This window comes from Runella sp. R5_40 (genome assembly GCF_057652295.1).
The window spans coordinates 1,094,020-1,139,933 of the sequence record NZ_JBYFCH010000001.1 but is presented as its reverse complement, the minus strand read 5'-3'; the positions used below and the strand labels follow the sequence as shown (position 1 = coordinate 1,139,933).

Below are 45,914 nucleotides of genomic sequence, written 5' to 3'. Positions count from 1 at the left end.
GAACAGAGAAGTTAAGCCCCACTCCGCCGATGATACTGCAATAAAATGTGGGAAAGTAGGTAGCCGCCACAATATTAAAATCCGAGAGGAGCTCAGAAACGAGCTCCTCTTTTTTGTTATACAATTTACTCCCCACCAGTGCCTCGCGTGCCGTTTGTAATAGCCACGGGTGGTACACTCAATGAAGAACCATTGTTGTACTGATCAGCGCCAATATCTAGTTTAGCACCCCGCGCCTTGCCGTCATAATCTTTTTCTACCAAACTTTGTAGTACTTTCCCCACTCCAATGCATGGGCTACCGTCGGCTAAATGATACGAATTGTCAAGTTTAGGATTGGTAAGAAAACTGTTACTATCAAACTTACTTTTATTCTTCCAGTTGTCGAACCCTAAAAACTCTTCGTATTCGTCGTCATTTTTATCTATGCGATACGACACTTGGCTGGGTTTATAATAAATATTGTAGCCTAATTCATTTACCCCTTCGGGCAAACCTCGTAAACGCGCCATGTGTCCTTGAGCCGAAGCGGCTTGTACAAAAATATTATTAGCCACTTTGATGTCCTTAGATTTTGGGAATTTATCCCCTTTGGGAGTGCCGTATATCTCACCCCGTGCAATCAATAACGCCGCACTGGCATTTTGTGCTACATTGATAAACGTATTATTATATACCTGCGCATTTTGGGCAGCATAAAGCCCCACTCCTTCCCATTTTGTATTCACAACAATGTTATTTCGAATAATTATATTGATACTTTCATAATAATTGGGATTACTATCGGTATCAAACCACTCAACATCAGTGTCGAGATAACCTGCAATTAAGCCCCCTTCACCACAATTCATGAGTAAATTTTGCTCAAAAACACAATCCTTAGCGCCTCCTTTGGCATAAAGACCATTCGTCGCTATGTCGTGAATGTAGCAATTTCGGACGGTCATGTTGGAGCCATTAACGTTATCAATACCTTCCGCATTTTGGGCCGAAACATTGGCAGGCCCAATGCCCGAGCGATAGATTTCGCAATTAAGAACTTGAAGGTATTGGCAACCTGGCGCAATTTTAATGCAATCCCGACCCGTATCGTGGATTTTACAATTTAAGATTTTCACATTTCGCACGCCTCTTCTTTTCGAAAAAGGTACGCTACGGTCGTCGTCCCAATTGCTTTCAAACTTTATCCCATAAAGATAACCACCGACTATTTCGAGGTTTTCGATGGTGATATTTTCAGTGGTCGGTTCTCGAAACCACAAACAGCTTGTGATATCTTCAACGGTCGTGGATGCCTTAATGATAGCCCATTCACCAGGATAGGAGTGAAGATGAATGTTGGACGTACGAAACTTAATCTCTTTGCTTTCGTGCGTTCCGCCTCTCAGAACGATTTCCAAAGCTTTGGAAGGGTCAGCGCCGTCAGCGGCTTTTTGAATGGTTTTAAACGGCTTATTTTCGCTTCCATCGTTGGAGTCGTTGCCTGATGGGGAAACGTAAACAATGCCACTAAGTGTACCACTGCTACCATCACAGTTGGGCGGGGCTTGGGAACACCCGCAGGCTGTTGGGTCAGTGTCGCATTCATCGGTTTCGATGTTTTCTTTGCTGCATCCAAAAATACCCAGCAACAAAAAAATGGTGATGTAAAAAGAGGGGCGATTCATCAATGTATGAATTTAAAATGAGTGTCGATGTATGGAAAATAAAGGCAAAAGCGTACCTAACGAAGCCAAAAACAGCTTCGTAATGGTTAAAAAATGTCCTTAAAAAGAGATTATTTGGGAATTCGGCTCAGCGTAGCGGTTATTTTTTTAGAATGGCGAGGGTCCGAACTTTTCCATGTACTAGAGCCGTCGGCATTATGATATGTAAAAGAAAGCGTTAGGGTCATGCCATCGTCTTGCCAATTCCCACTGTTTGCTTCTAATAGAGTGAAATTAGGAAGAACGCGTTTTTTCTCATCTTCGGGGCGGAAATTAAAGTGAAGATGATGGAAGTCGTCTTTTTCAACAGCTCCATAAATCTCGTATGTTTCGGTACCTAATCGGCTTTGAGCAATGGCTTTGCCGTCAAAAGCACGTTTGTTGTCCCTTCTTCGGCTACTACGTTTACGAGCTGCGTTGCGTTCGCGTTCTTCTTCCGTCACTGGCTCATCGATTTCTATTTCGAGCGTTTTTTTTACATTATCGGGGTCGATAAAGCTTCCCTGCCATTTTCCTACCAATAATTTTGCGTTTTCATCAGAACTGTAAGCCCACGGGCGGTCGAAAGTATCAAACCAATAGCTTGTGTAGTACTTACATTCATAAACAAGCCAACTGAGGAGTACCAAAGAACCAAGGGCGAGCACTATTTTTCTTTTGTTCATAATCTCAAAATTGCAAAACCTGAAAAAGTACCATTCTGATTGTTTGCGAGTAAAATTACGCTTCTTTCCGAAATTATATCTTCTTAAAGTTTTGCATGAGCGTCATTTCTTTGTAGGTCGATATTTTAGTGACATCGACCGTCAATGCTATGAAGTTAGAGGCGGTGGAAATTTGAAAGGTAAGGTCTCCCGCCTGGCCAATAGATTCTGCCAGCTTTTTTTGCTCACTTCCAATCTGGATAAGCTGGCCTCCTAAAATTCCATTAGCGTCAGACTTGTTTACTTTCAGTGTCCAACGAATTTCGGTAGTGGTGTTTGTTTGTCCATCGGTAACTACTAATCGCCCATCGCTAAAAAATTCATACACGATATTGATGCCTCTAGGCTCGGTATCGAAAGTGTCGTTGACTTTTGTGCCGTCAGATTTTGTGATATAATAGCCTGTTTTGGTTAGTTTCCACTTTCCGACAATTCCAGGGAAATTATCGGGTTGTGGGTCATTGGTTTGAGAGCCACAGCCTGCGCCCATATTCACGAAGGATACAACCAACAAAATGCCGTAAATGAGGAGTTTTTTCATGATTTGGAGGGTTTATTTTAATTCCTTTTATAAATAACCTTCATTGATTTTGCCCCTTCGGGTACATACTTATCTTGTGGACTATACGCGTGCGTAGTGGTCATGGTATTGCCAGAGATGCTCACTTGGTCGGTATTTGTAAGGTCTTTCATGCTGGTTGTGAGGGTGGAGCCGTTGAGCTTCCAAGTAGAAAGTACCGCAGGGATGGGGCAGCCTTTCGGGACGCGCATACTCAAATTTCCGTTGGCTTCAAAAACATACACAATATCAGCCGTGCAAGGCATTGATTTGGTAAGTTCTGCCATCGCATCGGTGGTTTTTCCGTCCGAATAGGTAGTGATGATAGCAGTTCGTTTCCAAGCACCCACGATACTTTGGGCTGACAGAGAGTGATTTATGGCGAGTAAGGTCAGCAGGGTAACTACACCTTGAGCGAGAAGTTTTTTCATCTGAATCTGCTTTATGATTTAATAAGTTGGACGGAGATTCCTGTAGTGGGGCCTGTGGCAGTGGTATTGTACATTTCGTCGTTGTTTCGATAAATAAACACCCTGCCCGACTGGATAATTACGGTTTGAAACCGCTGTATAGTCTGCTTGCCCGTTACAGTTTCAAAATAACTGTCATTAAAATTGTCTTTTTTAATGATGATATAATTACCCGCATAAGGGTAATTCCACTTGACATTTTCCATTTTACTGGTTTTAGCTACGTCCGATAGCTCCATGTTTGAGGCCGTCCACTCGTCGGGGGCACCTGTTAGGCTTTTAAACGTAAGTGCTTGGCTGGTAGGGTTGTACTCAAACTTAAGTATGTTTTTATTGGTTTGGGTGATGGTAATGACGTTGTCTTCGCCCAAAACCCACGTGCCTCCCGACTCGCCCAACGCTTCGTAAAACTTAAAAACACCATTGGGCAAAAAGGAAACAGCAAAACACTGCGTGAGTACAAACTGCCTGTTGTCGTTTTCGCGAACGGGTTTGTATTTGAAAAAGCCCGTCCAAATACTGTTAGTGAGTTGTTCGGCGGGGGCTATTTCTGTTTTTTTACAACCCATCACCGATGAGATGATGAGCCCAAAAATGAGTAGCTTTTTCATGTTGTTTGGCGGAGATACTTTTTAACCAACGTTTTTTTTCGACGCGACACTTCTACTTGCTGTCCATTGTGTAAGACAAGCGATAGGTATTTTCGGGTATCGGACTTATGAACTGACACCTCGCTGATTCGGATTAAAAAAGAACGATTTACCCTTACAAAAACCTCTTTGGGGAGTTCGCCGGCAAAAAGCGCTAGGGTCTTAGAGGTGAGAATGCTCTTCCCGTTCCGAAAATGAATGGTGGTGTAATTGCCCATGCCTTCCAGCCACGCAATTTCTTCAATGTAAAAAGGCTGTTTCAATTGTAATTTTGGACAGAGTTCAATGGTTTCTTTCATGGTGTTTTGCGATAAAAACTCGTTATTTATTTCCACAGCCCTCTAAAAAGGCGGTAAAAACAGCCCCTTTTTGCACTTCAAAACCTGCTTTAAGTAACACATACGTACCAGCATCATACGTGGCCGTTCCTGTAGGAAGCACTTTGTTGGTTGCTGTAATAGCCCCGTTGGTTTCGAAGCGTTGGTTAGTGGCAATCGTAGAGGGTAAATCGGTAGGTGAAATGCTGGATACGCAGGGAATAGTACGTAACCCCGTTCCGATAACTCCTACAGGTGGAGGAACGGTAAGCGAATTTCCACCCCATTCATCCGCCCCTACATCAAGTGGAAACGTACGGTTGGTGCCATCATAATCTACGTTTACGTTTTGTAGCGCCTTCCCTGCATTGATACATACGCTATTGGAGTTGAGGTGATATTGGGGAGTAAGCGCAGGATTTCCTTCGCTGCTGTGGGCATCAAACCCCGAGGTAGTACGCCATTGGGTAAAGGTAAGATTGGATGTTTGAAGATAGGTGTAAGTCGGGGAGGTGGTATTTCGAAAATACCGATTGTAATCTATTTCGTTATTTGTCCCCGAAATGCCACTCGCTTGGTAGTCTTGGTGGAAACGAATGCGCACCATCGGCAAAGTGCTGGCTTCGTTTTCAACAAAAATATTATTGATGACTTTTACATCAACACAAGGCGATGCAATGGTCGTGGTCTCACTGACCCATACTTCGTTGGGGCCAATGTACAAGGGGGCTAAAGCTTCGCTGCCTACGTTGGCAAAGGTATTGTTAAGTACCTGAGGGCGTACTGCTGCGATAAGCCCGACGCCACCATGTTTGGTATTGGCAACGATGTTGTTGCGAATAATTCCATCGAAGTTTTCGTAATAATAGGTTTGATTATTGGGGTCAAAAAGGTCGTTATCGGTGCCTCCTACGCCTAACATGACCCCAAATTCACCACAATTGACGATAAGATTATTCTCAATAACTGTATTTTTGGCTCCTCCTTTCGCGTAAAGCCCCGTCGTAGCAATGTCGTGAATGTAGCATCCTCGAACGAGCATCTGGTCGCCGTTGACGTTGTCAATTCCTTCGGCGTTTTGGGCAGAGACATTGGCAATACCTACACCCGAGTGGTGAATTTCACAATTGAGAATAGCTATGTTGTCGCAGTAAGGAACCAGTTTAATACAATCGCGGCCTGTGTGGTGAATTTTGCAGTTTCTGACGGTAATGTTGCTTGTACCGTGCACAATCGGCTCGTCCCAGCCTAAATTATTTTCAAATTTAAGGCCATAATAATAACCACCAATAATTTCTAGGTTCTCTATCATTCCGCCCACAACGCAGGGTTCGCTGTACCAAATCGTACTGCTGATGTCTTCGATATGCGTGGGGGCTTGGATAATGGCCCATTCGCTGGCATATGACCGTAGGGTGAGGTTTGAGGTTCTGATTCTGAGTTCATTGTTAAGGACATACGTACCGCCTCGCAATTCAATTGTATCGTTGGGGCGGGCGGTATCAATGGCTTTTTGGATAGTCCGAAAAGGTTGCAAAACTGTCCCTGCGTTGGCATCGTTACCATTGGTGGCCACGTACCAAGTCGTAGGAGTTGCGCTAGGCGTTTTATCACATTGCGCCTTGAGCAACGTAGGAAAAACCAATAACAAAAGCCATGTTCTCATACCCTGTGAACGTTTATTTTCCTGTACCTGTAGGCAAATTCAACGCTGCTTCAATGGCGCTAAGACGGGTTTCTAACTGCCCATTTTTGCCTTGTAACTCTTTGATGGCTTCCAACAAATGCGGAATCAGCCCTGTGTAATTGACGCTCAAAAAGCCTTCTTGGTCGGTTTCGACTAATTCAGGAAAAATTTTCTGAACTTCTTGGGCAATGAACCCCGTTTGGAGTGATGTCTCTGGATGTTTTTTCCAGTGATAGTTGACGCCGTTTAATGCTTGAATTCTGGTAAGAGAGCCTCGAATGGGCGTAATGTCGGTTTTGAGGCGTATATCCGAGCAGTTGGTGATGGTGGAATATGAGCAAATAGAGCCTATATTTACATTCAATCGCAAAAGCCATTGCGCCATGCTTTGGCTATAAATGCCAAACTCGTTGTCGTCACGCATTCCAATAAACGCCCGTAATTGGTTGTTGGCGTTGTTGTTGAACCAAACTCCCGCGCTGTTTTCGTTGGTTCCGCCACTGCGCAGACGAGCTCTCCCGCCGACGTCCAGCGTGAAGTCTGGAGCGTTTCCACTAATGCCTATTCCAAGCCGCTCAGTTATGGTAACATTTCCCAAAAATGAACCAGCAAACCCGCCTCCGTAACTAATCCCTTGTACTCCGATTCCGCCCGTATTCGATATGCCAAGTACCCCCGTATGCCCATCACCATAGACGCCATAGCCAAAAGATTCGCTTGATTTTCCCCAAAGTCCATGTTTACCAGAACCAAATACGCCTATGTTGTAGGCGCCATTTCCACCAAGGGAAGGAGCGTTTTTTCCTAGTCCGACCACTCCTATAAATTGGTTTTTGGGGTTGCTCGCGTCAGGCGTAATTTCTCCGTGCAGCCCTTCTTGGGAATAAATCCCCGTACCAGATGCCTGTGAAAAAATAGGAATGTAAGGAGACGTGGTATAAAGTGCGTGGAGTGAAGCTTTTGAAGTAATGGCGGTACTACCCGAAGTGCGTATCTCTACGACGGGGTTTTGGGCGTGTAGCACTCCATAGCCGATTGTGCAAAATAGTAATAATAGCTTTTTCATGAGAGAGGAATTAAAAGGGTTATCGTCCAGCGTTATAGATGCTCATTAACAGCGCTTTGCTGATGCGTTGGCCTGCTTTTTTGCCAATGTGTCCTTGGCCATCGGACGTGTCTATCCCGTTGACATCGCTGGGGTCAGCAGAGGTATTACGATTGTCGGGACAAATGCGCCAGACGTTGCTTTGTTGGCAGCTACCGTCGTTGGCTTCAAGGGCTTGTAAGTCAAAAATGACATCAGTGCCTTTGAAGGTGTCTTTCATCCATTGCCCTACTTTCATTTTGGCGGCGTTTCCTTCGTACGATGAAGTGGAATACACCAACGGCGGGGTTACGTGCACAAAACGAAGCGAAGGCGATTGGGCACGGAGGGCATCAATCATGGCTTTGTACTCGGTTTGTACTTTTTCGTAGTTATCGTCCATGATGTCGGCATAGCCAAACTTAAAAATCATGATTTGGAGTACGTCCTTGTTGCGAGTCGCATTTTCGCGAAATACCCTGATTTTTTCGGAAGGGTTTCCGTTTGGAATACCACCCACATCGACAAAAATACCGCCTTTTAGCCCTTTGCCCGACGCACCACCGTCGGTTTTGTCGCCTTTGCCGTAATAATCAAAAGGATAGCCGTTGGCTTTGCAGCCTTCTTCTAAATCTTGCCCGACAGATTGGTGCAAAAACAGGGCGTTCCAGCCCATGATGCGGCCTTTTTCGGAAGTCGAAAGTTTGTCCCAGTCGGCAACACCCGCCGTACCAACTACGCCAGGTTGACCTTTGCCCATGGCTCCGTTGGTGACAGGATTCGTAGTGCCGGGGTCGTTGGGCGTGGGAGAATCTTCCGTGGGTGAGCACCCAATCCACAGAAGGGTTCCTATGAGAAAAAATGTGAGTCGTTTCATGGTTTTGAGAGAGTTGTTTAACAACAAAAATGGAGGTTTTGTGTGCGTATTTAATGGTAAAAAACGGACATTCTGGACGCACATTATTTTTCTTTTGAGAGAATTGTTTCTAGTTTTTCGATACGTGCCGAAAGGCTTTTGTTGGCTTCTATCAAATGTGGAATGAGTCCCACGTAGTCCACCGAGAGCATACCATCTTCGTCAGTTTTGACCAGTTCGGGGAAGATTTTTTGCACCTCTTGGGCAATCAATCCTGTCTGTAAATCAGGACTTTTTTCGTTTTTCCAGTAATATTGATACCCTTGTAGTTGATTAAGTTTTTCGGAAGATTTACTCAATCTGCGAAAACCTTTTTTGAGGCGTATATCCGAGCAAATAGTAGGTGTAGTGGCGTAGCAAATGCTTCCCGAATAGATGTTCCAACGTTGGATATAATTATTGTAACCATACCCAAAAACAGCCAATTCAGTTGTGCCACGCATACCTATGAAAGCCAAGCTACCTAAAACGTCTCTTTCCTGAAACTCTATTCCGCTCTCCAAAGGGCTATTAATATCCTTGCTTATAATCATTCTGCCTTCTAACTTAGCACTATAACCATTACCTCCATTTGCAACAATGGCAAAGCCACTGCTATTAGCGTTAATTGCGGGGCCTACTGCCGAATAAGCCTCAATAGCAGATTGTGTTGAATTGATAGTAATCCCTTTAACTGCTGACAAAATAATAAGTCCAGAAGACAAAGGTGGCTCATTGGATAAGTTTATAGCCAATTTTGCATCGTAAGTAGTATTTAACGGCACGCCTATTTGTATATTGGATCCGTTATTTCTCATCAAATTAGACCCTACCCAATTGCTTCCATCGTAGCGGAGGGTTTGGTGGAGCGTACCCGCAGGGGGAAGCGCGGATACGTTTCGCCAAATAGTACCATCAGAATATTGGTGGGTGCCGTTGGTGGAGTTAAAGAGCATTGTGCCAATACCAACAGTATTGGGTGCAGGACGAGCTGCTGCCGAAAAGCGCGGAAACTCAACTCCGTAAGGACTTACTAGTCCCATTTGGGCGTAAAGGCTATGGGTAAACAGAAAAAACAATAGAAACTTCTTCATCTCTCATTCACTATTTTAACCCGTATTTCTTCACAATAGCCGCCCGTTCTTCACCTGAGTTGGCACCATAGAAAAGCCCAAATTTTTCATTGAGGACATCACGCTCCCGACTCAACGCCGCCGAACCACGCGGGAAACCGTTTTCGGGGGTAAGTTGATGGTAAATTTTTTCTAAAAACTCCTCAAACGGCTGATTGAAGTACATATCTACGAAGCGCAGTGGCTTGTCGGAGGCATTAAAAAAGGTGTGCTTAATCATGCGTGGGCGCAGGTGCCACCCGCCTGCTTCTACTTGCACAACTTCATCGCCCACCAAAACGCTGGCAGTGCCTTCGAGAACAAACATCAACTCGTCGAGCTCTTTGTGCCAATGTGGGGCGGGTCCCATGGTTTTGGGAGCTACGGCACATTCCACGCTCGAAAACAGCCCGTTGGTCATCGAAGTCCGAATCCAAACCCGGATGTCTGAGCTACCTTTGTGGTCGAGTGGAGGTAAAGATGGTAGTAAAACGGGTTTGATACCGTCTGGTAAAATCCCATGATTACTTTCTCCAAAAGCCGTTTGTGATAATCCAGTAAAGGCGGTCAAGAGTGCCGAATTGAGTAAAAAATCTCGTCGTTCCATGGTATCGTTCGTTTTGAATAATTTAAGCAAGTCAAAACTATACAGAAGAAGGTGGGGTATCAATCGGTACTCGACCAACAACAGTTTTAATAGACGGAAGACAGAATGGAAAGGGAAATCAAGCCTACCGAAAAGTAAATAAATCCTGATAGACGCACACTTCTATCCCAAAAGCATCTATCTTTAACTGGTCAAGTGCTACTATTACATGAACCTGGATACTACTTATACCTGTGTTATCATTGATGACAATGAGATTGATCGTCTGACGGCACTGATGTATGCCAAAAAATACCCGATGCTGCGCGTGGTTGGGGTTTTTGAATCGCCCCAAGCAGCGATTCCCGTGTTGCAACAAGGACAAATAGACGTATTGATCAGTGATATTGATATGCCCGAAACCTCGGGTTTGGAGCTTCGAGCGCAGTTTAGGGCCATTCCCGTGTGCATTTTTATCACGGCCTACCCCGATTATGCCGCCGAGAGTTTTGATGTCGATGCCTTTGATTTTCTGGTAAAACCACTGAAAGCCGACCGTTTTGACCACAGCATGATGCGTTTGCAGAGTTACCTGTCGCTCAAGCGAAAAGCCGAACTTTTTGAATACAGTTTGGGAGGAAATACGGTCTTTATCAAAGATGGTCACCAGCAAGTCAAGCTGAACTTACACGAGATTTTGTATTTGGAAGCCCTCAAAGACTATACACGGATTGTAACCCCAACCAAAAAATACAGTGTGTTGGCTTCAATTGGGCTATTATTGCAAGAGCAAGCTTTTCAGTCGTTTGTTAGAATTCACCGTAGCTATGCCGTGCAGAAGCACTACATTGAGCGGGTATCGGCGCAGCAGGTACAGGTTCGGGAATTTGCGCTGCCTGTGGGGAGAAGTTACAAAGAGGCTTTACTAAACTTAAAATGAAGACGTTAAAAAAGGGGGGCGGGATTATTTTGTTTCTGTTTGGGCTAATCAACGCTACGTATGCCCAAAAACAAGGACAGGCCCTGGCTGATTCGTTGGTAAAGGTTTTGCCTACGATTAAAAACGATACCCTAAAAGCCCGTACGTATAAGCGTATTGCGGAAGAATACTTTTTTATTAACTCAGACAAAGCCCTTTATTACAGTCAATTGGGGCTAAAACACGCGCAAAAAATGCCGTGGAAGAGGGGAATTGGCGTGTTTACGGGGGCAATAGGGCGTGCTTACAGTGATAAGGGGATGTACGATTCTTGCCAATTGTACTTTCAACGGGCACTGGCGGTGTACCGCGAAATTGACGATAAATGGAACATGACCTCGATTTTGAACAATCTGGGGGCGGCGGAACAAAACATTGCGTCCAATTATCCCAAAGCCATCGACTATTACTTAAAAGCATTAAAAATCTCCGAAGAACTGGGCGATACTTACCTGAAAACGTTGGCATTGGGCAACGTTTCCACCACATTTTTAGCCCAAAAGAACTACGAAAAAGCACTAGCTTATGCGCTTAAAGGGCTCCAGGAAGCAAAAAAACAAACCAAGGAGTCGGAAGGTGAAGCTCAACGGGAAGTAGGGCAGTCGATGATGAAGGTGATTTCGGTGTATATCGCCAAAGAAGACTATACAAATGCCAAAAAATACCTGTTTCAGGCCATACCTCTCTTAGAAAAAACGGGAAATTTGGAAGGGTTAGCAAATGCGTACGGTAGCTTAGGTACGATTTCGGATAAGGACATCGACAGTAAAATTCGCTATAACCTCAAGGCATTTGAGGCGTGGTCGAAAGTAAACCCCATGCAGTCGGATGCGATTCAGAACGTGGGAAACCTCGGCGAAGCGTACATTGAAAAAGCCAAAAGCCAGCCGAGCCAACAAAAGGAACTGCTACAACAAGCCGAAAAATACCTTCAAATCGCCATCAGCCGAAGCAAGCAAAAGGGAGAGGTAAGCAACCAATCGTACTGGACAGGCGTTTTGGCCGAATTACAGGCAGAACGAGGAGATTATAAAAACGCCTATCTCAATTTCAGGGAGTTTCAAGCGGGGCAAGATTCCATTTTTTCCCAAGAAAATAAAAACAAAATAGCTGAGGTAGAAGGCAAACGTGAAATAGAATTGCGCGACAAACAACTTGAAATCAATCGGTTGGAGTTGGAGAGTCAGAAAAAACAGCGAGTGGGTTTTGTGATTGGGCTTGTGCTGCTGGGAGTGATTGGGGCGTTGTTGTACTGGCAAAACCAGACCCGGAAGCGCACTAATACGACGCTGCTTCACCTCAACAATGAATTGGACGAAGCCAACAAAGTAAAAGCCAAATTCTTTGCTATTTTGAGCCATGACTTACGAAGCCCCGTATCGAACCTTATCAGCTTTTTGAACCTTCAAAAAGAAGCTCCCGATTTGCTTTCGCCCGAATTGGCCGCCGCGCACCAGCAACGCATCACGACCGCTGCCGAAGGATTGCTCGATACGATGGAGTCGATGCTGTTGTGGAGTAAAAGTCAAATGGAAAACTTTCGGCCACAGGTGAAGGAAGTGGCTGTAAATGAATTGTTTGAATATTTGCAAAAATTCTTCTCTGGAAATACGGGGGTGGTGTTTCAGTTTGAAAACCCCAGCCATTTACACGTCGTAACGGACGAAGATTACCTCAAAGTGATTATGCAAAATCTGACGGGCAACGCCTTAAAAGCACTCAAAAACGTTCCTAATGGCCACATTCGTTGGGAAGCACGCGAGGAAAAAGGGCAGGTTATTTTGGCCATTACGGACAATGCAGGTGGGGTTTCGGAACAGCAATTGAGCGCACTTTACTCCGAAACGGCCAACGTGGGTGGAAAATCGGGGTTGGGCTTGCACCTAATTCGCGACTTGGCCAAAGCGATTTCCTGCAAAATCACCGTAAACCCCACGCCCAACGTTGGGACGGAGTTTCGGTTGGCGTTTGGGTAAATGGGAGTGAGCAAATTTAACCATTAAAGTTGGCCAGTTCTAAATTGTTCGAAAAGCCTCTTGGCTGCGTTTCCTTGTTTTGTTGGTAACCTTTCACTGAAAAATTTATCAAATTTGACAAACATAAAATACCCAAAACGAGAGTACTCATTTTTAGGGTTTTGAAGTAGTGCTAATTTTTCAAAAAGCCGTTTTATAGCATGACGAGCTTTCTCTTCGGTAATTTTTTGCATTTCTAAATCTCTCAACTCTGTTTGTAGCTGATCAAAGAAATAATTGAGAATTTTTAATCTTTTTTCAACCAAGTCTTTTCGATTTAGGTCACAAATTTCAATTGTTTTGATGGCTCTTAAATTTTGATTCGCCGCATCAACTCGCCCATTAGGCAAAAAAATAAAAAGCCGATCTGCTTCATCTATTTCTGGGTGTAGCAGAAGAGCTTGTTCTTGCTGAAACACTTGTGAATTAGCAATGCTGGAATCAACATCCAATAAGCCCTCTTGGGTGAAGGTAGGCGACATAACACGCATCCCTGATACGGGGAAACTGTTGCGTTTTTTATTATTGCATTTAGAGCAGCTCAAAAATAAATTACTCCACTCATAGCCTATCCAATAATATCCCTCGTGCAAATTATCCTCAGTTACTTTGGCTTTGGGTCGATAATGTTCTACTTGCATAGGAGCACCCGCACGAGTATCTGTTTCACAATAAGCGCATTTGCCATGATAAAGAACAACGAGTTCATCATACACACTGTCTCGGTAAACTTTTTTCTTAAACTTGTGTTTGCCTTTTTCGCTCAAAGTCAATTGGATAAGTCTCGTACGCTCATCGGTAGTTAGCTTGACAGGGGGATTGGCAAAATCTTTCTCGACTCGAATCATCTCCTATTTTTAGTTGGCCTTGGGTTCAAAAAGCGCATCGGGAAATTGTCGATTACTGGCTTCAAATTCAGCCAAATACTGCTCTACTTCGTCGTTATGTTGCATTTCTTCAAACAAATCCTCCGTTCGCGTTTTGGTTATGTCATCATTATTGACCGAAAGCACATCTTCCATGTCAAAAATACCCGATGTCAATAGTAAATTAGGGGTGAGGTATTTAAGATTAATTTTGATATGTTCTATTTTAATGCCTTCTTCTTTAGTACGATTCACTTTCAAAACAACAGAATTGGTAGGTGCACCGAGCAACGGAATTGGGCTATGCGTAGAAACAATAAACTGCACTTTGGGAAAAACATTTGAAAACAACTGCGGAATCTGTTTTTGGAGTTTGGGATGCCAGTGTAGATCCAACTCATCAATGATAACAATACCTTTCAATTGGGAAGGGTCGCTCACTTCGGGTTTTAAGTGGGAAAGGCGGACAATCATATCGCCTGCCAAGCCAATAATAGCTCTAAATCCAGATGCTAATTTTTGATAAGGTAGAGGTTCGTAGGTTTCAGAGCCATCTACTATATCTTTTTCAATGTATTCGATTTCGCTTGTATTTTCGTTAAAACGTACATCAGATAAGTTTGGAATAAGTTTACAAAGCGCTTTTTTGACCAAATCGAAGCGTTTTTTATTTTTTTGAAGCAGCCAATCTTTCATTTTAGCCTCTATATTGAGCAGTGCTCCATCAGAATTGAAGAGATTGTAGGTCAATGAACTCATGCGCGCTTCGTCACTGATTTTAGCATCAGCTTTTAGATTCAGCCTTACTGGGCCATAGGCTGCAAGGTATGGTAGCGGGTGTGGATTTCTCCAACAGTCGTTAACGAAATTTTCTTTGTCATTTTTATACGCAACTTGTATATTGATACTTTCATCCTGAATCAATTCAAAGTTTCCGTCTTTGCTGCCGTTTAGCCCCAGCAAAATAGATTGGAGTACTGTAGATTTACCAAAACCATTTTCTCCTACCAAAAATACCCATTGGGTGTCAACGGGCAGATTGTCTATCTCTGCTGATTTAATACCCTGAAAATTGCTTACCAATAAACTTTTGAGACAACAAGGAAGAACTTTGTCCTCTTCTTCATAGATATCTTCTTCTGGTTCTAATTGTGGACTTTCAAAAAGAGAATTAAGGTTTATTGAATCATATTCCCTGATTTTTTCAGTCCATTGTATGAAATCTTCTTTTATACTTCCATCAAAAGACTTATATAAATCGGACCCATTATCATTATAAGGAAAAATCCTCTTAAAATAGCTATTTGAACCTTTAGCAATCTTAAAATAGAAATCTTCATACTTTTTTGTTCTTATCAAAAGAAGAAATTCTTTATCAGAACTAACCACCAAATCTAAACTGGGGTCTTTGATAAGCGGTTTTAATTCTTCTAAATCCCGTAAAACCTGTAAAGGTAATTTCTGCTTATCCATTCTTTGAATGTATTTTGCGTTTTATCAAAGTTAAAAAAAAATACGAAAAACCTCTACCGATGCACCCCCAACAGCTTTCCTTCTACGGCTTCCCAAGTGTAACGTTGACTTAGATTTTGGTCAAAAACAAAGGTTTTCTTTTGAGCAACCAATGCTTCGAGCAGCTTTTGAGTATCCGTAATGTAGTACGAGTCGGTGACGTAGCCCAAATTTTCCTTTTCGACAAAGGAAGCGACTTTGATTTCAGCATTGATAATAACGGGCGTCTGTGCCTGAACCGCATCGTAGATTTTGTTGGGACTGGCGTTGAGGTTGTTGTCGTTGATGGGTTCATAGACCGACAAAATATAGTCACATGCTGAGGCCAATCGCATGGTTTCTTGCTGCGTTTTTACCCCCAAAAACGTCACTTGAGGATGTTGACAAAGTTGGCGAGTAGGTTCGTCATATACCCATCCAATGGCCCAAACGCGCACTTTGGGAGAAAGTGTTACCAAGTCGTTCAGCAGTTGGGTTCCGCGCGTTACGCCCAACGAACCGCTGTATAAAATCAGTAATTCGTCGTCGCTGGCGGTTTTGGGCTGGACGTCCGTAAAGGCATAAGGATAATTTTCTACGACGACTGTTTTCTTCCGAAAGCCTTCGGGTACGAGCTGTAACCGATTGTCGTCGGTAACAATGATAGCCGAAGGAAGGCTGTACACCCACGATTGTAACGACCGCACCAACGCACTGCTAGAGCGCAAAAAGATGGAATCAAAAATATCGGCCACCAAGCGGCGGCGACTCCACCACAACAACGGATAAAAAATCACCAAAAGCTGCTCGTTTATGACGTGGATGCTGTCGTATGCGTGAGTAAAATACAGCTTTAAAAACATACCCACGTACCGAACCAACGTTCCGATGGATTTATGATGACCTCTGACCAAATGAAACTCGTGGCAAAGCGGTTTCACAAACGACTGAGATTCGTCCCGACCAATGCCCAAATAGACAACATCAAAGTGTTTCGATAACGTTTTGATTTCTTTGTTGATTCTAGTATCCGAGCCGTCGTTGATACAGAGATAAAGCAAGTAGGGCATGGGTCTGTTTTATAAAAGTGTTTTCACTGCAAACTAAATTTAGATTGCCCTAAATTGCTACTATGTAACAGTTCGTTAATGGTTAATTGTTGATTTTTATTTATAAAAAATTGATATTCTGCTATTTAAGTGTTCTGTTGAGCCCCAATTATTAAACCTAATGTTAACCAAGTTTGTAACACTCTTTGCACTTTGGAGGGCTTGGAATCTTGTTACTTATGCCGTTTGTTACTTCATCAACGGACAATGTCTGTACGATTTCGGACACTGATTTTTGAAAATAGCTCCAACAAAGGTGGTTTTTGTTGTGGCACGATTATTTCATCTAAAAAATTGTATCTAATCAAAGACCGACCATTTTATGAGAAAAACGATACTGGGAGAACTCGAAGAACTGGTGCTACTGGTGGTTGCCGCTTGCAATGAAGACGTATATGGAATCCCCGTTATGGAGGAACTTCAGCAGCAAACGGGCCGCGACTTTACCATCAGCGCAGTACATACTACGCTGTATCGTTTGGAAGAAAAAGGCTTTTTGTCGTCCTCGGTGGGAGGGGCAACGGCCGAACGAGGAGGGAGGCGCAAGCGATTATTTGCGCTGACTGCCGCAGGTGGTGAAGTATTGCTGGAAATCCAGCAAACCCGCACCCGCCTTTGGCAGTCGATACCGCAAGCTAAACTTGAACTCATGGGTTTATCAGCCAATCCGTTTTAAATGCCCGTATGAAAAAGTCAACCAACCCTTTGCCAGACCAACCTCCCCGCTGGGCCGATCAGCTTTTGGAATGGTTTGTTGCCCCACACTTACTGGAATACATTCAGGGTGACTTGCACGAAAACTTTCATAAGCGAGTCGTAAAAGTAGGCATCGCTCGCGCCCGCCGCGAGTACCTGTGGGCTGTATTTCATTGCCTTACTCCCTTTTTTACCAAACGACAAACCCTCAAATCCAGTTATTCCAATCAACCCTCTACAGTCATGTTATCCAATTATTTAACCATCGCTTTCCGCAACTTGTGGCGGCAAAAGGCATTTACGGCCATCAATATCGTCGGTTTATCGGTAGGACTCGCTTCTTGCCTGCTGATTGTACTGTACGTGTTGCACGAATTGAGTTACGACAGTTACCATGCACACGCAGACCGCATCTATCGAATGACGATGCACGCGCGTATGGATGAAAAAGACATCAATTTAGCCTATTCAACGGGGCCTTCGGGACAAGCCCTATTGCGCGAGTCTCCAGGTGTGGAGGCTGTTACTAGATTGCGGAAAGAGGGTGCTTTTTTGGTCAAACACGGCCAGGACATCATAAAAGAAGAAAAAGTAGCGTTCGTGGATTCAAACTTCTTCTCGGTTTTCACGCTTCCGATGATGAAAGGAAATCCAAAAAATGCCCTCGCTGAACCCAAAACGATGGTACTTACGAAAACAACCGCCCACAAGTATTTTGGTGAGGCTGATCCCATCGGGCAATCGCTTACCGTGGGAGATTTAGGACTTTTTCGGGTAACGGGGGTTTGCGAAGATGTTCCTTCCAATACGCATTTCCACTACGATATGTTTGGTTCGTTTGAATCGGTCAGAACGGGAGATAAGTGGCTGGCGAGTGGAGCTTATACGTATGTACGACTTCGGGAAGGACATTCCCTGGCGCAGGTAGAAACCATCAGTCGGGGGTTTGTAAGTAAGTACATTGCGCCCGAAATCAAAGAGTTTTTTGGCATGGACTTTACCGAATTTCAGAAAAAAGGCAATCGTTTTGGCTTTCAATTTCAACCGATTACGGATATTCATTTGCATTCTGATTTGGACGATGAATTAGAAGCCAACAGCGATGCTAAGTACGTTTATATCTTTTCGGTCATTGCGTTTTTTATTCTGTTATTGGCTTGTATCAATTTTACCAATTTATCAACGGCAGGTTCGGCCAGCCGCTCCAAAGAAGTCGGAATACGGAAAGTGTTGGGTTCGGTGCGGACGCAATTAGTTACTCAGTTTCTGACCGAGTCGGTCTTGCTTACTTTTTTTGCATTGGTACTGGCACTGGTTTTGGTCTTTTTGCTTTTACCTAGTTTCAATGTGTTATCGGGCAAACAGTTTACCATCAATGACCTCGTCAATGGACGGCTTCTCATGGGAGCGGTAGTGTGTTCCTTGGTGATTGGTTTGTTGGCAGGAAGTTATCCCGCGTTTGTACTGGCCTCTTTCAAACCCATTACGGTGTTAAAAGGCAAGTTGCAAATTGGCGGGCGGGGTGGTTGGTTGCGCAATGCCTTAGTAACCACGCAGTTTGTGGTTTCTATTGGGATGATTGTTGCGACCATCGTGGCCAACCGTCAAATCCAATTTATGCAAAACAAAAAAGTAGGGTTTGACCGAGAACAAGTGCTGGTGTTGCACGATACGCACGTGTTAGGAGCAAAAGCTGACGCATTTAAAGCTGAACTGGCGAAATTATCGTCGGTTGTGAAAGTGGCATCTGCTGGTTTTTTGCCAGTGGGACACACCAGTCAAAGCGTTGACGGAGTTCAGGTTCAGGACGGAGCACGTACCGCCACGCATCGTACCAAAGGCTACTACATCGACGAAGAGTACTTGCCTACTTTGGGGATTGGCTTGGCGCAAGGGCGTAATTTTTCCAAAGCTTTTTCCACCGAAAATTCTTCGGTTTTGCTCAACGAAGCCGCCGTTCGGACTTATGGCTTCAAAAATCCGATTGGTCAGCAAATTTCTACCGTAGGCGACGGCTCAGCGGGCAGTAAACGTACCTATACGGTGGTAGGCGTGGTCAAAGATTTTCATTTTGAATCCATGCACCAGCACATCGCTCCTTTGGTTATTTTCTACGGTAAAGACAACAATCAGCTTGCATTACGCATTCAGACCAACGATATTCCGACGCTTCTCCAAAAGATAGAACAACAATGGAAAGCTACTACCGATAATCCGTTTGCGTATTCGTTCTTAAACGAACGTTTTAGCAAGATGTACCAATCGGAGCAGCATATCAGCCAGTTATTTGCCGTTTTTGCAGGCTTAGCCGTGCTGATTGCCTGTTTGGGGTTATTTGGATTGGCTGCCTTTACTACCCATCAACGCACTAAAGAAATTGGGGTGCGCAAGGTACTGGGAGCTTCCGTGACGGGAATTGTAACTTTGTTATTGACCGATTACCTCAAATTAATTCTCATTGCCACCCTCATTGCCTCGCCGATTGCGGGTTATACCATGAGTCAATGGCTACGCGATTTTGCCTACCGAATCGACTTGCCGTGGTGGGCTTTTGCGCTGGCGGGCGTGTTGGCTACGGTCGTAGCGGTTTTGACGGTCAGTTATTTGGCGATAAAGGCGGCCTTGGTAAATCCTGTGAAGAGTTTGAAGGCGGAGTAATTTTTAAAATAGGCAAATTTTCAATGAGTTAAACTTGCCTATTTGCGCCTTGCTTACTTGCTGATTTGTCTCTTCGACGGATAGACATTCCAAGTTTTTAAAACTTGGAATGTCTCTGGTCACCAGCGGACAAACCCTGTACGATTTCGGACACTGATTTTTGAAAACAGCTCTTTTTGGGGCTGTTTTTTTCATGGCATGGTTATTTGTTTAGCAAATAATAATGAAATACTAAAACACGCTAACATACCCATGGGGCGCTCTTACTTAGGTGAATTTGAAGAATTGGTTTTACTCACGGTTGCTGTGCTGGAAGGAACGGCTTACGGCGTCACGATTGCGGCGGAATTAAAACAGCGCATGAACAACCGCCTCATTAGTCTGAGCGGGGTACACATTGCGTTGTATCGCTTGGAAGAAAAAGGCTTTGTCGTATCTGAGCTCGGGGGCGCTACGTCCGAGCGTGGTGGGCGTCGAAAGCGCTTTTTCCGAATCACGGCATTGGGTAAACGTACCTTGGCCGAGATGCGACAAGTGCGTAATGAGCTGTGGGACGCTATTCCAACTCCTTCTTTTTCTTGAGTGATGGAACAACAACCAAGTCCACCCCGCTGGCCCGACCGATTTTTGGGTTGGCTTCTCCCTTCGGAGCTTTACGAAGAGCTGTTGGGGGATTTACACGAGCAGTTTGCGTTTCAGGCCGAGGAGTTTGGAGCGCAGCGAGCCCGTTGGATGTATTTCTTTGAAGTCATCCGTTTTTGTCGCCCTTATTTTTTGCGACGTCGTTTTAGTGCCCATTCTAAGTATTCAACCTCTTATACATACAGCCCCACTATGATACGCAACTATTTCAAAATCGCTTTTCGTAACCTGTTGAAATACAAAGGTTACTCGTTTATCAACATCTTCGGTTTGGCGACAGGCATGGCGGTGGCCATGCTCATTGGACTTTGGGTGTGGGATGAGTTATCTTACAACAAATACCATAAAAATTACGACCGCATTGCAAAAGTAATGCAGCGTGGCGTATTTAACGGAGAGTTTGGGGCGGGCGCTCATATGCCAATTCCGTTGGGGAATGAACTACAAACGATGTATGCTGCTGATTTTAAACATGTTGTGATGTCTTCATGGACGTATGAGCATATTTTGGCATACGGGGATAAAAAGTTTACAAAACAAGGTAATTATCTAAGCCCCAACGCACCCGATATGCTGTCGCTCAACATGCTTACAGGTACCCGAACGGGCTTAAAAGATCCTTCATCTATTTTATTGTCTGAATCGGTGGCGACGGCTCTTTTCGGTGATAACGACCCCATGGGGAAAATCGTAAAAATCGACAACAGATTAAACGTCAAAGTAACAGGCGTTTATGAAGACCTGCCTTATAATACCGAGTTTAGAGACATGACCTTCATTGCTCCGTGGGATCTTTACGTTTCGACAGAAGGTTGGGTAAAACGTGCAAAAGACAATGCCGAATGGAATAACAATTCGTGGCAAATACTGGCTCAAATTGCACCCAATAGTGATTTTGAGACAATCAATGAAAAAATCAAGGGTGTAAAAATAAAACACGTTCCAGAAATAGCTGTTTTTAAAAATGAAGTGTTCCTTCAGCCGATGAGTCAATGGCACTTATACACGGGTTGGGACAAAACAGGGAAGTCAGAAGGCCGTATTCAGTACGTTTGGTTGTTTGGCATCATTGGTGTTTTTGTGTTGTTGCTGGCTTGCATCAATTTCATGAACTTGAGCACCGCTCGTTCCGAAAAGCGCGCCAAAGAAGTAGGCATTCGGAAAGCAGTGGGGTCGGTTCGTTCGCAGCTAATCAGTCAATTTTTCAGTGAGTCGTTGTTGGTGGTGGCCTGTGCTTTTGTGGTCTCTTTGGTGTTAGTGCTTTTGCTATTCCCGATTTTTAACGAAGTGGCCGACAAAAAGTTAACGCTTTTATGGGCTAACCCCATTTTCTGGTTGTTGGGAATTGGCTTTAGCATCCTAACGGGCTTGATTGCAGGCAGTTATCCGTCGTTATATTTGTCTTCTTTCCAGCCAGTAAAGGTTTTAAAAGGCACATTTAGGGCTGGGCGTTTTGCCTCAATTCCTCGTAAAGTGTTGGTAGTGATACAGTTTACGGTATCGGTGACACTCATTGTGGGGACGACGATTGTGCTTCGCCAAATTCAACACGCCAAAAATCGCCCAATTGGATACGATCGCAATGGGCTGATAACGGTAACGATGAACACGCCTGAGTTACATCAAAACTACAATACTCTCCGAGACGCGCTTATAAAAAGCGGCGGAGCCGTCGAAATGTCAACTTCGTCTGCCCCCGCTACAAACCTAAATTCACAAAACAACGGTTTCGACTGGGAAGGCAAAGACCCTAATTTTAAAGAACAATTTGGAACCATTGCGGTCACACACGACTTCGGAAAAACAGTCGGGTGGCAATTTGTACAAGGCAGGGATTTTTCCCGAAACTTCTCGACTGATTCATCGGGCATGGTGCTCAACGAAACGGCAGCACGCTATATGGGATTAAAAAATCCAGTAGGCAAAATTGTGAAGTGGAATGGAAAACCTTTTCAAGTGGTCGGTGTGGTGAAAGACATGATGATGGGGTCGCCCTTTGAGCCTGTCTATCAGACCGTTTTTATGATGGACTATGGGTGGGCCAATGTGATAAATATCAAATTAAACCCTGCGTTGAGTGCGGGCGAATCGCTCAAAAAAATAGAAACCGTGTTCCAAAAATTCAACCCAGGAAGCCCGTTTGATTATAAATTTTCTGACCAAGAATACGAACGGAAATTTGCAGCCGAAACGCGCATAGGTCAATTGGCAGGGATTTTTGCGGCATTGGCCATCTTCATTTCCTGTTTGGGCTTGTTTGGATTGGCGTCGTTTGTGGCCGAGCAGCGCACCAAAGAAATCGGTATCCGAAAAGTACTTGGGGCTACTGTTCCCAACCTTTGGGGCTTATTATCCAAGGATTTTGTCGTGTTGGTGATTATCTCCTGCCTTATTTCTACGCCGATTGCGTGGTATTTCCTCAACGGTTGGCTGCACAAATACGAATACCGCACCGAAATATCATGGTGGATTTTTGCGTTGGCTGCAGTTGGTGCTTTGGTAATCACGTTGCTAACCGTGAGTTTTCAAGCCATCAAAGCGGCGTTGATGAATCCCGTAAAGAGCTTAAAATCAGAGTGATTTTAAAAGGAAAAATGCAAGTAGGCAAATTTGCAATGAGTTAAACTTGCCTATTTGCCCCTTGCTAACTTGCCTACTTAATTAAGCACCATGAAACCACCCGCTTGGCTTGATGCCTTGGTCAAACGATTTCTCCCTTCAGAGCTTTACGAAGAGCTGTTGGGGGATTTACACGAGCAGTTTGCGTTTCAGGCCGAGGAGCTTGGAGTGCAAAAAGCCCGTTGGATGTATTTCTTTGAAGTTATCCGTTTTTGTCGCCCTTATTTTCTGCGACGTCGTTTTAGTGCCCATTCTAAGTATTCAACCTCTTACACATACAGCCCTGCTATGATACGCAATTATTTCAAAATCGCTTGGAGAAATCTCCTTAAAAACAAGGCTTTTAGCTTTATAAATATTACAGGTTTGTCGATAGGACTAACTTGTAGTTTGCTGATTTATTTGTGGGTAAAAGATGAACTGCAAATTGACGCATTTCATGAAAAAGGAGATAGAATTTATAGTGTAACAAGTAAAGAATTTATTGATGGCAAAGCAACCGGCTATTACGATACGCCAGGGCTACTGGGCGAAGAGCTAAAAAGAGCCATGCCCGAGGTAGAGTTGTCTTGTAATTGGAGTGGAGATGAGGCACGGACTTTTGCAGTAAAAGACAAAAAACTAAAATTTACTGGCGGCTATGGCGGCGAAGATTTTTTTAAAATATTTTCCTACAAAATTCTACAAGGTGTTGTAAACGAATCGCTTAAAACGCGCGAATCTATTTCAATTTCTGAAAAAATGGCGATTGCCTTATTTGGGAGTGCCGAAAAAGCCATCAATCAATCTATCAAATTTGATAATTACAAAGACCTTACTGTCAAAGCCGTGTATGCAAACATGCCCGAAAGCTCATCTTTGAAGCTGGATTATTTGATAAGCTGGGAATTATTCAAAGAACGTGAGCCTTGGGTTTACGATTGGGGTAATTCAGGCCCCGGAGCTTTTGTGTTATTAAAGAAAAATGCGGATGAAGCCAAGGTCAATGCCAAACTCCAACATTTCATAGGCAAGTTTTTAAAGGATTATAAAGCAGAAAATAATCGTTTAGAGCTTGGCATTCAGCCATTCAAAGAAACATACCTCAATTCAAGATTTGAAAATGGAGAGACTGCGGGCGGAAGAATTGACTATGTAAAGCTATTTGCTGCTGTTGCTATCATTATTTTGTTCATTGCCTGTATCAATTTCATGAATTTGAGCATTGCTCAATCCCTCAAAAGAGCCAAAGAAATTGGCGTAAGAAAGGCAATCGGAGCCGAAAAGTCATCTTTGGTTGGTCAGTTTATGGGTGAGGCTTTTATGTTCTCTGTTATTGCCCTATTTTTTGCTTTGACTGCCACGGGCCTTATTCTCCCCAGTTTTAATAGTTTTACCAATAAGCAGATTGCGTTGCCTTACCACGAGCCATCATTTTGGCTGTTTATTTTTGGATTATTACTCTTAGTTGGCTTACTATCAGGCTTATACCCATCACTTTTTTTGACCGCTTTTCGTCCTATAGCTGTTTTGAAAAATAATCTAAAAGTGAACCAAAATTCCATTTCCCTTAGAAAAGGACTTGTCATTTTTCAATTTACTTTATCTACGGTGTTTATTATAGGCACTTTGATTATTTCAAAACAAATCAATTTTATCCATTCAAAAAACATTGGGTATGAAAAACAAAACCTGATTTATTTACCTGTTACGGGCACGCTCAGCAAACAGTTTGAAGTCTTTGAGAATGAATTGAAGAATATTGATGGAGTAGAGAGTTTGAGCAAGATTTCAAACCAATTTATAAGTAACGACAACACCACCGGAAGTGTAGAATGGCAGGGAAAAAATCCGAATTCAAGTCCCAACTTTAATCCAATAGCGGTAGAATACAATTTTGTAAATACGATGAAAGCCACCCTGCTTCAAGGTCGTGATTTTTCGAGAGAATTTGCAGATTCTACAAGTTACATAATCAATGAGGCGGCTCTGAAAATTATTGGCTACAAGTCGCCCATTGGTATGCCTTTGACGTTTTGGGGTAAGACAGGGCAAATAATAGGTGTAGTTAAAGATTTTCATTTCAATTCGATGCTTATGCCTATTGAGCCTATGATAATTCGACATTCAAATAAATTATCTCACGGATATTGCTTGATACGAATAGAGGGAGAACGTACCCAGGAGGCACTGAATGGAATCGAAACTATTCACAAAAAACTAAACCCCGACTTTCCGTTCACCTATAAATTTGTAGAGGCTGAGTTTGAAAATTTGTACAAAACGGAGTCTCTGGTAAAGAGTCTATCTATAATTTTTGCCATCCTTGCTATCGCCATTTCCTGTTTGGGGCTACTCGGTTTGGTAATGTTTGTTACCGAGCAACGCACCAAAGAAATTGGAATCCGTAAAGTATTAGGCGCTACAGTAACCAATATCTGGACTTTAATCTTAAAAGATTTTGCGGTATTGGTCATTGTTTCTTGCCTAATCGCTGCCCCCATTGCTTATTATTTTATGAATAACTGGTTGCAAAAATATAGTTATCGTACAGAAATAAACTGGTGGATTTTTGTGGCGGCGGGTGCGGGAGCATTAATAATTACCCTCTTGACGGTCAGTTTTCAAGCCATCAAAGCGGCGCTGGTGAATCCCGTAAAGAGCTTAAAATCAGAGTGATTTTAAAAGGCAAGTAGGCAAATTTGCAATGAGTTAAACTTGCCTATTTGCCCCTTGCCAACTTGCCTACTTAATTAAGCACCATGAAACCACCCGCTTGGCTTGATGCCTTGGTCAAACGATTTCTCCCTTCGGAGCTTTACGAAGAGCTGTTGGGGGATTTACACGAGCAGTTTGCGTTTCAGGCCGAAGAGTTTGGAGTGCAGAAAGCCCGTTGGATGTATTTCTTTGAAGTCATCCGTTTTTGTCGCCCTTATTTTTTGCGACGTCGTTTTAGTGCCCATTCTAAGTATTCAACCTCTTACACATACAGCCCTGCTATGATACGCAATTATTTCAAAATCGCTTTTCGTAACCTGTTGAAACACAAAGGTTACTCGTTTATCAACATCTTTGGTTTGGCGACGGGCATGGCCGTGGCCATGCTCATTGGACTTTGGGTGTGGGATGAACTGAGTTTTAACAAAAACTTCAAAAACTACGACCGCATTGGGCGAATAATGGTGCATAATGGCGAAGGAACGTACATGACAAACCCCATTCCGTTGGCTGCCGAGCTGCGCGCGTCGTATGGTTCTGATTTTAAATACATCGCTATGACTACCTCCACGCAGAAGTATGCGATATTGTCGGGGGATAAAAAGTTCTTTCAATCAGGCAGTTTTATGCAGCCCGATGCCCCCGAATTGTTTGGGTTGGACATGGTGTATGGAACCCGCGCGGCGCTTAAAGACCCTCATTCGGTTTTACTTTCTGAATCGCTCGCTAAAAAGCTTTTTGGGGAAGAAAATCCGTTGGATAAAATCGTAAAGATAAAAAATCGGATGGAGGCAAAAGTGGCGGGCGTGTATAGGGATTTGCCCAAAAACTCGGAATTTCAAGACCTGACCTTTATTGGGCCGTGGGATTTACTAGCTTCTTTTATGAGTTTTATGAAAGAGCAAGAAAACGATTGGAACGATAATTCGTACAAGATTTATGTACAGCTTGCTCCTCAAGTTGACTTTGCGGGTGTTTCGGCCAAAATTAAAGACATAAAACGGAAGCATTTGGATGCAAAACGCGTCGCGTATAATCCCGAATTGTTTGTCCACCCGATGAGCCAATGGCACTTGTATGCCAAGTTTGCCAACCGAAAAAGCGTGATGAGCGACCAACTCGAATTTATTTGGCTGTATGGCGTTATTGGGGTGTTTGTGTTGTTGTTGGCTTGCATCAATTTTACAAACCTGAGTACGGCACGTTCCGAAAAGCGGGCCAAAGAAGTCGGGATTCGGAAGTCGATGGGGTCGCTTCGCCAACAATTGATTGCGCAGTTTTTCGGAGAATCGTTCTTGGTTGTTTTTATTGCCTTGGGTTTTGCGTTGCTTTTGGTGCAGCTGGCGTTGCCTTTTTTCAATGAGTTGGCCGATAAAAAAATAACAATGTTATGGTTAAACCCTGTTTTTTGGCTGTCGGTACTGGGCTTTAGTGTATTTACGGGCTTATTGGCAGGGAGCTATCCTGCGTTTTACTTGTCTTCTTTTCAGCCGATAAAAGTGCTCAAAGGAATCGGTTTCCCGTCGTCGCGTTTGCGGAGAGGAGCCTTTGCCCCGACGCCACGGAAAATTTTGGTAGTGATACAGTTTACGGTTTCCATTGTGCTAATCATTGGCACGAGTGTTATTTATCTCCAAATCCAGCACGCAAAAAACCGAAACGTGGGTTACGATAAAGAAGGACTCATGGCCGTCTATATGATTACGCCCGACCTTTACCAAAACTACGAAGTGATTAAAAACGAGTTACTTCAGTCGGGAGCGGTGTCCAACTTGGCCGTTTCTTCTTCTCCGATTACGGATGTGTGGGAAAACCAAAGTGGGTTTGAATGGAAGGGCAAAGCCCCAGGCTTTGAAGATAATTTTGCGACTTTCCGAGTGACGCACGATTACAGCAAAATCGTAGGGTGGCGCTTTCGGGAAGGACGCGATTTTTCCAAAAAGTTTTCAACAGACTCTTCGGCCATTGTCATCAATGAGACGGCCGTAAAGTACATGGGCTTGAAAAATCCCATCAACGAAACGGTAAAGTGGAACGGGAAAAGCTATGAGGTGATTGGTGTCATCAAAGACATTGTGATGGGGTCGCCCTTTGAGCCGATATTGCCTACGGTGTTTTTGTTGGATTACAACAACCAATACACGATTAACATCAAACTAAATCAGACAATGGCCACTTCTACCGCCGTTGGCAAAATAGCCGAGGTGTTTCAAAAGTATAATCCTGCGGTGCCGTTTGATTACAAATTTGTGGATGAGGAATATGCCAAAAAATTTGCCAATGAAGAACGTTTGGGTAAAATAGCCTCCATTTTTGCCATTTTAGCGATATTCATCAGTTGCTTGGGCTTGTTTGGGTTGGCGTCGTTTGTGGCCGAACAACGCACCAAAGAAATGGGGGTACGCAAGGTACTTGGGGCAACGACTGCCAATTTGTGGGGCTTATTGTCGAAAGACTTTGTAGTGTTAGTGGTTCTTTCGTTGCTTATTGCGTCGCCCATTGCGTATTATTTTATGAGCCAATGGCTACAGAAATACACCTACCACACCGCGATTTCGTGGTGGATTTTTGCCTTGACGGGCGCAGGGGCTTTGATAATTACCCTCTTGACCGTCAGTTTTCAGACCATCAAAGCGGCGCTGATGAATCCTGTGAAGAGTTTAAAATCGGAATAGTTTTAAAAAACAGACGTTCCAAGTTTCAAAAACTTGGAACGTCTTATTATTTTGCCCTTTGCTACTTGCAAATTTGCCTCTTTTACTGCGAAGCTTTCACTCGCGTATAAATTTCGCGGAAGTTTTTCGCGCTTTCGGCGATTTCGGGGCCGTTGTTTTCCCAGTGATACTCGTATTCGGCCGAAATCGGGCCTTTGAATTTCTGGCGTTTTAATTCACCAAGTACCGCTTCCACTTTACAATCTCCCGTTCCCCAAATCACGTCGTGGTACTTTCCGTCGGGGGTATCTTTTTTCACATCCTTGAAGTGCATACCAATCACGTGCCCGTTCAATTTTTTCAAACACTCGACGGGGTCAAGTCCCGACCGCACCCAGTGACCAATATCGGCGCAAGCCCCTACGTATTTGCTGCCCGCAATGGCGGCAATGACCGTATCGGGATGCCAGTAGCGTGAAGGTTTGGGGTGGTTGTGCAACGCTACGTTGATTTTGTATTCTTCCGCCAACTTCCGAACCATGGGCATTTGGGCCGCCGACGGCTCTGAGTTGATGTTCATCACGCCCATGTCTTTGGCAAACTCAAACAAAGTTCTCCATTCTTCTTCGGTTTTGGCACCCACTACCCCGTAGGCCACAATGGTAATGCCTTTGTCTTTGATGAGTTTTTTTACTTGCTGACGCTTGGCCGCGTCCATCGTAAAATCCATTTTTCCCTCAATACCGCCCCCGATGGTCTGTCCTGGAAACGCCTCCACGTATTTCAGGCCGCAGCTGTCGATTTTGCGCAGTGCGTCGGCAAAGGAAAACAAACGAAACGAGTACGATTGAGCGCCTAAACGCCAGCCTGCTTTGTCCTCAGGGTTTTTTTGTGCTTGAACAGAAAATGCGCCTAGCGAAAGCAACAGTCCGCACAAGAAGTATTTGGCAGTATGTTTCATAAAATCAATGATTTGTTTTTTGGACAAAAGTAAGGAGGCGACCCTTTTTACCCTTTCAATCACTGTCCTAAAGCGTACAAAGTTGTCCGATTATGGACAATCAAAATAAACTTGTGTATTGTTTATATGTCTGAAAGTCAGGTGGTTGTTTGGTTGTTTTGTTGCTGGCAAAGTATTTTATCAGCAAAAGTAGAAATAATAAAATCCGATGAAACGTACGTACCTAGGAGAATTTGAAGAAATCGTTTTACTCGCGGTAGCCGTTCTAAACGGCCAAGCCTACGGGGTATTGCTGATGCACGAAATCATTGAACAAACCGACCGCAGCGTTCGCTTGAATCAGGTGCATTCGGCCTTGCAACGGCTCGAAGAAAAAGGGATGGTTCGTTCGGAAATGGGGGAGCCTACCAACGAGCGCGGCGGCCGCCGCAAACGCTTGTTTTCGGTGACGGCCTTTGGCCAGCGCACGCTTCAAGAAATTCAAGAAGTAAGAGCGAGTTTTTGGGAACGTATGGCCAATCCCCTGAAGCTAACGATGCCAATATGAAAAGTGTTCTTTAATAATTAATCAAGTAAAAAGAGGCAAAAGGCAAAATGGCAAATTAACAAAAAAGCAGACCCTTTTGCCCCTTGCAAACTTGCCCTTTTCAAACTTCACCAACGCCCCATGCCACTTAAACCACCACTACTCGCCGACCGTTTCCTCAAATTTTTCTGCGCGCCTCACTTGCTGGAAGAAGTGCAGGGCGATTTGCACGAAGAATTTGAGTACCAAGTCAAACACGTGGGTATGCGGCGCGCTCGTTGGCGATACTGGCTCGATGTGCTGGGCTTTTTTCAGCCACGGTATATCAAACGAAAACCCTCTCAATACCCGCAAACCTATTTATTCAGCCTCAATATGCTACGTAACTATTTCAAAATCGCCCTCAGAAGCCTCCAACGAAACAAAGTCTATACTTCCATCAACTTGTTGGGATTATCGCTTGGCATGACTTGCGGACTTCTTATTTTTCTTTTGGTCAAATACCACTTGAGTTTCGACAATTTTCATGCGCACTCCGACCGCATTTATCGCATTGTCACCGAACAGCACCGCGACAATATTTCATACGTATCGGCCGTGCCAAGCCCGCTGGGGAAAGTGTTTAGAAATGACTACACTTTTGCCGAAAAAGTAGGGCGAATCTGTACTTTCGAGGACATGCTTATCTCGATAAAGGCCGAAAAAGGACTCAACAAGTTTAAAGAAACCCAAGGGGTGGCGTTTACGGAGCCCGAATACTTTGCTATTTTTAATTTCCCATTGTCAGTTGGTAGCTTCCAAAATGCGCTTAATGAACCCAATACGGGCATTATTACCGAGCGAATTGCGCGCAAATACTTTGGTAATACCAATCCCATCAATCAAATTTTTAGACTGGACAATAAGCTTGACATTCGGGTAACGGGCGTGTTGAAAGACTTACCGACCAACTCTGACCAAAAAGCCGAGATTTTTGTCTCGTATCCCACCCTCAAATCTTACAACGACTGGCTTGGCAGCGACGACGCTTGGGGAGGGATTCAAAGCTCGATGAAATGTTTTGTTCGTCTCAGACCAGGGGTGTCACCGTCGGAAGTGGAAAAAGTGTTTCCTGCTTATGTGAAGAGGTATCGGCCTACCAGCAAAAACGTACACCACTACAAACTGCAACCCCTTAACGATGTGCATTTTAACGCTCAATACGGAGGGGCAATGAACAAGCAGACCTTATGGATATTGTCGCTGATTGGGCTTTTCTTGATCATAACCGCCTGTGTTAATTTTATCAATTTGGCCACGGCCCAAGCCCTCAATCGTTCCAAAGAAGTAGGCGTAAGGAAAGTACTTGGAAGCCTTCGCGGGCAGTTATTTTGGCAATTTATTGCCCAAACGGGTCTCATTGCAGCCATTGCAGGGGGGATTGCGTTGGGGCTAGCCGCGCTGGCTTTACCGTATGTGAATCAGTGGTTTGCCACCGAAATTTCGCTTAATTTGCTGACTGACTGGCGATTGGTAGCTTTTATCCCCGCGTTGATATTGATTGTTACTTTTTTTGCTGGCTCGTATCCAGGATTAATTCTTGCGGGTTTTCAACCTATTTTGGCGCTCAAAGGCAAACTTTCTCAGCAAAATATCGGAGGCTTCAATACGCGCCGCGCCTTGATTGTTGTTCAATTCTCAATTTCCCAGGTACTAATCATCGGGATGATTGTGATTGCGCGCCAGATTTATTATGCCCAAAAAGCAGATTTAGGGTTTAATAAAGACGCTATCATGCTGCTACCCATTGCTTCAACGCCCCAACAAGCCAAAACCGTTAAGGCGCAACTGCAAAGTTTGGCAGGTGTAGAACAGGTGTCGCTGTGTTATTCTGCACCCGCCTCCAATGGCCATTGGCAAACGGCGCCTCACTATGATAACCACTCAGAAGAGGAGTCGTTTAGGGTATCGGTAAGGGCTGCCGACAATGATTATCTTGCTACGTTTGACCTACAATTGGCAGCAGGCAGAAATATATACCCTTCGGATACCGTAAAAGAGTTTTTGGTCAACGAAACGTTTGCAAAAAAACTGAACGTAGCCTCTCCTTCAGATTTACTAGGGAAAAACCTCCGCGTCAATGGCAACATGACGGGGCCGATTGTGGGCGTGGTCAAAGACTTCCACGACCATTCGTTTCACGAAGACATCAACGCCGTTTGTATTCCTTCGGCCAGCGATTTTTACAACAATTATGCCGTCAAAATCAGCACCGCCAACGTCCCTGCCACCATGGCTGCGGTGGAAAAAACTTGGAGTAAAATGCACCCTGACCAACTCTACGAATACACTTTTTTGGACGAGCACATTGCGTCGTTTTATGAAACGGAGGCACTGATGCTAAAACTCATTCAGCTGTTTTCGCTCATTGCGGTGTTTATTGGGTGTTTGGGATTGTACGGTCTTATTTCTTTCATGGCAGCGCAGAAAACCAAGGAAATTGGGATTCGGAAAGTATTGGGCAGTAGCCTCGCACAGATTTTATGGATTTTTGGAAAAGAGTTTGCCCGTTTAATTGTCGTTGCCTTTCTGGTTGCGGCGCCCATTGCGTGGTGGTTTATGAACCAATGGCTGCAAGATTTTAAGTTTCACATCACGATTCAGCCTTGGATATTCGTAGTAACCATTGCCATCACGCTGCTTGTCGCTACCCTGACGGTAATTTACGAAGCGACCAAAGCCGCCTTGGTCAATCCCGTGAAATCGTTGAAATCAGAGTAGAGACGTTGCATGCAACGTCTCTACGCGTGCAACGTCTCTACATCACGACAAAATAATCGACCCCATGCACTCCAACCCACCCCGCCTAGCCGACCGCTTTTTGCAGTTTTTCTGTGCGCCTCACTTGCTGGAAGAAGTGCAGGGAGATTTGCACGAAGAATTTGAGTACCAAGTCAAACACGTGGGTGTGCGGCGCGCTCGCTGGCGTTACTGGCGCGACGTGCTTGGCTTTTTTCAGCCGCGCTATATCAAACGAAAACCCTCTCAATACCCTCAAACCTATTTATTCAGCCTCAATATGCTACGTAATTATTTCAAAATCGCGGTTCGGAACCTGTTGAAAAACAAGGGTTATTCTTTTATCAATATCGGTGGCTTGGCTGTAGGCATGGCCGTGGCTATCCTCAGTGGGCTCTGGGTTTGGGATGAATTGAGTTTCAACCAATACCACCAGAATTATGCGCGGATTGCCCAAGTGATGATAAAGGAAACGGATGAAGGAAATGTAGGTTACTCTAATTCGGTGCCGTATCCGCTGGCAACAGAATTAAAAACGAATTACCAAAGTAACTTTAAACACATTGTAACATCTTCAAATGCAGGAGATTATATTCTGACGGCAGGTGAGAATAAATTTTTAAGGAAAGGCCAATTTATGGAAGCAAAAGCCCCCGAAATGCTTTCCTTAAAAATGATTTATGGTAGTTGGGCGGGCCTTAACGACCCTCATTCTATATTGATTTCGGCTTCTACGGCACAAGCACTATTTGGGAATACCGACCCACTTAATCAGGTGATGAAAATCAATAACAAATTAGATGTCACCGTTACGGGCGTGTACGAAGATTTGCCACTTAATTCAGTATTTAATGACATCAACTTTTTTGCACCGTTTGACTTGTGGGTATCGGACAATGAGTGGGTGAGGGAATCTGCTAACAATTGGCACAACCATTTTTTGAAAGTTTACGTAGAAATTCAACCAACGACGGATTTTGAGCGCGTTTCTAAAACAATCAAAGATGCTGAACTGAAAAATATTGGTGACTTAAAAGACAAGGTCGCTGAAAATCCACAGGTATTTTTACATCCGATGCACAATTGGCATTTGTATCCGTTTAAGAACGGAGCCGTAAATCCCGAACCTACTCAAATGGTTTGGTTAATTGGTATTATTGGGGCATTTGTACTGCTATTGGCTTGCATTAATTTTGTCAATTTAAGTACAGCTCGCTCCGAAAAACGTGCCAAAGAAGTAGGTATTCGCAAAGCGATTGGGTCGGTTCAAGGTCAATTAATCAGCCAGTTTTTTAGCGAGTCTTTTTTAGTGGTACTGCTGTCTTTTTTTCTCGCTTTTTTTCTGCTGTTATTTACGCTCACTTGGTTCAATGATTTGTCTGCCAAAGCGATAAGCATACCTTGGACTAATGCTTATTTTTGGCTATTTTGTCTGCTTTTTATTTTTGTAACGGGGCTGTTAGCAGGTAGTTATCCTTCTTTTTATTTGTCTTCTTTCCAACCTATCAAAGTTTTGAAAGGCATAAACGTTGTCAATCGCTTTGCGTTTACACCCCGAAAAGTCTTGGTCGTTTTTCAGTTTACCATTTCAGTTACTCTCATTATCAGTACGATTGTTGTGTATCGCCAAGTTCAATTTGCTAAAAACCGCCCTGTGGGCTATACCCGCGAAGGGTTATTGATGTTGGCCATGAAATCTGATGCTTTTTCGGGGAAACATGAGATACTTAGAACTGAACTGAAAAATACAGGTGCCGTGTCCGAAATATCGGCATCAATGGGACGAATGACGCAGGTGTCTTCAAACAATGATGGTTTGGAGTGGAAAGGAAAAAAGCCCGAGCAAGACAAAAGTTTCAGCACCTTAACCGTTTCCCATGAGCATGGCAAAACCGTAGGCTGGCAGTTTGTAAAAGGTCGAGATTTTTCGAGGAAGTATGCCACTGATTCTTCGGGTATCGTTATTAACGAGGCTGCCATGAAATACATGGGATTACAAAATCCTGTTGGCGAAACAATCAGCTGGAAGTTTCGCGAAAACACGGCCTACTTTCAAGTGATAGGTATTATAAAAGATATGGTAATGGAGTCTCCTTATGAGCCCGTCAAACCTGCTATTTTTTACATAAAACCCATCAATGGGAAGCCTAACTGGTTGAATGTCAAAATTAATCCATCTGTAAGTATCAGTCAGGCATTGCCAAAAATTGAGGCTGTTTTTAAGAAAATTGTTCCCATCGTTCCTTTCGACTACCAATTCGTGGATGACGAATACAATGCCAAATTTAAAGCCGAAGAACGCATCGGAAAACTGGCTACTTTCTTCGCTGTTCTCGCTATTTTTATTTCCTGCCTAGGCTTATTCGGACTGGCATCGTTTGTGGCCGAGCAGCGTACGAAGGAAATAGGCATTCGTAAAGTGCTGGGTGCTTCGGTCGCTGGTATTTGGCAATTGTTGTCCAAAGATTTTGTGGTATTAGTAATTATATCATGCCTGATCTCAGTGCCTATTTCTCACTATTTCATGGATGGATGGTTACAAAAATATACTTACCGAACCGAGATTTCGTGGTGGATTTTTGGCGTGACCAGTCTAGGTGCTTTGGGTATTACATTGCTCACCGTCAGCTTTCAAGCCATCAAAGTCGCCTTGGTGAATCCCGTGAAATCGTTGAAATCTGAATAAATACCCCGTCCACGCGTGGAGACGTTGCAGTGCAACGTCTCTACCGCATGCAACGTCTCTACGGTGTCCGATAATACACGGAACACTGTCCAATAGCGGACAATCGTTTTGGTTGAAAAACCTGCAAAAAGCCCTCAAAAGGGGCTTTTTTGTTTTTGGCATGGTATTTTATCGACATTATCGGAGGAAATAAATTAATCCAATGAAACGAACCTTTTTGGGAGAATTTGAAGAAATCGTTTTGCTAACGGTGGCTATTTTGGGCGAGGAAGCCTACGGCGTGACCGTCACGCAAGAGCTGGAGCAAAAAACGGGACGCTCGGTGGGGTTTAGCACCGTGCATACGACCCTGCAACGCCTAGAAGAGAAGGGATTTCTGGCTTCTCAAATGGGCGGCGCAACGGCCGAGCGCGGTGGACGTCGCAAACGGTTTTTTACGGTGACGGCCGCAGGAAGAAAAGCACTGGTAGAAGTCAAACAAGTGCGAGAAGAGCTTTGGGGAGCTTTGCCCCCTCAAACCTTGCAATTAATGGGAGGCTAATGGGCTTACGTAACACCACTCCCACGCCACCGCGCTGGGTCAGGACACTGCTGAGATGGTGGGCCGACCCCAACACTTCGGAAGAAGTTGAAGGTGATTTATTGGAATTATACAACCATTGGGTAGCAGCCGTTGGCGAGCGAAGCGCCAATTGGAAATATACCTTGAATGCCATCAAACTTTTACGTCCGTTAGCGAAAGACAAACGGGCTCACTATCCAAGAACCTATTTATACAGTCCAACGATGATACGCAATTATTTCAAAATCGCTTTTCGTAACCTATTGAAACACAAGGGGTATTCGTTTATAAATGTTGCAGGTTTGGCCATGGGTATGGCCGTGGCAATGCTTATTGGGCTTTGGGTCTGGGATGAGGTATCATATAACAAACAGTTTGGAAATTATGACCGCATTGTTCAAGTAATGCAACACCAAACGTTTGATGGTCAGGTGAATACCCAAATGGCGAACCCCTATTTGATGGGGGAAGAAATCCGAAATAAGTACGGCAATGATTTTAAATACATTGTGATGTCGTCGTGGACAAACGGCCATATTTTGGCTTACGGTGATAAAAAACTGACCAAAACGGGCAATTATTTTGAGCCAAGCATTACCGAAATGTTGAGCCTCCAAATGCTGAAAGGTTCTCGGGCGGGCTTGAATGACGTCAATTCGATTCTTTTGTCTGAATCGGCGGCAAAAGCGTATTTCGGCGGTGAAGACCCGATGGGTAAAGTGATGAAGATAGATAACAAAAACGACGTTAAAGTAACGGGCGTTTACAAAGATTTGCCTTATAACTCCGATTTCAAAGATTTGACATTCCTCTTGCCATGGTCGTTGTACCTTAGCAGTCAGTCTTGGATCAAAGAAATGACCAACCCGTGGCGCAGCAATTTTACCCAAACCTACGCCATGCTGGCCGAGCACGCTGATATTGACCAAGTTTCGGCCAAAATTAAAGACGTCAAACTACACAAAGTGCGTCCCGAAGAACGGGCCTTTAAGCCCGTGGTGTTTTTGCATCCGATGCGTAAATGGCATTTGTTTTCAGAATTCAAAGAAGGAGTTAACATCGGCGGTCGCATTGAATTTGTGTGGTTATTTGGCATTATTGGCGGGTTTGTACTGCTGTTGGCCTGCATCAATTTTATGAATCTCAGCACGGCGCGTTCCGAAAAACGCGCCAAAGAAGTAGGCGTTCGCAAAGCGGTAGGTTCGGTACGCGGACAGTTAATCAACCAGTTTTTGAGTGAATCGTTGTTAGTAACGCTCATTGCCTTGGGCGTAGCTATTTTGTTGGTACAGCTTGCTTTGCCCATGTTTAATGAAGTGGCAGACAAAAAGATGATCATATTGTGGCAGGAGCCGCTGTTTTGGCTGTCGGCAATTGGTTTTACGGTGCTCACGGGCATCATTGCAGGGAGTTATCCCGCGTTTTATCTATCGTCGTTTCGGCCTGTGCAGGTTTTGAAGGGTACATTTCGAGTGGGGCGTTTTGCGTCGGTGCCGCGTAAAGTACTGGTAACGGTTCAGTTTACGGTGTCGGTGGCCTTGATGATTGGAACGATAGTTGTTTTCCAACAGATAGATTTTGCCAAAAAACGTCCCGCTGGCTATGCCGTTGATAAGCTTCTTTTTGTGCCTATTTCAACCCCCGATTTGGCCAACAAATACGAAGTTGTGCGCAATGATTTACTAAAAACGGGTGCTATTGCTGAGGTATCCGAATCTTCGAGCCCAATTACGAGCGTTTGGGCAATTAATAACGGCTACAGTTGGAAAGGCAAAGATCCAGGCATTCAAGGCAATTTTGCGGCGGTGTCGGCAACGCACGAATTCGGGAAAACCATTGGGTGGGAGTTAAAAGAAGGCCGTGATTTTTCACGGGATTTTCCCACCGATTCTACCGCGATGATTCTCAACGAAACGGCCGTAAAGTTTATGGGATTGAAAAAGCCTGTTGGAGAAATTGTAAAAATCGACGACAAAGTGTTTCACGTCATTGGGGTGGTCAAAGACATGGTGATGCAGTCGCCATACCAGCCCGTTTTTCGTACCAGTTTTGTGTTGGACTACAAAGACGTTAGTATCATCAACATTAAAATCAACGCTACGACCAGTACAAGCGATGCCTTGGCCAAAATCGAGACCATTTTCCGCAAGCACAATCCTGCCGCACCGTTTGAGTATCAATTTATTGATGAAGAATACGCCAAAAAATTCACCGATGAAGTTCGCATCGGCAAGTTAGCCACGTTCTTCGCCATTTTGGCCATATTCATTTCTTGCTTGGGATTGTTTGGGCTGGCGAGCTTTGTGGCCGAGCAGCGCACGAAGGAGATTGGTATTCGGAAAGTATTGGGCGCTTCGGTGTCCAACCTATGGGCACTTTTGTCGAAAGAATTTGTGATTTTGGTCGTAGTTGCTTGTGGTATTGCTGGGCCAATAACGTGGTATGGGATGAACAACTGGATACAAAAATTTGACTACCATACCGAGATTTCATGGTGGGTATTTGTGTTTACGGCGATTTTGGCCGTTGGCATTGCTCTCCTAACGGTCAGTTTTCAAGCTATCAAAGCGGCGATGATTAATCCCGTGAAATCCTTAAAATCCGAATAAGCGCCGCCCATTTATGCAGCACAGGCCACCGCACTGGGTCAGGACACTGCTGAGATGGTGGGCCGACCCCAACACCTCTGAGGAGGTAGAAGGCGATTTATTAGAATTGTACAACTATTGGGTAGGGACTTTTGGCCAGCGAAGCGCCAATTGGAAATATACCTTGAATGCGTTGAAACTATTACGCCCGTTTGCCAAGGACAAACGGGCTCACTATCCAAGAACCTATTTATACAGTCCAACGATGTTACGTAATTATTTTAAAATCGCTTTTCGTAACCTCCTCAAACAGAAGGTTTATAGCTCATTTAACCTTATTGGCTTAGCCCTTGGGCTCTCTTGCGGTTTGCTACTGACGCTACACATCAAAGAAGAATTGAGCTACGAAAAAGACTTTCCGAAGCACGGGCGTATCTTCCGCATGGTTACCACCGAATGGTCTAAATCGCAACCTCCATTGGCGAGAGAAATGATGAACTTCTTTCCTGAGATTCAAGATGCCGTTCGTTTTTCTAGCAGAGGTCCACAAATCACCAACAACGGCCCCGACAAACAGGCCGAGACGTCGGGTTATTATGCAGATTCTTCCGTAGTGACTGTTTTTGACTTAAAACCCATCAGTGGTAATCCATTCAAAGCATTGCAAGAGCCTGAAGCGGTGGTGATTACGAAACAAATGGCGGAGAAATTCTTTGGAACCCAAAATCCAGTTGGCCAAAAATTAACATTTGATAGCAAAGAGGATTTGTGGGTACGGGCTGTCGTTGATAATCTGCCCAATAATAGCCATCTCAAGTTTGATTATCTGGTTTCGATGCCTACGTTTTACCAACAAGCTTCCCCAGACTGGACGAGCAGTAGGGGTTGGATGTTTGGTTGGACTTATATTTTGCTCAAAGACGCAAAAGACGCCCAGAAAATAGAAAAACGACTGAACGACTTTTACGTTAAATTTTATCAACCCAACGGCGACGAAGAGAAGAAAAAAGTAGCCGAGTTTGCCAACACAGCCCGCCTTCAGCCACTGACCGATATTCACCTTACTTCCAATTTGATTCAAGAAATGGGACCAAACAGCAGTATTTTGTATGTCTATATTTTCATTGCTGTTGAAATTCTGATTCTAATTATTGCTTGTGTTAATTTCATTAATCTTTTTACCACCCAGGCACTCAAACGCGCCAAAGAGGTTGGAATGCGGAAGGCATTGGGTGCTAAAAAGGCACAGGTTGTGACGCAGTTTTTGGGTGAAGCGTTTATTTTGATTATCCTGTCGGGACTGATTGCGATTTGTCTCTATCGCCTTGTCATTCCGTTTTATAATTCAATGGCGGGTAAACAACTTTCGGGCTGGGAAATTCTTCAACCTGCTAACTTGTTGATAATGATTGCGATGATTTTATTCGTGGGGTTGTTGTCGGGCTTGTTTCCAGCTCTGTTTATCTCAAAATTTGACCCAATTGCATCGCTAAAATCGGATAAGCTCCCCAAATCATCCGCAACGGTATTGCGAAAAAGCCTCATTGTATTGCAATTTGTAGTTTCTGGCTTTTTGATTAGTTCTACGATTTTGATTTATCAGCAAATGAACTTGTTCAAAAACAAAGAGTTAGGCTTTGACAAAGAACAAGTAATAGCAATAAAACTCTATGGCAATTTAAAAGAAAAGGTATTGGCTAATTCAGCGGTTTTCAAAAATGAACTGACGCGCAATCCCAACGTTGTAGCCGTAGGCCAATCTTCCAATTTGATTGGGGATGATTTAAGTGTCGAGGGAATTACGCCGCTGAACCCTCCTGCTGGCAAGGAGTTTCCCTCTTTTAAAGTGAGTCGCATTGATGAAGATTTTTTAACGGTATTGAATATCCCCTTGAAAGAAGGGCGTAATTTTTCACGCCAATTCAACGACTCCGCTACGTTCATTATCAATGAAAAAGCCGCCAAAATATTGGAATTAAAAAATCCAGTAGGAGCAATCATCGTAAATCACTCAATGGGCGTGCAGGGGAAAGTTGTAGGGGTAGTGAAAGACTATAATTTTGCGTCCCTTCACAGCCGAGTAGAGCCACTGGTATTGGAATACAAACCCGCCTGGACGGGAAATATATTGGTTAAAATTGCCGCAGGTAACATTCCACAAACCATCCATTATCTGAAAACTACGGTAGAAAAAGTAGCGCCTAATACGATGTTTAGTTATACCTTTTTGGATGAACGAATGGCTACGCTCTACAAAAAAGAAGACACCATGAGTCAGATTCTGAATGCTTTCTCGGGCTTGGCCATTATTATTTCCTGCTTGGGGTTATTTGGGGTGGTAGCGCACGAGTCGAAATTGCGAACCAAAGAAATCGGTATTCGGAAAGTATTGGGGGCTTCTGTGCCCAACTTAGTGGTTTTATTGTCTGGCAGTTTTCTCAAACTCGTACTTATCGGTATTGTCATTGCCACACCGCTCGCTTGGTATGCGATGAATCAGTGGCTTCAAGATTTTGAATATCGGATTGAATTGCAGTGGTGGGTATTTGCTGTAGCGGGCCTATTGGTAGTTGGAATTGCCCTGTTGACGGTTGCATTTCAATCCATCAAAGCGGCGATGATTAACCCCGTAAAATCCTTAAAATCGGAATAAACGCCACCCATTTATGCAGCACAGGCCACCGCGCTGGGTCAGGACACTGCTGAGATGGTGGGCCGACCCCAACACCTCTGAGGAGGTAGAAGGTGATTTATTGGAATTATACAACCATTGGGTAGCTACTGTTGGCGAGCACAAAGCCAATTGGAAATATACCTTGAATGCCTTGAAACTTTTACGCCTATTTGCCAAAGACAAACGGTCTCAGTATCCCACAACCTATTTATACAGTCCAACGATGATACGTAATTATTTCAAAATCGCTTTTCGTAATGCGGTGAAATACAAATTGTTTTCTTTTATCAACCTGCTTGGATTAAGTCTTGCTTTGCCGTCGGCACTAATGGCGTTGATTCAAATCGTTTCCTATTACGAATACGACAATTTTCACCAAGACAGCGACCGCATCGTCCGAATCATCACCGATGAAAAGCAAGAAGATGGAGAAATGACGCACTGGGCGTCAAGTCCCGTAGCGTTGGGGAAATACATCAAGGAAAAATGGGTGGGTGTCGAACAATCCACGACGCTTGTGCGTGATTCTAAATGGGTGTTGAGCAGTGGAATCAAAACAAAAAACGTACGGGCGATTTACGCCGACGCGGCCTTTTTTCAAGTCTTTCATTTTCCTTTGGAAAAAGGTAGCTATCCCGTAGAAGCCCATACCGTGGTGCTTACCCACGAAACTGCCGAGTGGTTTTTTAGAGAAGTAAATCCAATCGGGCGTATTTTGGAACACCCTACCTACGGTGGTTTTAAAGTAGTAGGCGTTCTCAAGCCTTTTAACCAGCAAAAAACGCAGTTCAGAACCGATGTGCTGGTGCCTTTAGCGGGGTACTCGAACGGTAGTGATAAAGCAAAAGAATGGTCGGAATTAAATGCCCATACCTTTGTCAAACTATCGAAAGGGCGGAGCATGGCGTCATTTAACAAACAATTGGGCGCAACTTCGAGCGAAGTCAACAAATTACTGGATGCAGCAACGGGAAAGGGTTTGGCTTTTCAGGCACAGACCTTGGGTGACATTTCTCCGTCGGAAAATGAGTTAAAAAACGACCCGTACGTTCAAGACGTCCGAAGCATTTACATCAATTTTGGGTTTCAGTTAATTATTCTTGTTCTCGCAGCCTTAAACTACATCAACCTTACGCTGGCTCGTTCGATGAACCGAAGCCGTGAAGTAGGCGTGAGAAAAGTAGCGGGAGCGACCAAGTCGCAAATCATTTTTCAGTTTTTGACCGAATCGGTGCTGATTTCGTATCTCGCACTGGGCATGGGTTTGTTTTTACTGTGGATTATAAAAACGTTTATTCACGTTTCGTGGCTTACGTGGGAGATTGACCACTGGGAATACCTTATCTTGCTGTTTTTGGCCTTTAACTTCGTTTTGGGAATTGTTGCGGGGGCTTCTCCGAGCCTCGTATTGTCGTCCTACCAGCCTGTCAAAGTACTAAAAGGCACTATTTCGCCCGCGAGTTTTGGTAAAATCGGTTTTCGTAAATCGCTGATAATTGTTCAGTTTACGATTGCACTGGTGTATATTTTCTTCATTGGGCACGCCTACCACCAAATAGAGTACATGGCGAATGACAACGTAAATTACCAGCGCGAAAATAGGCTGAATATTCACCTGACAGGAACGTCGAACGAGCGCTTTGCGGCGGAGGTAAGCACTGTCAAAGAAGTGGAAAAAATCGGCTACACGTCGCTGAGTTTTGGCAATACTCCGCCTTACATCGAAATAAAAAACACCAAAAAAGATGCCCCAAAGCCCGCGTTTTTTTACGCGGCTGACCGCCAGTTTATCGACAACATGGGGTTAAAAATAGTAGCGGGTAAAAACCTGCCCGAAACCAAGTCTGAAACGGCTTTGCCCATGGTGGTAGTGAATCAAAAAGCGGTAGAGCATTTGCGCTTAGGGGCTGACCAAGAGGCGATTGGCAAACTCATCGTTTTGAACGATACCGTTTCGGTAACGATTGTTGGCGTGGTGGCCAATTTTTGTCACTACGATTATGAACACAAAATCGAACCCGTCGTGTTTCAGTACCAGCCTGCGGCATTTAGGGTGATGTGTGTGAAGACGTCGCCCGCCACCGACCGAGCATCATTGGAAGCTACCTTGGCCTCGCTTTGGAAAAAACACCATCCGTACGTCGAAATGAATGCGTCGTGGCTTGATACCGACATGTATGAGCGTTATTATCCCTACGAAGACATGCAGTTTGCGGGTATGCAGAGCATTGTCATTTTTGTGGTAGCGATTCTAGGACTGATTGGCATTCTGACGTACAGTTTAGAAAAACGAACCAAAGAAATTGGTATCCGCAAAGTAATCGGGGCTACTGCGGAAGAAGTGATGAGGCTGTTGGCTGCCGATTTTATCAAACTCCTCAGCATTGCGGCTGTTGTGGCAGTTCCGCTGGGAGTGGCGATAGGGCTGTACATGAATAGTTACCTTGTGTTTCATAACGGCGTTAGCTATTTCACGATGGCGGCTCTTCTTTTAGTTGTTTTGGGCGTTTCGTTGGCCATCGTGGGTTATTTTTCATGGCGAGCGGTACAAACCAATCCCGCTAAATCATTGAAGTCGGAATAAACACCACAATGTCCTATGCCGTACAAATGTGTACGAAAACGGACATTTATGGTTGAATTTTGCTTTTTTATAGTATTGATAATCAGTGTTTTATTTCGCTTCTTGGTAGTTGGCAAACTATTTGACGGTTTTTTAGGAAAAGTATTCTGTAAGAACTGAGACTAGAACCTATGCTAAAGAACTACTTCAAAATCGCGTGGAGAAACCTCTCAAAAAATCGCGTCTATTCGGTCATTAATGTGGCGGGATTGGCGATTGGTGTGGCGGCAGTTGTGCTGCTCTTTTCCTTAATTCATTTTGAACTGAGCTACGATACATTTCACGAAAAAAGTGATCGTATTTACCGCATTGTTCGGGCCAATACCTACGCCGATGGCAATGTAGAGCATACGTCGGGAGCTCCGTTAGCGATGGTGGATGCCTTGCCGCAAGACATTCCGCAGTTTGAAAAGGTAGTGCCTTTGTGCGGAACGATTGACCCGCAGATTACGGTGCTCGGCAACGACGCCAAAAGCACCAATACTTCCGTGAAATATAATGAAGAAAAACAGGGGATTTGTGCAGGCCCTGAATTTTTTGACGTGTTTGATTATCAATGGCTTATCGGGACACCTCAGGTGCTGAAAGAGCCCAATGTGGTAGTGTTGACCAAAAAATATGCCAATAAGTACTTTGGAAATTATACGGATGCCGTAGGAAAATACGTAAAAGTCAACAACGTAGTAACGATGCGCGTGGCAGGTATCCTGGAGGACGTCCCCCTCAACACCGACTTCCCCGTAAATATCCTTTTCTCGTACGAGTCAAAGCGAAAAAATCCTGCCACCTTTGGTTTCGGTACGTTTGACAATTGGGGCTCGACCAGCAGCATGGACAATATTTATGTGTTGTTGCCCAAAGGGTTTTCGGCCGAAAACGCCAATAAATTGCTCAAAACCTTTGGATTAAAGCACTACACCGACGATACCAACGATAAAAAAGAACATGCAGTCGTAGCGTTATCAACGGTGCATTACGACGACCGTTATGGCAATTTCAGCGACCGTGTTGTTTCCAAAAACAAGCTTATCGGGGTGGCACTTGTGGGCGTATTGATTATTTTGATGGCTTGCATCAATTTTATCAACATCTCTACGGCCATTGCCAGCAAGCGCGCCAAAGAAGTGGGTGTTCGCAAAACCCTCGGCAGTGCCAATCGTCAGTTGGTCAGTCAATTTATGATTGAAACCGTGGTGGTAGTCGGCATTGCGATAGGGTTGGGGCTGGCCTTGGCGTCGATGGCATTGCCCTTGCTTACGCAGTTATTTGACTTTCCGAGCGAGGCCAAACCTTTTTCAGAGCCCATTCTTTGGGTATTTGTGGGGGCGTTGTTCTTTGTAATTAATAGTCTGTCAGGCATTTATCCTGCGTCCATTCTTTCGTCATTTTCACCGTTGGATGCGTTTCGGCAGAAAGCCAAAACCAATTGGACAGGGCGAGTTTCGTTGCGTCAGGGGCTGATTGTGTTCCAATTTACGATTGCCTTGGTGATGATTTTTGGCACTATTGTCAACTTTCAGCAGATGGAGTTTATCAGTAAAATGGATTTGGGCTTCAAAAAAACGGGCGTATATACTTTGGCGATGGATGTGGAATACCGAAACCGTTATGACCTATTCCGCAACCGCCTCAAGCAGCTTTCGGAAGTAGAAGCCGTGTCGTTTTCGAGCGATGAGCCTTCTTCACAAAACAACTGGCAGGTAAACTTTTCGTACGATAATTCGCCGAAAGATGCTCCGTTTAACTCTGATTTGAAGCTTGCCGATGGTGACTACGCCGCTACCTACGGCTTAAAAATCATTGCAGGTAGTCCGTATTTGGTGAGCGACACTTTGCGTAAAATCATTGTGAATGAGACCATTTTGAAAAAATTAAACGTCAAAAATCCTGAACTCGCCATTGGTAAAATGGTCAGAGTAGGAGGGTGGGAGCCCGCGCCGATTGTGGCAGTCGTCAAAGACTTTCAGGTGGGTAGCGCCCGCGATGCCATACGCCCCGTGATGATTGCCAAATTAGAAAAATACCACTGGAGAAGTGGAATCAAGATAACGTCGGCCAACCTCACCGAAACCGTTGCCAAAATCGAAAAGATTTACAGCGAGGTCTTTCCAGAAGTAGTATTTAACGGAAATTTCTACGAGGATAAACTGGAGAAATACTATAAAACTGAGCAACAACTGGGCTTGTTATACCGCATTGCGTCGCTGCTTTCTGTTTTCATTGCCTGTTTGGGCGTATTTGGATTGGTGACATTTGTGGCCGAACAACGCGTTAAGGAAATCGGTATTCGGAAGGTGCTGGGAGCCACCGTGAGCCACAT

31 protein-coding genes (1 of these 31 running past the window's edge) are annotated in these 45,914 nt (G+C 44.2%); 16 read left to right on the top strand and 15 right to left on the bottom strand.

The window, feature by feature from the left end:
- Nucleotides 1–125: 125 nt before the first annotated feature.
- The 11 genes from AC23N5_RS04820 to AC23N5_RS04770 all read right to left on the bottom strand — a co-directional run bounded on the left by AC23N5_RS04820 (nucleotide 126) and on the right by AC23N5_RS04770 (nucleotide 9,791).
- On the bottom strand, nucleotides 126–1,667 hold the full coding sequence (locus AC23N5_RS04820) for a right-handed parallel beta-helix repeat-containing protein (RefSeq protein ID WP_487754664.1): 1,542 nt from the start codon (nucleotides 1,665–1,667) through the stop codon (nucleotides 126–128).
- A gap of 110 nt (nucleotides 1,668–1,777) precedes the next feature.
- Nucleotides 1,778–2,371 (bottom strand): hypothetical protein, encoded by a 594-nt coding sequence (locus AC23N5_RS04815; RefSeq protein WP_487754663.1) that lies wholly within the window; start codon nucleotides 2,369–2,371, stop codon nucleotides 1,778–1,780.
- Between the two features lie 73 nt (nucleotides 2,372–2,444).
- Nucleotides 2,445–2,951, bottom strand: coding sequence for a hypothetical protein (locus AC23N5_RS04810; protein ID WP_487754662.1), 507 nt, complete (start codon nucleotides 2,949–2,951; stop codon nucleotides 2,445–2,447).
- A gap of 17 nt (nucleotides 2,952–2,968) precedes the next feature.
- Nucleotides 2,969–3,400 (bottom strand): hypothetical protein, encoded by a 432-nt coding sequence (locus AC23N5_RS04805; RefSeq protein WP_487754661.1) that lies wholly within the window; start codon nucleotides 3,398–3,400, stop codon nucleotides 2,969–2,971.
- Between the two features lie 11 nt (nucleotides 3,401–3,411).
- Nucleotides 3,412–4,050, bottom strand: a complete 639-nt coding sequence (locus tag AC23N5_RS04800; RefSeq protein ID WP_487754660.1) for a hypothetical protein — start codon at nucleotides 4,048–4,050, stop codon at nucleotides 3,412–3,414.
- Entirely contained in the window at nucleotides 4,047–4,388 is a 342-nt protein-coding gene (locus tag AC23N5_RS04795; RefSeq protein ID WP_487754659.1) for a LytR/AlgR family response regulator transcription factor, read from the bottom strand. The genes AC23N5_RS04800 and AC23N5_RS04795 overlap by 4 nt, the downstream gene beginning before the upstream one ends.
- A gap of 22 nt (nucleotides 4,389–4,410) precedes the next feature.
- Nucleotides 4,411–6,072 carry a right-handed parallel beta-helix repeat-containing protein gene (locus AC23N5_RS04790; protein WP_487754658.1) on the bottom strand — a complete coding sequence of 554 codons (1,662 nt, stop codon included), beginning with the start codon at nucleotides 6,070–6,072 and terminating at the stop codon, nucleotides 4,411–4,413.
- Between the two features lie 13 nt (nucleotides 6,073–6,085).
- Nucleotides 6,086–7,159: a tail fiber domain-containing protein gene (locus tag AC23N5_RS04785; RefSeq protein WP_487754657.1), complete on the bottom strand. Its 1,074-nt coding sequence runs from the start codon at nucleotides 7,157–7,159 to the stop codon at nucleotides 6,086–6,088.
- A 19-nt stretch (nucleotides 7,160–7,178) separates the two neighbouring features.
- Nucleotides 7,179–8,054 carry an SGNH/GDSL hydrolase family protein gene (locus tag AC23N5_RS04780; RefSeq protein ID WP_487754656.1) on the bottom strand — a complete coding sequence of 292 codons (876 nt, stop codon included), beginning with the start codon at nucleotides 8,052–8,054 and terminating at the stop codon, nucleotides 7,179–7,181.
- 83 nt (nucleotides 8,055–8,137) lie between these two features.
- Nucleotides 8,138–9,166 (bottom strand): tail fiber domain-containing protein, encoded by a 1,029-nt coding sequence (locus AC23N5_RS04775; RefSeq protein ID WP_487754655.1) that lies wholly within the window; start codon nucleotides 9,164–9,166, stop codon nucleotides 8,138–8,140.
- A 10-nt stretch (nucleotides 9,167–9,176) separates the two neighbouring features.
- Nucleotides 9,177–9,791: a cupin domain-containing protein gene (locus AC23N5_RS04770; protein WP_487754654.1), complete on the bottom strand. Its 615-nt coding sequence runs from the start codon at nucleotides 9,789–9,791 to the stop codon at nucleotides 9,177–9,179.
- A gap of 208 nt (nucleotides 9,792–9,999) precedes the next feature.
- On the opposite strand from AC23N5_RS04770, the gene AC23N5_RS04765 reads away from it, so the two are divergent.
- On the top strand, nucleotides 10,000–10,710 hold the full coding sequence (locus AC23N5_RS04765) for a LytR/AlgR family response regulator transcription factor (RefSeq protein ID WP_183977067.1): 711 nt from the start codon (nucleotides 10,000–10,002) through the stop codon (nucleotides 10,708–10,710).
- On the top strand, nucleotides 10,707–12,725 hold the full coding sequence (locus AC23N5_RS04760) for a tetratricopeptide repeat protein (protein WP_487754653.1): 2,019 nt from the start codon (nucleotides 10,707–10,709) through the stop codon (nucleotides 12,723–12,725). The genes AC23N5_RS04765 and AC23N5_RS04760 overlap by 4 nt, the downstream gene beginning before the upstream one ends.
- 23 nt (nucleotides 12,726–12,748) lie before the next feature.
- On the opposite strand, the gene AC23N5_RS04755 is transcribed toward AC23N5_RS04760, so the two are convergent.
- The 3 genes from AC23N5_RS04755 to AC23N5_RS04745 are packed head-to-tail and all read right to left on the bottom strand — an operon-like array spanning nucleotide 12,749 to nucleotide 16,191.
- Nucleotides 12,749–13,612: a retron system putative HNH endonuclease gene (locus tag AC23N5_RS04755; protein WP_487754652.1), complete on the bottom strand. Its 864-nt coding sequence runs from the start codon at nucleotides 13,610–13,612 to the stop codon at nucleotides 12,749–12,751.
- Nucleotides 13,613–13,621: 9 nt separating this feature from the next.
- On the bottom strand, nucleotides 13,622–15,103 hold the full coding sequence (locus AC23N5_RS04750; RefSeq protein ID WP_487754651.1) for an AAA family ATPase: 1,482 nt from the start codon (nucleotides 15,101–15,103) through the stop codon (nucleotides 13,622–13,624).
- 53 nt (nucleotides 15,104–15,156) lie between these two features.
- Nucleotides 15,157–16,191 (bottom strand): glycosyltransferase family protein, encoded by a 1,035-nt coding sequence (locus AC23N5_RS04745; RefSeq protein ID WP_487754650.1) that lies wholly within the window; start codon nucleotides 16,189–16,191, stop codon nucleotides 15,157–15,159.
- Nucleotides 16,192–16,552: 361 nt separating this feature from the next.
- On the opposite strand from AC23N5_RS04745, the gene AC23N5_RS04740 reads away from it, so the two are divergent.
- The 6 genes from AC23N5_RS04740 (at nucleotide 16,553) to AC23N5_RS04715 (ending at nucleotide 28,217) form a co-directional block, all read left to right on the top strand.
- Nucleotides 16,553–16,906: a PadR family transcriptional regulator gene (locus AC23N5_RS04740; protein WP_028523456.1), complete on the top strand. Its 354-nt coding sequence runs from the start codon at nucleotides 16,553–16,555 to the stop codon at nucleotides 16,904–16,906.
- Between the two features lie 8 nt (nucleotides 16,907–16,914).
- Nucleotides 16,915–19,584 (top strand): ABC transporter permease, encoded by a 2,670-nt coding sequence (locus AC23N5_RS04735; RefSeq protein ID WP_487754649.1) that lies wholly within the window; start codon nucleotides 16,915–16,917, stop codon nucleotides 19,582–19,584.
- A gap of 252 nt (nucleotides 19,585–19,836) precedes the next feature.
- Nucleotides 19,837–20,166: a helix-turn-helix transcriptional regulator gene (locus AC23N5_RS04730; protein ID WP_183977079.1), complete on the top strand. Its 330-nt coding sequence runs from the start codon at nucleotides 19,837–19,839 to the stop codon at nucleotides 20,164–20,166.
- Nucleotides 20,167–20,169: 3 nt separating this feature from the next.
- Nucleotides 20,170–22,806: an ABC transporter permease gene (locus tag AC23N5_RS04725; protein WP_487754648.1), complete on the top strand. Its 2,637-nt coding sequence runs from the start codon at nucleotides 20,170–20,172 to the stop codon at nucleotides 22,804–22,806.
- 90 nt (nucleotides 22,807–22,896) lie between these two features.
- Nucleotides 22,897–25,503 carry an FtsX-like permease family protein gene (locus AC23N5_RS04720; protein WP_487754647.1) on the top strand — a complete coding sequence of 869 codons (2,607 nt, stop codon included), beginning with the start codon at nucleotides 22,897–22,899 and terminating at the stop codon, nucleotides 25,501–25,503.
- Between the two features lie 83 nt (nucleotides 25,504–25,586).
- Nucleotides 25,587–28,217, top strand: coding sequence for an ABC transporter permease (locus AC23N5_RS04715; protein WP_487754646.1), 2,631 nt, complete (start codon nucleotides 25,587–25,589; stop codon nucleotides 28,215–28,217).
- A gap of 82 nt (nucleotides 28,218–28,299) precedes the next feature.
- On the opposite strand, the gene AC23N5_RS04710 is transcribed toward AC23N5_RS04715, so the two are convergent.
- The gene (locus AC23N5_RS04710; protein ID WP_183977085.1) at nucleotides 28,300–29,157 is read right to left on the bottom strand and encodes a sugar phosphate isomerase/epimerase family protein; all 858 of its coding nucleotides are present in this window, start codon (nucleotides 29,155–29,157) and stop codon (nucleotides 28,300–28,302) included.
- 208 nt (nucleotides 29,158–29,365) lie between these two features.
- Between AC23N5_RS04710 and AC23N5_RS04705 the strand changes: the two genes are divergently transcribed.
- The 8 genes from AC23N5_RS04705 to AC23N5_RS04670 form a co-directional block, all read left to right on the top strand.
- On the top strand, nucleotides 29,366–29,704 hold the full coding sequence (locus AC23N5_RS04705) for a PadR family transcriptional regulator (RefSeq protein ID WP_183977087.1): 339 nt from the start codon (nucleotides 29,366–29,368) through the stop codon (nucleotides 29,702–29,704).
- Nucleotides 29,705–29,824: 120 nt separating this feature from the next.
- Nucleotides 29,825–32,443, top strand: a complete 2,619-nt coding sequence (locus AC23N5_RS04700) for an ABC transporter permease (RefSeq protein WP_487754645.1) — start codon at nucleotides 29,825–29,827, stop codon at nucleotides 32,441–32,443.
- 64 nt (nucleotides 32,444–32,507) lie between these two features.
- Complete coding sequence (locus AC23N5_RS04695) at nucleotides 32,508–35,147, top strand: permease prefix domain 2-containing transporter (protein WP_487754644.1); 2,640 nt, start codon at nucleotides 32,508–32,510, stop codon at nucleotides 35,145–35,147.
- 202 nt (nucleotides 35,148–35,349) lie between these two features.
- Entirely contained in the window at nucleotides 35,350–35,688 is a 339-nt protein-coding gene (locus tag AC23N5_RS04690; RefSeq protein WP_183977096.1) for a PadR family transcriptional regulator, read from the top strand.
- A complete protein-coding gene (locus tag AC23N5_RS04685; protein ID WP_487754643.1) occupies nucleotides 35,688–38,318 on the top strand; it encodes an ABC transporter permease in 2,631 nt (876 codons plus the stop codon). Before AC23N5_RS04690 ends, AC23N5_RS04685 begins: the two co-directional genes overlap by 1 nt.
- A 13-nt stretch (nucleotides 38,319–38,331) precedes the next feature.
- Entirely contained in the window at nucleotides 38,332–40,950 is a 2,619-nt protein-coding gene (locus tag AC23N5_RS04680) for an FtsX-like permease family protein (RefSeq protein WP_487754642.1), read from the top strand.
- Between the two features lie 13 nt (nucleotides 40,951–40,963).
- Nucleotides 40,964–43,555 carry an ABC transporter permease gene (locus AC23N5_RS04675; protein ID WP_487754641.1) on the top strand — a complete coding sequence of 864 codons (2,592 nt, stop codon included), beginning with the start codon at nucleotides 40,964–40,966 and terminating at the stop codon, nucleotides 43,553–43,555.
- A 170-nt stretch (nucleotides 43,556–43,725) separates the two neighbouring features.
- On the top strand, nucleotides 43,726–45,914 hold the 5' portion of the coding sequence (locus AC23N5_RS04670; RefSeq protein ID WP_487754640.1) for an ABC transporter permease. 241 nt of this gene lie beyond the right edge of the window; only the first 2,189 of its 2,430 coding nucleotides appear in the window; the start codon lies at nucleotides 43,726–43,728; its stop codon lies off the right edge, out of view.

Excerpts from the sequence above, each read along its gene's own strand:
- AC23N5_RS04675 (WP_487754641.1), top strand. The coding sequence starts at position 40,964 with ATGCAGCACAGGCCACCGCGCTGGGTCAGGACACTGCTGAGATGGTGG.
- AC23N5_RS04820 (WP_487754664.1), bottom strand. The coding sequence starts at position 1,667 with ATGAATCGCCCCTCTTTTTACATCACCATTTTTTTGTTGCTGGGTATT.
- AC23N5_RS04740 (WP_028523456.1), top strand. The coding sequence starts at position 16,553 with ATGAGAAAAACGATACTGGGAGAACTCGAAGAACTGGTGCTACTGGTG.
- AC23N5_RS04765 (WP_183977067.1), top strand. The coding sequence starts at position 10,000 with ATGAACCTGGATACTACTTATACCTGTGTTATCATTGATGACAATGAG.
- AC23N5_RS04725 (WP_487754648.1), top strand. The coding sequence starts at position 20,170 with ATGGAACAACAACCAAGTCCACCCCGCTGGCCCGACCGATTTTTGGGT.
- AC23N5_RS04695 (WP_487754644.1), top strand. The coding sequence starts at position 32,508 with ATGCACTCCAACCCACCCCGCCTAGCCGACCGCTTTTTGCAGTTTTTC.
- AC23N5_RS04720 (WP_487754647.1), top strand. The coding sequence starts at position 22,897 with ATGAAACCACCCGCTTGGCTTGATGCCTTGGTCAAACGATTTCTCCCT.
- AC23N5_RS04785 (WP_487754657.1), bottom strand. The coding sequence starts at position 7,159 with ATGAAAAAGCTATTATTACTATTTTGCACAATCGGCTATGGAGTGCTA.
- AC23N5_RS04780 (WP_487754656.1), bottom strand. The coding sequence starts at position 8,054 with ATGAAACGACTCACATTTTTTCTCATAGGAACCCTTCTGTGGATTGGG.
- AC23N5_RS04715 (WP_487754646.1), top strand. The coding sequence starts at position 25,587 with ATGAAACCACCCGCTTGGCTTGATGCCTTGGTCAAACGATTTCTCCCT.
- AC23N5_RS04805 (WP_487754661.1), bottom strand. The coding sequence starts at position 3,400 with ATGAAAAAACTTCTCGCTCAAGGTGTAGTTACCCTGCTGACCTTACTC.
- AC23N5_RS04735 (WP_487754649.1), top strand. The coding sequence starts at position 16,915 with ATGAAAAAGTCAACCAACCCTTTGCCAGACCAACCTCCCCGCTGGGCC.
- AC23N5_RS04800 (WP_487754660.1), bottom strand. The coding sequence starts at position 4,050 with ATGAAAAAGCTACTCATTTTTGGGCTCATCATCTCATCGGTGATGGGT.
- AC23N5_RS04705 (WP_183977087.1), top strand. The coding sequence starts at position 29,366 with ATGAAACGTACGTACCTAGGAGAATTTGAAGAAATCGTTTTACTCGCG.
- AC23N5_RS04750 (WP_487754651.1), bottom strand. The coding sequence starts at position 15,103 with ATGGATAAGCAGAAATTACCTTTACAGGTTTTACGGGATTTAGAAGAA.
- AC23N5_RS04770 (WP_487754654.1), bottom strand. The coding sequence starts at position 9,791 with ATGGAACGACGAGATTTTTTACTCAATTCGGCACTCTTGACCGCCTTT.
- AC23N5_RS04700 (WP_487754645.1), top strand. The coding sequence starts at position 29,825 with ATGCCACTTAAACCACCACTACTCGCCGACCGTTTCCTCAAATTTTTC.
- AC23N5_RS04790 (WP_487754658.1), bottom strand. The coding sequence starts at position 6,072 with ATGAGAACATGGCTTTTGTTATTGGTTTTTCCTACGTTGCTCAAGGCG.
- AC23N5_RS04795 (WP_487754659.1), bottom strand. The coding sequence starts at position 4,388 with ATGAAAGAAACCATTGAACTCTGTCCAAAATTACAATTGAAACAGCCT.
- AC23N5_RS04810 (WP_487754662.1), bottom strand. The coding sequence starts at position 2,951 with ATGAAAAAACTCCTCATTTACGGCATTTTGTTGGTTGTATCCTTCGTG.
- AC23N5_RS04745 (WP_487754650.1), bottom strand. The coding sequence starts at position 16,191 with ATGCCCTACTTGCTTTATCTCTGTATCAACGACGGCTCGGATACTAGA.
- AC23N5_RS04690 (WP_183977096.1), top strand. The coding sequence starts at position 35,350 with ATGAAACGAACCTTTTTGGGAGAATTTGAAGAAATCGTTTTGCTAACG.
- AC23N5_RS04815 (WP_487754663.1), bottom strand. The coding sequence starts at position 2,371 with ATGAACAAAAGAAAAATAGTGCTCGCCCTTGGTTCTTTGGTACTCCTC.
- AC23N5_RS04755 (WP_487754652.1), bottom strand. The coding sequence starts at position 13,612 with ATGATTCGAGTCGAGAAAGATTTTGCCAATCCCCCTGTCAAGCTAACT.
- AC23N5_RS04760 (WP_487754653.1), top strand. The coding sequence starts at position 10,707 with ATGAAGACGTTAAAAAAGGGGGGCGGGATTATTTTGTTTCTGTTTGGG.
- AC23N5_RS04710 (WP_183977085.1), bottom strand. The coding sequence starts at position 29,157 with ATGAAACATACTGCCAAATACTTCTTGTGCGGACTGTTGCTTTCGCTA.
- AC23N5_RS04775 (WP_487754655.1), bottom strand. The coding sequence starts at position 9,166 with ATGAAGAAGTTTCTATTGTTTTTTCTGTTTACCCATAGCCTTTACGCC.
- AC23N5_RS04730 (WP_183977079.1), top strand. The coding sequence starts at position 19,837 with ATGGGGCGCTCTTACTTAGGTGAATTTGAAGAATTGGTTTTACTCACG.
- AC23N5_RS04685 (WP_487754643.1), top strand. The coding sequence starts at position 35,688 with ATGGGCTTACGTAACACCACTCCCACGCCACCGCGCTGGGTCAGGACA.
- AC23N5_RS04680 (WP_487754642.1), top strand. The coding sequence starts at position 38,332 with ATGCAGCACAGGCCACCGCACTGGGTCAGGACACTGCTGAGATGGTGG.